We start from the raw sequence: 57671 nt of genomic DNA, 5'->3' as shown, positions 1-57671 counted from the left end.
GGCGTCAGTGTCGTCGCCAACTTGCCCTACTACATCACGACACCGATTATTATGAAGCTTCTCGAGGAGAAGCTGCCTCTGGAGAATATCGTCGTGATGATTCAGAAAGAAGTGGCCGACCGCATGGCGGCACGTCCAGGCACTAAAGATTACGGCAGCCTTAGCATTGCCGTTCAGTTCCACTGCGAGCCGGAGCTCGTCACAATCGTGCCGCGCACCGTCTTCGTGCCGCAGCCGAACGTCGATTCCGCCGTGATCCGGCTGCGCGTGCGTCAAACCCCGCCGGTCGATGTTACCGACGTGGACTTCTTCTTCGCTGTCGTCCAGGCGTCCTTCGTTCAGCGGCGCAAAACCCTGTACAATAACTTGGCTGCGCGGTTCTTTACCAAGGAAAACAAGCCTGAGCTGGAAGCGCTGCTGCACGGCATTGAGATCGAGCCTTCGCGCCGCGGCGAGACGCTCAGCATGGAAGAGTTCGCGCGCTTGTCGTCGGCTCTCCAAGCGCACGGCTGCAAATAACCCGCACCAAATGCCCAGTATCGCCATAGGATACCCCTAGGAGGGGATTTCTGCGATGAGGCAAGGAGACTTTGTTACCCGTAAATCCTATGGCGGAGACGTCATGTTTAAGATTGAGCGCATTGAGCAGCTCAAAGCTGTTCTGCGCGGTGTGGACTACCGATTACTTGCGGATGCGCCTTTAGTTGACCTCACGATATCGAATCCGGCGGAAGCGATGGATCATCCGCGATCGAGTTCACCTGAATTTCGCGAGTCGCTGCGGCGGTTGGCGGTAGCCCAAATGCAATTGCAGGAGAAAAATCAACTCTCCCTCCCCCATAAACAGAAAGCGGAAATCAGCTACTTTGAAGTTCCGGGTAAAGTGCTGCATCTCGATGGCGATCCGACCTATTTGCGCAAAAGCATGCAGATCTATGGGGAGCTGCGCATACCCGCGGAGGGCTTCTATATTCCTGAATCGCAAATGGCTGAGGCCCTGCACAGGCTGCTGCCGCAGATTAAACCGAACATTGTTGTGATTACTGGCCATGACGGCATACTTAAGCATCGCAAAAGTGGAGGCCCCGGCAATCTTGGCAGCTATAAGAATTCTCAGAACTTCGTGAACGCAGTCCAGATAGCTAGGCAGTATGAACGCAACCTGGACTCGATGATTATTGTTGCTGGGGCTTGCCAGTCTCATTTTGAGGCTCTTCTGAGGGCTGGGGCGAACTTCGCCAGTTCTCCGGCACGCATCCTCATTCATGCCTTGGATCCGCTTTGTATTGCAGCCAAACTCTCGTATACCTCAGTGAAGGACACGATCTCGATGTTGGATATTGTCGATTTGACGGTGACAGGCCTCGATGGATTAGGCGGCGTAGAGACGAGAGGGAGCTACCGCATGGGCATTCCAGGGATCATGCATGCGCATTCGGAAGAACATGCTTAGGCATTATGCTGAAGAGCGGATCGAGAGACGAGCGAGCCCGCTGATCGGTCTGAGATATAACACCTGCTTGTTATTCAACTCTTAGGAGGGGATGACGGAGTAGGTGTTCTTTTTTATTGGAAAAGTGTGAATAATTTGCGAACTTTGGAGACAACCTGTAAGATGGGGAATTCAGAAATTAGGTGAAAATGCCGTTGACAACAGGATTGTGGTGCTGATATAATATTTGCCCCTGTTTGACATGCCTGTCTGAATGGGTTATAATTAACAAGGAAAGAGGTGGTAGTTGACAATGGCAAAAAATGCGCTGTTGGAGATCAAACGCAGTTTGGAGCCCCACGTTGGGCAGAAGATCATGTTGAGAGCGAATGGTGGCCGTCGTAAGACTGTCGAACGTTCCGGTGTTTTAGAAGAAACCTACCCTTCTGTATTTATTGTGAAATTAGACCAAGAATCTCATGCCTTTAAACGAGTGTCTTACAGCTACGCCGATATTCTTACTGAATCCGTAGAAGTTACGGTATGTAACGATGATGGCCAAGTTCGTATCACCTATATCCAACATTAGCTTAAATAGTTTCCTATATGAGCAGACCTGAGGGTCTGTTTTTGCATTTGTATGGACCTTCTTCTCTTGGGCATACTAAACCTACTTTCAGAGGAATGGATTAAACAAAGGAGGTTAAAGGTATGGGTCGCAGAAGAGGTGTGATGTCAGAAAATTTCAAATATGAGTTGGCCAAGGATCTCGGGTTTTATGATGTGGTTCAGCGTGAAGGTTGGGAAGGCATTCGAACGAAGGATGCGGGGAATATGGTGAAACGTGCTATCCAAATCGCGCAGGAGCATTTGGCGAAGCAGCACTCGGCTTCATCGCCGTCTGTCAGCTCATCCAGTTACAATCAGCAGGCTTATAGCCAACCAACGTATAACCAAGCGACATACAGCCATTCGGGATATAGTCAAGTCACATATAACCAGCCCACATACAACCAACCAATGTACAACCAGTCAAATTCCAACCAACCAATGAATCAGCAACAAGCTGGTTTTATGCCATCGACTTATGTGAATCAGCCGTATTCCGTGGCGTTTAATCCGCAAAATACGGGCTCTGGGCAAGCGTCTCCGTATGAACAACGCCCTAACTGACGGCTAAAGCAATTGCTTTAGCTTTTTTTTTGCGCTTTTGTTATAATATTTTAACGGCAATCGAGCAAAAGAAGGTGATCGTATGAAGATTTTTGAGAAAGCACCGGCGAAAATAAATTTATCCCTTGATGTTTTACATAAAAGAGCAGACGGCTACCATGAGGTTGAGATGGTGATGACGATGGTCGACCTGGCGGATCGGATCGAAATGCAGGAGCTTGCGCGCGATACGATTATCATCTCAAGCCAAGCAGGCTATATTCCGCTTGATGAGAAGAATTTGGCCTTCCAGGCGGCGCGTCTGATTAAGGATCGCTATGACGTCAAGCAAGGCGTCTATATCCACTTGGACAAGCAGATCCCTGTGGCAGCGGGTTTGGCTGGGGGGAGCAGTGATGCGGCGGCGACGCTCCGGGGCTTGAATCGACTATGGAACTTGAATATTCCGATGGAAGAGCTCCGAGTGCTTGGTGCGGAGCTTGGTTCGGATGTGCCTTTCTGTGTAACGGGAGGGACGGCTTTGGCCACAGGCCGTGGGGAGAAGCTGGAACACATGGCCTCCCCGCCGCAGTGCTGGGTTGTCTTGGCGAAACCGCCGATCAATGTGTCTACTTCGGAGATTTATGGGAAGTTGAATGCGCGTGAGATCAAAAGTCATCCTTCTACGGCCAATGTGCTGAGCGCTATTCGCAACAAGCAGTTCGACCAGCTCTGCGGAAACCTAGGCAATGTGCTGGAGGAAGTGACGCTGGATCTGTACCCAGAGGTCAGACATCTCAAGGAGTGCATGCAGCGGCTTGGGGCTGACGGAGTGCTGATGTCGGGCAGCGGGCCAACGGTATTCGGGCTTGTCTCGAAGGAAGCTAAGGTGCCGAGGATTTATAATGGCCTACGTGGATTCTGTAAGGATGTCTATGCGGTGCGGATGTTGACGTAAAATGCTGCGGAAGCAGAGGGAGCCCTTTAACAGGGCTCTTTTTTAAATTCTAAGTGTTTATATGTTTTGAAGTGAATGCGGAGTTACTCCACCTCCCCGGAGGTAAGGGAACTACAGTGCGCTATTCTAGCAAAAGTGTCCGTATCGCGAGGTTGAGGGAACTACAGTACGCTATTTTGCTGTTTCAAGCGAAATTTAGTGCTTTTCGTGGAAATAAGGCCCTGTAGTTCCGCTATGCCCCTCGCATCCCTGCTTTTTGCCTAAATAGCGTCCTACAGTTCCCTTTAACAGGTCATAAACCCTTAAGAGGCTGATCTCTCAGGGCGGTTAAGCCGGTTTTCCTCTTGCAGGGGAGTTCTTCGGGTGAGCCGCTGCCTAAAGTTGAAATGTCACATCTGTGTCATATTTGTGTCAATATAATTTTCATGAGAAGCTTGAATAAATACGTATAAAAGTGGTATATTTTCTTTATAATATTCGGATTTATGGGGGGTAGTGCGATGAAAAAGTTGAAAAGGAGCGCTAGGCTGGTTGAAATGACACAATATTTGTTGTTTCGCCCCCACTCGTTAATCCCTTTAACGACTTTTGCCGAGCGTTACAACTCAGCTAAGTCTTCCATTAGCGAAGATTTGGCGATTATTAAAGAAGTGTTCGAGGAAGAGGGCTTGGGTGAACTGAATACGCTTGCCGGAGCAGCTGGCGGGGTGAAGTTTTCACCGAAGGTGCCAAAGGAAACCTCACTCAAATTTATTCAAAATCTTTGCTTGCAATTGCAGCAGCCAGAGCGGATTCTTCCTGGCGGTTATTTGTATATGTCTGATATTATGGGGCAGCCCCAATATTTGAATGAAATCGGCAAAACATTCGCATCGGCATTCGCTGGTCGTGACATTGACGTCATTATGACTGTAGAGACGAAAGGCATTCCGCTCGCTTACGCGACGGCTACTTATATGAACCTTCCCGTTGTTGTTGTTCGCAGGGATAGCAGAGTGACAGAGGGATCGGCGGTTAGTATCAACTATGTGTCCGGATCGAACAAACGGATTCAAACGATGTCGCTCGCAAGACGAGCTTTGAAAGAAGAATCCAAAGTACTAATTATCGATGATTTCATGCATGTGGGCGGTACGATCCACGGGATGATGGATTTGTTGGCGGAGTTCAAAGCTTCTGTTCAAGGGGTTGGTGTCTTCATGGAGTCCTGTGAAGCCGAGGAGCACTTAGTGGATCAATATGTTTCCCTAGCTCGCCTGTATGGCGTAGATTCCAAAACAAAGCAGATCACGGTAGAGCCAGGTAATTACTTTGACAGTAAAGAAAGTAAAAAAGGAGATGCGTAAACGATGGAATTGATTTCAACGTCGGCAGCGCCTGCTGCCATCGGACCTTATTCCCAAGCTGTGAAGCTGGGCAACCTGCTCTTCACTTCGGGGCAGATCCCACTTGGTTTGGACGGACAGATCGTAGAAGGCGGCATCAAGGAACAAGCGCATCAGGTGTTCGCGAATTTGAAAGGCGTGCTTGAGGCAGCGGGCTCCTCTTTGGATCAAGTTGTAAAAGCGACTGTTTTTCTTAAAGACATGAATCAGTTTGCAGAGCTGAATGAGATCTATGGTTTCTATTTTGGAGATCATAAACCAGCTCGATCAACGGTTGAAGTGGCCCGATTGCCACGCGATGTTTTTGTCGAAATTGAGTTAATTGCTGTGATTCCTGTCGAATTTTAACATTAACATTAAGATTGTATAAAATTATCGAAAATTTCAAAAAAAGAAGAAGGAATTTGCATGACGATGTGGAATATATCACCCAAGTCTCAGAGATGGAAAAAGGTGGTGAACACAAGTGCAAATTACAGATGTAAGACTCCGCCGGGTTAACTCCGAGGGGAGGATGAAGGCGATTGCTTCCATTACCATTGATAACGAATTCGTCGTACACGACATACGTGTCATCGATGGGAATAACGGAATGTTCGTGGCTATGCCTAGCAAACGGACACCAGATGGGGAGTTTCGTGATATCGCCCATCCCATTTCTTCCACAACACGCGAGAAAATTCAAGCAGCCGTTTTAGCTGAATATGATCGTGCAGCTGTTGAGGAAGAGGTAATAGAAGAAGGTGCATAATGTCAATTATTGAGAGAGCCTTCCCGGCTCTCTTTTCTTTTGGGGCGTATTGATGCTATATTTGGTCATGAACTGATTATCATTCATCAACATAAAATAGGGGAACAATTTCGAATAAGGGAGTTGAATATTCGTTGAAGCTAATGGCGATTGTATTAGCAGCAGGACAAGGGAAACGGATGAAATCGAAGCTCTACAAGGTGCTTCATCCTGTCGTGGGTAAACCGATGGTGGGGCATGTTGTAGATACGCTGAAGCATATAGAAGTTACAAAAACATTGGTGATTGTTGGATTTGGAGCGGAAGAGGTCAAGGGCTATCTAGGAGACCTCGCGGACTACGCGCTGCAGGAGCAGCAGTTAGGTACGGGGCATGCCGTCCTTCAAGCGAAGGAGGCGTTGGGTGAAGAGGAAGGGATGACCGTTGTTATTTGCGGGGACACCCCTCTGATCTCGGCAGCGACGCTGCGAAGCACGATTGAGCTGCATCAACAATCAGGTGCGGCGGCGACGATTCTGACTGCGAAGCTCGATGAGCCGCAAGGCTACGGACGTATCATTCGCGGTGAAGACGGCCAAGTAACACGCATCGTTGAGCAGAAAGACTGCAACAGCGAGGAAGCGGCGGTTCAGGAGATCAATACGGGCACGTATATTTTCGATAATCAGAAGTTGTTCAAGGCGCTGGCTTCCGTAACGAACAGCAACACGCAGAACGAATACTATTTGACAGATGTTATTGGCATTCTGAAGAGCGCTAGTGAGGTTGTTCAAGGTTATTGCATGGTTGATGCGGCAGAATCTATTGGTGTTAATGATCGTGTGGCGCTTGCTGAGGCTGAGCGTTTGTTCAAAGAGCGCATCAACCGGGAACATATGCTGGGTGGGGTGACGATTATTGATCCGTCCAACACCTACATCGAGGTGGGTGTGACGATTGGGGCTGACACGGTGCTGCTGCCGGGGACGATTCTGCGTGGAAACACAATCATTGGCGAGGCATGTACGATTGGACCGCAAACGGAAATCATCGACTCCGTCGTGAAGGATGAAGTGACGATCAAGCAGTCCGTTCTTCAGGATGCATTCGTAGATAATGAAGCTAGTGTCGGTCCTTTCGCTTATCTTCGACCGGGCGCTATTATCGGGAAACAAGTGAAAATCGGCGATTTCGTAGAGATTAAGAACGCGACGCTTGGCGATGGCAGCAAAGTCTCTCACTTAAGCTACGTAGGCGATGCGGTTGTAGGCACGAATGTTAACATCGGTTGCGGCGCTATCACCGTCAATTACGATGGTTTCAATAAGAGCTTAACGGAAATCGGCGATGATGCTTTCGTGGGCAGCAATGTGAATTTGATTGCTCCTGTGAAAATTGGCAATGGCGCTTATGTCGTTGCTGGCTCTACAATTACGCATGCTGTGCCAGACGGCGATCTGGCGATTGCCCGTGAGCGTCAAACTAATAAGCCTGGCTATGCGGACAAAATTAAATCCCGCATGAAGGCAAAGAAAGCCAATAAAAGCAGTAAAGAGTAAGCAGCGGCATTTTGTACAAATGGCAGCAAATTTTGGATGGAACTTCTTAAGGTTGGGTACGCTATGCATTAGCTATGCCCCACTCAGGATCCCTTATGAAAGTGAGGGCGCCGAGCAAAACCCTTAGGAGGTTCTTTTTCTTATGGCATTTTCGTTAAAAGCTGAAGCGCGCAAGGACGTTACCAAATCAGATATTAAACAGCTGCGGCTGAAAGGCAGAGTTCCTGCTGTCGTGTATGGCAAGAAAGTGGCTGCTACGGTCATTACCGTTGATCAAAAGGAATTAACTGCGCTGCTCCAGCGCAATCCGCACGCAATTATCGATCTGGATTTGCCGGATGGCGGCGGCAGACAGCCTGTGATGATCAATGAGATCCAGCGCAATCCGCTGAATCTCCAACTGCTGCATATTGATTTCCACCAAATTAATATGGATGAGCCGGTCAAGACGGTGGTCTCCCTTGATTTCGTCGGCGAAGCGGAGGGTGCCAAAGAAGGCGGGATTCTGCAAATTCAAATGCATGAGCTGGAAATTCGCTGTTTGCCAAGTCAGATCCCTAGTTCCATCAAGGTTGATATTACCGGTGTTGGTCTCGGGGAGAACATGCTGGTGAATCAAATTTCTGTTCCTGCAGGCATTGAAGTGAAATCGGATGCCAATGATTTAATACTTACCGTGCTAGCGCCGCAGAAGGAAACTGAGGAGCCGCAGGCGGCCAACAACGAGGAAAGAATCGGTGAAGCAGAGACATCGAATGAAGCGGCTACGGCCGGACAGCCGGTGTAGCAGACTAGCGAGAAGAAGGTACCCCTGCTTGATGAGCGGGGGTATCTTTTGTTTGCCTACTGAAAGCGTTTAATATCCAGGCCGTGAAAGAAAAACGTGTGTTTTTCGATTATAAAATGTATGATTTATTTTGACGAAATGCGGGCTGTAAATTTCGATGAAGCCTATATCCTTATGGTGATTTTGATAGTATACTTGGACGGGAATAACGGCATTCAGATGATCTTGGTAATGCAGATTGCTGGTAAGCTTTTGACCGTTTACATACATATTCACCGATTCACCCGCAATTGTTGGATTTGAATAACGTTAAAGCCTGATTAGATCTAGGAGGACTTAGAAGAAGATGAAATGTTTTATTGGACTGGGTAACCCGGGTAAACAATATGAGCTGAACCGGCATAATGTCGGTTTCATGGCCATCGACCGTTTTGCTGCCAAATGGGGAATCTCTTCTTTTCAAAATAAAGGCAAAGGGCTTCTTGGCGAAGGCAATGTGAATGGCACGAAGGTGTATTTACTGAAGCCGATGACCTATATGAATTTGTCCGGCGAGTCGATGAGAGCCTTCCTGGATTTCTACAAAGCGAAGCTGGAAGATGTGACGATCATTTATGATGATATGGACACCTCTTTCGGTCAGATACGGCTCCGTTATCAAGGAAGTCCAGGTGGCCACAATGGGATTAAATCGATCATTCAACATGCGGGAACGCAGAGTTTCAATCGGATTCGCATAGGTGTGAACAGACCGGCACCAGGTTACAATATTGCTGATTATGTCTTATCGAACTTCTCCAAAGAAGAGATGAAGTCGATCGATGACGTGCTTGATCTTACCTGTGAAGCGATGCTGTTCAGTTTGGAAGAATCCTTTGAGAAGACGATGGGGAAATTTAATAAATAAAGGCGGCTGGGTCGCTTCAAACTCATTGTATGCAAGTTCCTTATTCGAAAATGCCAATGGCACATTCGGCTAATTTATCCGAAGAATGGTCATACTAGGATGTAATCGAATAAGTGAAGGAGGCATACATATATGATTAAGTATATTTGCAGGCATTGTCATACCTTCGTAGGGGAAATTAATCAGCATGAGATTACGGAACAGCAGTTAGGTTTCCATTTCTTGACCCCCGATGAGCGTAGAGATATAATATCGTATAACACGAATGGAGATGTTACGGTTAGGGTTGTTTGCGACTACTGTCGTGAAGCGTTAGAAGCGAACCCGGAGCTTTCCCTGCTGGCCAGTCCGTTGCAATAAAATTCAAGAAGATAAAGAGTTAATAGCCGAGGCAAGCGTGCCAAGGCTTCTTTTTGTGAGAGGAGTGTACTTGTTTGCAAGCTTTAATTCAAGCTTTTTCTGCGGATACCGACTTTCAAACGATCGTGACAGGCATCAGGTCCGAGATGAGAGAGCAGCTCGTTGCCGGACTTACCGGCTCCTCTAAGCAGGTGATGATTGCAACACTCACCCGAGATCTGAATCGCCCGCTATTCATTGTTACTCATAATATGTTTGCCGCTCAAAAAATAGCGGAGGATTTACTAGAATGTTTATCCACGGATGAAGTGCTGCTCTATCCATCTCAAGAGCTTTTGACGGCCGAAGAAGCGGCTTCAAGCCCGGAGATGCTGGCGCAGCGTATTGACGTTCTCACGAAGCTCGCGGGTGGTTATCGCGGGGTTGTTATTGCGCCGTTCGCAGGTGTGAGAAGACTGCTTCCGATTAAGCAAGTTTTCGAGGAGTCGCGCGTTACGGTCAACGTAGGCGATACGGTTCAATTGGAAGAGCTGCTAGGCACGTTATCCAATCTTGGTTACGAGCGCGTGGAGCGGGTAGAGACCAAGGGGGAGATGAGTGTTCGCGGGGGTATTCTCGATTTGTTCCCGTTGACATCGGAGAATGCGATTCGTATTGAGCTTTTTGATGTGGACGTAGACTCTATTCGGACATTCGATGTGAGTGACCAACGGTCAATAGATAAATTGACGTCGATCACGATCCCTCCGTGCCGTGAGATTCAAGCGGATAGAAAGCGATTACAATCAGCGGCTCAGGGTGCTTATGAGCTCCTGCAAGCCCAATTGGAGAAGATGTCCGACCGGTCATCGAAAGACAAGCTTCTGGAAGGAATCGGGCACGATATCGAGCTGCTCCGTGAAGGGCAAACCTTCCCCGGCATTTATAAATATATTTCTCTGTTATATACGGAAAGACAGACCCTTATTGACTACATGCCTAAGGATGCTGTGCTGATTATCGACGAACCGGCCCGTTTGCTTGAAACGGCGAAACAGCTGGAACGCGATGAGGCAGAGTGGATGATGCATGCGCTGACTGAGGGGAAGAGCTTGCCGGCATTTGTGCTGTCCAAATCCTACGAAACCCTGCTCCATCGCAGGCCTTTCCCGACCTTATATCTATCGTTGTTCCTTCGCCAAGTGGTGGGGATTCAACCGCAGAATATCGTAAACTTCGTTAGCCGTGTGATGCAAAACTTTCACGGACAAATGAATTTGCTCAAAGCGGAGATGGAGCGGTGGAAGAAGAACGGCAGTCAGGTGATCCTGCTTGCCAATGGGGAAGACCGGGCGGAGCGCGTGAGGCGGGTACTGCAGGATTACCAAATCGAAATCCCCGAGATTGTCGATGGGAATCTGCAAACCGGCTTTGAAATGCCCTCGATTCATCTGGTTGTGATCACAGAAGGCGAGATCTTCACGCAGAAGCAGCGCAAAGCTCGCAAAGTCGAGAAGAAGCTCGAGAATGCCGAGCGGATCAAAAGCTATCAAGAGTTGAAGGTCGGCGACTATGTTGTTCACGTGAATCATGGGATCGGGAAATACGTAGGCATCGGGACCCTCGAAGTGGGCGGTATCCATAAGGATTACCTGCACATTATGTACGCAGGCGGCGATAAGCTCTCCGTGCCGATCGACCAGATTGATTTGATCCAGAAGTACGTGGGTTCCGAAGAGAAGGAGCCTAAGGTTTATAAGCTGGGCGGCGCAGACTGGGCCAGAGTGAAGAGCAAGGCGCGCGCATCCGTCAAGGATATTGCCGATGAGCTCATCAAGTTGTATGCCGAGCGTCAGGCGACGACGGGCTATGGATTCAGCAAAGACAGCTCCTATCAGAATGAGTTCGAAGCGATGTTCCCTTATGACGAAACACGGGATCAGCTTCGTGCGATTGAAGAGATCAAAGTCGATATGGAGAAGTCGCGTCCGATGGACCGTTTGCTCTGCGGCGACGTTGGCTACGGCAAAACAGAGGTTGCGGTGCGTGCAGCCTTCAAGGCGGCCATCGATGGCAAGCAAGTTGCTGTATTGGTGCCAACGACGATTCTGGCGCAGCAGCACTACGAAACGTTCCGGGAGCGATTCTCCGGCTATCCGTTTAATGTGAAAGTGTTGAGTCGGTTCCGCTCCAAGAAAGAGCAGACCGAGGTTATGAAAGGTGTTAAAAAAGGCACGGTTGACGTCGTAATCGGAACGCACCGCCTGTTGTCGCAGGATGTTCAGTTCAAGGATTTGGGCTTGCTGATTGTCGATGAGGAGCAGCGTTTCGGTGTGTCCCACAAAGAGAAGCTGAAACGGCTCAAGACCAATGTGGATGTGCTCACGCTGACGGCGACGCCGATTCCACGTACCCTGCACATGTCGATGCTCGGTGTCCGCGATTTATCGGTTATCGAGACACCGCCTGAGAACCGGTTCCCGGTACAGACCTATGTGGTCGAGTACGGACCAACGCTGGTAAGGGAAGCGATTGAGAGGGAGCTGGCCCGTGAGGGTCAGGTGTACTATCTCTACAACCGCGTTCAGGGCATCACCCAGATGGCTGACCAGATCTCGATGATGATTCCGGATGCTCGAGTGACCGTTGCACACGGACAGATGGGCGAGCAGGAACTGGAGAAGACCATTCTGGATTTCCTTGACGGTGAGTATGATGTGCTCGTAAGTACGAGTATTATTGAGACCGGTGTCGATATTCCGAACGTCAACACACTGATTGTGCATGATGCTGATAAAATGGGGCTCTCTCAGTTGTACCAGCTGCGGGGCCGTGTAGGCCGTTCCAACCGCGTAGCCTATGCGTATTTTACGTATCAGCGTGATAAAGTGCTGACCGAAGTAGCCGAGAAACGGCTTCAAGCGATTAAAGAGTTTACAGAACTTGGTTCAGGCTTTAAAATTGCCATGAGGGATTTATCGATTCGCGGCGCTGGCAATTTGCTTGGCGCAGAGCAGCATGGCTTCATTGCCTCGGTTGGTTTTGATTTATATTCCCAAATGCTAGCTGAAGAAATTGCAAAGCTGAAACTAGAAATAGATGGAGAAGCGGTCATTCCCGAGCCGGAATGGCATACTTCGATCGATATACAATTGGACGCGTATTTACCATCCGACTACATCTACGACAGCATGCAGAAAATCGAAATTTACAAAAAAGTGGCCGCCATTCGCACATTGGAAGAAGCCGCGGATCTGCATGATGAGCTCGTGGATCGCTTCGGTGATCTGCCGCAATCCGTCTTCAACTTACTGTCAGTGGCTCGTTTGAAAGCGTACGGTTCGGATTATCGGATTGAAACGATCAGCCAAAAAGGGGAAGATTACCTCATTAAGGTGCATATTGACCAAAATGGCAGGCTGGATGGACAGAAGCTTATTGCCTTGTCCAAAGGCTTTGATGGTCGTATCAAGCTTAACGCAGATCCTCAGTTGCAAATAGTTATTCGCTGTAAAGGCTTGAAACCAGAAGCTTCCATCGAATTGGTGGAGAAATTTTTGGTACAATATAAGGATGTTTTGAAAACGAAAGGGGAATTAAAGGATGTTGCCAAATCATACTAGCAAACAACGACTTTTATCCAAAAAAATGATCGTGACCGTGGCGGCTGCTGTCGTGGCATTTTCAGTATTAAGCGGATGTGGTAGTAAAAAAGAAGGCGGAGCTACAGCGACTGCTTCCGCTTCACCTTCTGCAACTACTGCAGCGCCAGCAACGACAGGAAACCCTGCCGATGTGATCGCAACGTATAAGGATGGCGGCAAGATTACTCGCGCCGAGTTTAACTCCTTCATCAATGTGAACAAAATGTTTTCGCCGCAATTGGCGCAATACATGACAGATCCTGCTTTTCAACAAGACATGTTGAAACAAATGGTAACTTTCCGCGTTCTATCCGCCAAGGCAGACGATAAAGTGAAGACGGATGCAGACAAGCAAGTAACCGAGCAAATGAAAGCTATTACGGATTACTTCGGTAAACAAGAAGGCGGAATGGACAAGCAGTTGAAAGACAACGGGATCGAATTGAAAGATATCGAATCCTTGATGAAAATGAGCTTCTACACAATGGGCAGCATGGAAACCAAAATTACGGACAAAGCGGTTCAAGATGCCTACAACGAGCAAGCAGCAGCGCATGCTTTTGATATCGCAACAGTTAGCCATATTCTTATTTCCTTGAAAGATGCGGCAACGCAAAAAGATCTGCGCACCAAAGATGAAGCCTTGGCCAGAGCGAAAGAAGTGAAAGCCAAATTGGATAATAAGGGCGATTTTGCAGCGCTTGCGAAAGAGTACTCCGATGATCCAGGTTCCAAAGACGCTGGCGGTACGTACAAAGATGCCGATGTGAACCAATGGGTGCCTGAGTTCAAACAAGCGACTATGACACTGCCTTTGAACACAGTTAGCGATCCGGTAGAATCCTCTTTCGGGTACCATGTTATGAAAGTGGAATCCAGAAGCACGAAGCCACTGGATGATACGATGAAAACACAAATCAAATCGCAGTTGGCAGAAAAATCGCTATCTGAGTTTGCAGAAACAGAATACCCCAAATTGATTGAAACGAATAACTTGCCGAAAGCGGAAGCGAACCCAGCTCCAGCGGCAAGTCCGGCAGCAAGCCCAGCAGCAAGTCCTGCTGCAAAGTAAGAACTTACCAGGATGTCCGATTATGGACATCCTGTTTTTATTTGTTATTTTTGGACATGATAATCGCAGCAGGGTGCAAAGCTACATAAAGTTGAATCCCTTAGCAGAAGCGACTGCATAGAAGATTGGGAAGTGAAGAATACTATGGATAGAATTTCAGTTCCCCCCAAATCCCGAGCTAGTATACAAGATTTCATGCTCCTGTCGTATCTAATTCGTAAGCGGAAAGTGAGGCATCTAGAGGTATGAAAGCAACTGGAATTGTCCGTCGGATAGATGATTTAGGGAGAGTTGTAATTCCCAAGGAAATACGACGCACGCTGCGCATTCGCGAAGGTGACCCTTTGGAAATTTTCGTTGACCGCGATGGTGAAGTGATTCTTAAGAAGTACTCACCGATCGGCGAGCTTGGCGACTTTGCCAAGGAGTATGCGGAGTCCTTATTCGAGAGCACCAATCATGTAGCAATGATCTCTGATCGAGACAACATTATTGCCATGGCTGGTGGATCTAAGAAAGACTATTTGGAGAAATCCGTAGGGGCGATTATCGAAGCCTGTATGGAAAATCGCAAGGCGGTATTGGAGAGCAGCAGCGGCACGTTCGAGATCATCAAAGATACCAATGAAACGTTCTCTTCCTTTGTAGCGGCGCCGATCGTTGCAGGCGGAGATCCGATTGGATCGGTTATTCTGGTCTCCAAGGACGAGAATGTCAAAATGGGCAATATGGAAGTCAAAATGGTCGAAACAGCTGCTGGATTTTTGGCCAAACAGATGGAACAATAGCGAAATAGATACTCAAAAGCTTCCTTACTCAGATGTCGCCATCTGTAAGCGAAGCTTTTTTTTGTCTGTGATGACCGATTTCGTTATAATACGTCTATAGGTATCAATCAGGATTGAGGCGAACTTGTTATGAAGGAAACCGACGCGGGGGATCACGTTCCATTAGAGCGACCCCAGGGGAATGTCGGTAAACCCGGCGGGAAGCTGCTGAAAGGTGCTGCTATCCTTGGGGCTGCTGCCGTGCTTTCGAAATTATTAGGTACTCTGCAAAAGATTCCGCTGCAAAATGTAGCGGGTGATACGGCTTTTGGCATCTATAATGCCGTCTATCCGCTTTATATTTTAATTCTCTTCGCGGCTACAGCCGGTTTCCCGGTTGCTGTCTCCAAATTCGTGGCTGAACAGGCCATTCAGGGAGAGCATGAAGAAGCCAAGCGCATAGTCCGCGTGTCCTCAGCTCTGCTGCTGGGAACTGGCTTTGTTTTGTTTCTGCTGCTTTACGGGGGAGCGGGAGAGATTGCGCATTGGATTGGCATCAGCAAGACGGAATCAGCCATTCGAAGCGTATCTTTTGCTTTGTTGTTATCGCCGGTGCTTGCTGTGCTGCGCGGTTATTTCCAAGGGTATCAGAATATGGTGCCTACGGCTGTTTCCCAAGTCATTGAACAGCTTATCCGCGTCATGACGATGGTCGCTCTTCTGCTCTACATGGTTGCATTGGCTTATGAGGAAGAATGGATCGCTGCAGGGGCAACGTTCGGCTCTGTGACAGGCGCTGCAGCAGGGCTGATCGTGATGTATGTGTATTGGCGCAAGGCCATGCGTTCGGAGCGGGATGAGCGGGCGGGCTTGGGTGTAGGTGCTGGTGCAGGTGCGAGTGCGAGTGCGAGTGCGAGTGCAAGAACAAGAACAAGCCAGCAAACCGTAAACAGTCTGGTCGCCGCTCGGCTAACGTCTTGGCAGTGCATGAAACGGATCACTGCCTACGCGATTCCTGTTTGTTTGGGGGCTATTGTTGTGCCGCTGCTGACACTGGTTGATACGTTTACAATGCCTAGGTTGCTCGAGGCTGCACAAGGCAGTGAAGGGGAGGCTATGCGGCAATTTGGTCTATATAACCGTGGCTTGCCGCTTATTCAGCTTGTGGTTATGATCGCTTCTTCGATGTCAGCGGTACTAGTGCCTGCGATGGCGGAGGCGAAGGCCAAGGGTGAGTTGGAGGTCTTGCGCTTCCGAGCGGAGATGGCGGTGAGGCTCTCTTGGCTGATTGGGCTTGGCGCTTCATTCGGTCTTGCTTTCGCAGCTGTGCCTATCAATGTGATGCTGTACAAAAGTGATGAGGCAAGCTGGACGATGGCCGTGCTGGCCTTCACGGCCTTGTTCAGTACGCTGAACGCTGTCTCCGCCAGCGTTCTCCAGGGGGCCGGCGCGATTCATACGCCGGCGAAGGCCCTGCTCGTTGCCATCTTGCTGAAAGCACTCGGCAACGTGGTGCTCATGCCCCGCTGGGGCATCGACGGCGCCGCGCTGAGCGCGGTGATCGCCTACGCCGCTGCGGCGGGGCTCAATCTGGTGCAGCTGCGCCGCAGCACCGGGGCGCGCTTCGCGCTGCGGCCGTACGCCGTCAGTCCCGCGCTGGGCGTGGGACTGATGGGCGGCTGCCTCGCAGCGCTGCAGCTGCTGGCCATGCCCGCTGTGGCCGCATGGCACGTGCCTGAGCGATTAAGCGCTAGCGCAATCGCTTTGGTGTGCGTAGTCGGCGGCGCGGCCGTCTACGGACTTGCGCTGCTGCGCAGCGGCGGCATCAGCCCCGCTGAGCTGCGGCTGATGCCGGAGCTGGACCGGAAGCTGGCGCCGGTCCTGGCGAAGCTATGGCCGGCGAAGACAGCCGTCGGCCCCCGCGAACGCAGATAGAGTTCCATTTCGCAACGGCTGCTGGCTGCAAAGGGAACTACAATCCGCTATCTGAGCGAAAATGGACCATTCCGCTTGTTAGCGGAACTACAGGGTCTTATATCATCCAAATCTGCGGTTTTCACGGTGAAAACGATGAAATAGCGGACCACAGTTCCCTCTGAAGCGCAGAAGAGGCGGTTATGCACAAATAAGGGAACGTAGTTCCCTTTGAGATGCTGGAGAGACTGCGGAGGGACGCTGGGAGACTGGAGAGACTCCGAAGAGACTCCGAAGAGACTCCGAAGAGACAGCTATGCCACGAATAGCGCGGCAATGCTTGCGCATTGTCCGCTTTCCTTGCACGTATACAATACCAATTCAGGAGGTGTTCCTTATATGTCAAACAACAATGCACAACTTACCGTCGTCGGGCTTGGCACAGGAGATGAAGATCAGCTAACCTTGGGAGTATGGAAGAAACTGCAGCTGGCCTCCCAATCACAAGCTGCTCTGTACTTGCGCACGAAGGATCATCCTATGGTGCATATGCTGGATAGCCATCAAATTCCTTACGAAACCTTCGACGAGAATTACATGGCGCACCAAAGTTTTGAGCAGGTGTATGAATCCATAGCGGAAGCGTTGATTCAAACCGCCAAGGAGAAGGCCGGTGAGGTCATTTATGCGGTTCCAGGACATCCGATGGTGGCGGAATACACGGTTCAGCTTCTGAAGCAGCGCTGTCCTGAAGAGGGGATTTCTCTAACCATTCTGGGCGGGGAAAGCTTCCTAGACCAAGCATTCCTGCGCTTCGGCTTCGACCCGATCGATGGTTTTCAGCTGCTGGATGCGACCAGCCTTAGCCGCTACACCTTGAACCCGCATCTCCATACCGTGATTGGGCAGGTCTATGACACTTATACAGCTTCTGATCTCAAAATAAGTCTGATGGATATGTACGCCGATGATTATCGCGTTGTTGTAGGCCATGCTTTGGGTGTCGCGGGCGAAGAGATGATCATTGAAGTGCCGCTCCATGAGCTTGACCATGTGAAGGGTTACGGCAATCTTTCGCTCGTCTGGGTACCCAAAAGTGAGAGGGACGAAGACGACTACCGCACGTTTGGTCGCTTGCATGAAATTGTGCAGATTCTCCGCAGCCCGGATGGCTGTCCGTGGGATCGTGAACAAACACACGAGAGTTTGCGCAAGAATCTCATCGAGGAAGCCTACGAGGTGCTGGAAACAATCGATGAAGATGATCCGGAGCATATGTGCGAGGAACTGGGCGATCTGCTTTTACAAGTGATGCTGCATGCTCAGATGGAAGAGGAAATAGGCACTTTTACCGTGTATGATGTGATTGCTGGATTGAATGAGAAGCTGATCCGTCGTCATCCCCATGTATTCGGAGAGAATAAGGCTGAGGATGCGGACGAAGCTCTGGTGAACTGGAATGCCATGAAGGCCGAAGAGAAGCGGAAGAAGGGCATTGACGTCGCCAAGCAGTCTGTGCTGGACGGAGTGCCGCGCGAGCTGCCTGGGCTTATGAGGGCGATGAAGTTGCAGAAGAAGGCGGCAACGGTAGGTTTTGACTGGACGGAGCTCGAAGATGTGCTGAGTAAAGTGGATGAAGAGTTGGCCGAGCTTCGACAAGCCATTGCGAATCCCTCGGAAGCGGGCGCTTCAGAATGCTTGGGCGAGCTTGGAGATGTGCTTTTCTCCATCGTCAATGTGGCTAGATTTCTTAAATTGGACCCAGAGGATGCCATTGCCCAGACGAACCGTAAATTCGTTGGACGGTTTTCATATATCGAGGAACAGCTACGTTTAAGAGGTCGTTCTTTTGAACAGACTGAGTTATCAGAGATGGAAAATTATTGGCAGGAAGCAAAAAAAGTTGCAAAACAATCACCGCAATAGAAGGATTTTGGGGAAATAAGCAGAATACTAAGTTTGGTGTAAGGATGAATATGGAATTAATCATCATAGTACATAGAAGACTTTGATCTTCAAACATTTTTGGGAGGTAAAGAAAACACATGAACAAAACAGATTTGATCAACAACATTGCAGAAAAAAGCGGACTTACTAAGAAAGACGTAGAAGTCGTACTTAATGGATTCCTTGGTGAAGTTACAGACGCTCTTTCATCCGGAGATAAAGTTCAATTAATCGGTTTCGGTACATTCGAAACTCGCAAACGTTCCGGTCGCACAGGCCGCAACCCACAAACAGGCAACCCGATCGTGATTGCAGAATCCAACGTTCCTGCTTTCAAAGCGGGCAACAAGCTTAAAGACGCAGTAAAATAATGCGAATCGATAAGTTTCTGAAAGTATCTCGTCTGATCAAACGTCGTACCGTAGCGAAGGATGTGTCCGATCAGGGGCGCGTCTGGATTAACGGCCGTGATGCCAAAGCGAGTACCCATGTGAAAGTCGGAGATGAGCTGTCCATTCAATTCGGTCAGAAAAAAGTGACGATTCGAGTGGAAGTTCTGTCGGAGTCAACTCGCAAGGAAGACGCTGCTCAGATGTACTCACTGCTTAAGGAAGAAGCTTTTCAATCCGAATAAAGCTGCAATTGCATAAAATAGTCCGAGATTCCTGAATAGGGGTCTTGGGCTATTTTTTTGAGATAAAGCGTTTCTCACGAACACATTCTTTCTAGGCTTGTTCAGGTTCCGTCTGGGCTCGCTGCGCATATCATACATCAAAGATTAATGAATGAGGTGGTGGAGGGATGCATTGGTTTACAATTGTGGCGATCGGCATTGCCGCAAATCTAGATAATTTGGGCATAGGCTTATCCTTTGGCTCGCGTTCAACGAAAGTGCCGCTGTTGTCCAACCTGCTTATTGCTTTGCTATCGATGGCTGCAACCTATTTGGCTATGTCAGCTGGTATCTATGTTTCGCATCTCCTATCCCCATCCGTGGGCAATTTGATCGGTGGTATTATTATTATCCTTTTGGGTGCATGGGGACTGCGGGCAAGCTTGAAGCGATTTAGACATGCGGCCAGGGATGCCCAATTAGGCGAGCAGTTCGCAGGGATGGCCCAAAGATCAGATAAGGATGGGAATCACGTTATTTCGTGGGGAGAATCGTTATCTCTGGGCTTTGCGCTGTCCATCAACTGCCTGGCGAGTGGCTTGGGTGCCGGGGCAAGTGGGGTTTCTCCGATCCTTTCTGCTATTTCGGTGGGCGTTTTTTCCCTGCTAACTGTCGATTTGGGCATTCGTATGGGCAGTAGAATTGCCAAGTCATGGTTTGGACGCTATGCCGAGTTGTTGGGATGTTTGTTGTTAATTGTCATAGGCTGTTATGAAGTGATCGTATAAACGTTCGTGAGAGCAATGGGGAGAGTGTTTGTCGATTCATGAAAGGGGCTCTCCCTCTGTGAAAAAGCCGCATTTTTTATTAGCGATGACCGTGTTCCGTGGTTCTAAAACAGGACATCCCCCCATATCGTAGTGATAGATGAAGGAGGGGTACAGGCCATGATCGAACCGGTGAAAAACAACAAACGGCAAGAAATTAAAATGCTTAATCGCAAGCTCTTGGAGATCTCCGGAGTTTTGAACGTAGAAAGCTTTGACAGTGAAGAGTTCCTCCTGGAAACGGAAATGGGCTATTTGATGATTAAAGGGCAGAATTTGCACATCAAGAACTTAAGCTTGGAGCAGGGGTTAGTCGCCATTGAAGGATTAATTCAAGAATTAGCTTATGTAGATGGGAATACCCAGGAGAAATCCAAAGGGTTTCTTGGTAAGTTATTCAAGTGACCCTTCACGTTCAGTTTCAAACGATTTTCATGATGTTTCTGAGCGGAATCGCGATCGGTGCGATGTTTGATGTGTTTCGTGTGCTTTCGGGGAAGTTAAGGCTGCCGCGATGGACGATTCCGCTTGTTGATATGATGTATTGGATTGTGGCGACAATCCTTGTTTTCCGCCTGCTTCTGTACAGTAATGAAGGACAAGTTCGTATCTTTATCTTTCTGGGCATGGGTATTGGAGTTTGTTTTTACTTCGCATTTCTGACTAACATGGTTGTTCGATTTACCCTGATACTCATCCGGATTATCGTTGCGTTGTACCGTTTTATTGCTAAAACTGTCGAATATATCCTGATTAAACCGATTATTGGCTTATATCGTCTAACCGTGATAATTTTAGGCTTTTTGCTAGCTGTAGCTATATTCCTTTACAGAATTGTGCTACAATTGCTCTATCCTTTGTGGAGAATGCTCCTGTGGATGACTCGGCCTGTGCACAAATATTTCGTAATGCCTGTTTGGTTGAAGAAACTAATGGGTAATATCATTACGATCTATCGCAGGTTATTCTCAAAGTAGGAGGAAGTCCTATACATGCAAGCTCATGCAACCGTACCATCTAACAAGCGCAGCGCTAGCGTAGGCTCAAAGCGAAGACTGCGTTTTCTTCTGATCTTTGTCCTATGTTTTATGAGTTGGGCTGCTGTTAACATTTGGGGGCAGTTCGCAAAGCTACACGAGAAGAGCAAAGTCGTCGTGAACATGGAACAGCAACTCGTTGATGCGAATAAGCTGAAAGAGCAAACACAGAGGGAAATCGCAAGACTTCACAATGACGAATATTTGGATCAAATCATTCGCCGGGATTTTCACTATAGCAAAACGGGAGAGACGCCACTGAGTGTCTCGAAGTCGCAATAAAATTTATCTGAAGAAGCGGCTCATGCCGTGTTGACCGTGGTTTCTGCATCGGTTATAATCGGCGTAGCCAGTGTTTTCAACATTTTAAGGGAGGAACATTTTACTTTATGGCAATTGAAGTTGGCACCAAGTTAGAGGGAAGAGTGACGGGGATTACTCACTTTGGAGCATTCGTCGAGCTTGCTGAAGGAGTTACCGGTCTTGTTCACATTTCAGAGATCGCGGACAATTATGTGAAAGACGTTAATGACCATTTAAAGCTGGAAGACAAAGTAACGGTCAAAGTGATTAACGTGGACAAGGATGGCAAGATCGGACTGTCGATCAAGCAAACGGTTGACAAGCCAGTTGAGGAAAGACCAGCTCGTCCTGAACGTACAGGTGGCAGCAGCTATCAAGGACGCCCAAGCGGAGATCGTCCAAGCGGCGGTTATCAAGGTGGTCGCCCAAGTAGCGGTGGAGAACGCAGTGGCCCTCCAAGCGGTGGTCCAGGTGGTGGTGGCGGTCGTCCAGGTGGCGGCGGTGGCTTCAATCGTGGTGGCGGCGGCGGTGGCGGCGGACGCGGCGGCTTTAACAAGCAGCAAGGCGGAGCTAGACCTTTCTCGTTCGAAGATAAAGTATCGCGTTTCCTCAAAGATAGTGAAGAGCGGATTTCGTCTCTGAAGAAGAACACCGAGTCCAAACGCGGTGGCCGGGGCGGAAGAAGAGATTAATAGATGAGTAAACGAACCACATCCGCTTAGGCGGGTGTGGTTTTTTGTTCACGCCAGAATGTTTTCGGGTTTGGGGTGAGCGAAGCTTTCCCCTTATTTACTGACGTCCACCGCAGACTGCGCTTTAGGGGTTTTCGGTCTCAGAGGGCATCTAATGAACTGGATTAACGCTATCGAGCAAATTTTAGGCGGAAAGGTGATCATTTGCTTGGAATAGGGCATCAGGGATTCATTAGGCCCGTTATAACGGAAAGATCTGTCGACATGGTATTACGGGTATCTCCCTCATATGCAGGGTGAAAGTTCGAGGTATTCAGACTTCTGGAAACGTTCTCAAGCAGGTAATGCGAGTCTGTGCAAGGGCTCAAGGGTGTTGACAAAGCTGGCGCGGCTTGTCGGAAATTTCTTTGAATCTAGCAACTCATTCTGACAAACTTTCTACTAGATTGTCTCTATACTAGAGAAACAAATAAGGATGGAATGGATGGTGTTCGCAAACATGCAAAGAAGAAGCATAGGTACAGTGATTGGTGGCGGATGGACAGGACTTTGGCAGAAAGCCAAAACAGGCGCTCACAGCGCAGCGGTGGAAAACCGATTTGTTCAAGCATTTGTAGCTAAAAAGTGGTCGATGCTGCTTATCGTGATGGCCTTCCTGCTCGGACGTGCAATGATTTTGGAGCAGCTGTCACCGTTCGCTTTAGCATTTATTGCGGTCATTTATTTTACAAGGCGAGATATTTTACACTGGGTTGGTGTGGCAGCCTTCGCGGGTAGTCTGTTGTCGCTGAATACCAATACGGGGTATCTCGTCACTGAGATTATTGTGTTCTTGCTCATTCAGAAAGCATTAGAGAAGTTCGAACGCTCCGATCTATCGCTAGCTCCGCTGCTGGTGTTCAGCTCTACCTTCTTGGTGCAGCTATTTGCGGAACTGGTCGTGTCCAATCTAAGCTGGTACTCCTTGATGATGATTTCCGTGGAAGCCCTGCTCAGCCTGGTGCTGACCTTAATTTTTATACAAGCGATCCCTGTATTTACCCTTACCCGTAAAAACTATCATTTGAAACATGAAGAAATCATTTGTTTGATTATCCTCCTAGCCTCGGTGATGACGGGGACGGTCAGTTGGGCTGTAGGGCCCGTCACGGTGGAACATGTGCTGTCCCGGTACTTGATTCTATTGTTCGCGTTAGTGGGAGGAGCGCCTTTCGGAGCATCCGTGGGAGTCATTACGGGTTTAATTCTAAGCCTTGCCAATAGCAATGCGATTTATCAAATGAGCTTGCTGGCTTTCTCCGGCATGTTGGCTGGACTTCTCAAGGATGGCAATCGCTTGGCGGTTGCTTTCGGCATGCTGCTCGGCTCCTCGATTCTATCGTTCTATATGGGGACGGGCGTGGATGTCCTGAATTCTACGTGGGAATCATTGGCGGCTGTGGCCCTCTTCTTATTGACGCCGCGAAGTTTCATTCTAACCCTTGCGAAATATGTGCCAGGCACGCAGGAAAATCTGAAATCACAGCAGGATTATGCCAAAAGAGTGCGCGATGTCACCGCCGGGCGCGTGGAACAATTCTCGGAAGTTTTCCGGCAGTTGTCGCGCAGCTTCAAACAGTTGACGACGGATGATGCGGTGAGCCGCAAAGAGGAGGAAGTTGGGCACTTCATGAATGCCGTTGCGCAGAAAGCGTGCGATTCCTGTTATAAAAAGAGTCAGTGCTGGGATCAGAAGTTCTACCAAACCTACACGTATATGACCGATATGATGACCAATATTGAGACAAAGGAGAATATGACGAAGAAACAAATACCAGCTGACTGGAAGAAGGTATGTATTCGCACGGAGCAGGTGCTGGAAGTGATGAAGCAGCAGTACAGCCTGTACAAGAATGATTTGCACTGGAAGAAGCAGATTATGGATAGCCGACATCTGGTGGCTGATCAGTTGTCCGGCGTTTCGCAAGTCATGGAGGACTTGGCTAAGGAAATTAAGCGGGAAGGCCAGGAGCTTTTCCTGCAGGAAGAACAAATTCGCAATGCGCTGGAGGAGCTCGGCTTGTCGATTCATACCATTGACATTATTTCCTTAGATGAAGGAAATATTGAAATCGAAATCATTCATCAGTATACGAAAGGCTTCGATGAATGCCGGAAAATCATTGCGCCGCTCCTGAGCGAAATCATCGGCGAGAACGTCGCCGTGATGCGGGAGGAGATGCATGAGCGCGGCGAGGGCTACAGCACGGTCGTCTTCGGCTCCGCCAAGGAGTACGAGGTGGAGACCGGTGTCGCCGGCGCTGCCAAGGGCGGCGACCTCTTCTCGGGCGACAGCTTCTCCACGGTGGAGCTGGGCAATGGCAAGTATGCCGTTGCGCTGAGCGACGGCATGGGCAATGGGGAGCGGGCTCGGGCCGAGAGCCAGACCGCTCTGAACATTCTGCAGCAGCTGCTGCAGTCGGGCATGGACGAGAAGCTCGCGATCAAGTCGCTGAACTCGGTGTTGATGCTGCGCTCCTCGGACGAGATGTACGCGACCGTGGATATGGCTTTGATCGACATGTACAACGCTAACACGACGTTCATGAAAATTGGCTCCATCCCCAGCTTCATTAAGCGAGGGAATGAGGTTATTTCCATCTCGGCGAATAATCTACCGGTAGGTATCCTGAGCGAGATTGAGGTGGATCTCGTCTCGATCCCGCTGCAATCGGGCGATATTCTCGTGATGATGACCGATGGCATCTATGATGCGCCGGGCCATGCGGTGAATAAGGAGATGTGGATGAAGCGGATGATCCAAGAGATAGATACGACTTTGCCGCAGGACTTTGCGGACTGTTTATTGGAGCGAATCTTCCGCCACCATCATGGCGAAATTCAGGATGATATGACGGTTGTCGTTGCCCGTGTGGAGAAAAGGCAGCCGGAATGGGCTACATTCCGTTGGCCAGGCATTACGCGTATGGAGCGGCCCAAAACCGTTAGTTAACTTTTGATTTGTCAAAGCTATAACAGCTCATTTGCTGTTGTAGCTTTTTCTATTATTTTATCCTGTATACATTATAATGGAAGCATACATATTCGGAGAATAGGTGATAGCATGAAGGTGCTTTTAGTTGACGATGAGCCACTTGCTCTAAGGAGCATGGAGAAATTATTAAGCAAGCATGAAGATATAGATATCGTTGCTTCATTAATAGATCCCAAAGAAGCGCTGAATTTGGCTAGGCTGCAGAAGTTTGATGCTATATTTCTAGATTTGGAAATGCCAGAAATCGGGGGAATGGAACTCGCGGCGAGATTATTTACGAAGCAGCCCGATGTGCACATCGTGTTTGTTACAGCTTTCAATCATTATGCGGTAGAGGCGTTTGAGCTGAATGCATTGGATTACATACTGAAACCCGTATCGGACACGAGACTCGGCAAAACGCTAACCAGAATTCGCAAATCCATGGCAGAGGTAGCTTCTAATGTAGATATGGATCGAAAAGAACGCACGCTAATCTGTTGTTTACAGTCCCTTCATTGGGTCAATAGTACGTCTGGCGCGCATTCTTTTCCATGGCGAACGAATAAAACGCAAGAGTTGTTCTCCTTTCTGCTGCATCATCGCAATGCACCTGCCATTCATAAGGAAGTGCTGCTGGAAGTATTGTGGCCAGAGCAGGACCCGGCGCGCGCGGGTGTGCAGCTTCATACCACGGTTTATCAGATACGTAAAATGCTCAAAGAGCAGGCGCTGGCCGTTCAAGTCATCTATGAACAAGAAGGTTATCGCTTGCAATTGGATCAGGTCGGCGTGGATGTGGACGTATGGGAACAGGAATTATTGAAAGCGCCTGAGCTCACCTTAGCTTCAGTAACTGTCTATAAGCAGTTGGTGGAGATGTATAAGGGGGATTATTTCGGGGAATCCCAGTTTCTTTGGGCGGAGGGTGAGCGGGAACGGCTGCGCCTTTTCCGTTGGACGTATCTCCAGCATTTGGCCGACTTTTGCCTAGAGCAAGGTCTACTTAAGGAAGCGGCAGAGGCCTATCAACAAATGAAGGATCAATTTCCTCTGGTGGAAAATGGTTACTTTGGCTTGATGCAGGTTCATCAACTGCGGGGTAATTTTGCTGACATGAAGCAGCAGTATGACACCTTAAAGCAGCACTTTGAGAGTGAGTTGGGAATTCCTCCAAGACAGTCGGTATCCGAGTGGTTTAATGGCATATTGGAGCAAAGACAATTATAATTGTAAGTGTAGATAAGAAAGGAGGAGGCTTCTAATGAAAGGAAGATATCTCTCGCTGCTTTTGATACTAGCAGGGGTGATTGTTCTACTCTATCCGACCTTGAATGATCGTTATGAGAGTTACCAGCAACAGAAGATTATGAAGCAGTGGCAGGATAATTTGAAATATATGGATCAAGTCGTTGATCAAGAAGAAACAGAGAGATCACCTGTATGGACTCCGACTTCTTTAAGCGGAGGGTCAGCAGATGTTCAGCCGAAACCGTTGGTTGCAGAAGCGACATCCGCGCCAGTGGTCGAGATGCCTAAGAACATGGAGGGTGTCCTCCTCATCGATAAAATTAATCTGAAGATTCCTATTCTAACGAATGCGACACAGGCGAATATGAAAGTTTCCGTTGCCAGTATTGCGAATACAGGACGACCGGGGGCTGTCGGCAACTATGCGATTGCAGGACATCGGAATTTAACCTACGGCAAAAATTTCAATCGCTTAGATGAAGTTGATGTCGGTGACTTAATAACGGTGGACACAGGAACTAAACAATATACTTATAAAGTAGAAAAGAAACTGTACGTCCTCCCGGAAGAAGTTTGGGTTCTCAATGGCAACGACAAGGATCGGGAAATCACGTTAATTACGTGCCATCCTATGGAAAATCCAACACATCGTATTGCGATCAAGGGGAAATTAATAGAAACGAAATAAAGGAGCCTACATACGTGTAGGTTTCTTTTTTTGCGTCCTTTTGCGTTCGCATGTTCAGAATATGTTCAGTCTAAAATTCTACAATACGAATTGTGCCATTTCGTCGGAAGAGATCAAGTCATCGAAGTCCCATTACAGTTGCCGACTAGAGAATTAAATCATAGAAACATGCAAATGGAGGAGTAGAAAGAAATGTTTAAGAAAAAGACAAGTGCTTTACTAATCACACTGCTAATTTTTATGCAAAGCATTTCAGGTTTCGGGTTTGTGAATCAAGCCAACGCTGCCGTTATTTCCAGTAACATCATCGATTCTGTGAGTTTGGCTGTCTATGACAGCAGCAACCATGTTGTGACAGATAATGTCTATGAACAGGGTTCCAAAGTGCAAGTGGATTATACATGGTCGTTCCCTAATAGTCATGGGTACCACAGTGGGGATACTTTCACCTTCACACTGCCGCAACAATTTTTGCTTGTCAATAATGTGACAGGACCCCTGGTTAGTGGTAATGGTGACGTGGGGACGTTTGTTGCCAATTACTTAACTCATCAAGTTGTCATGACATTTAATGAGAATATTGGTTTAGACGAGGTCCAAGGGACGCTTACTTTTAACACCAAATTCGATATGTCTAAAATCACTGGAAGTACGAATCAAACGATCAGTATTCCAGTTAAGGGCGGAACGCAAGTCTTTTCACTTAACTTTAAGCCTAATGTGGCTTCAACCATAGGAAAAAACGGTGTTCCAGAAGGGTATAATGCCAAAAATATTGATTGGACGATTGACGTCAACAAGAAATTGGAGCCCGTACAGAATGCAGTAGTAACCGATCCTATTCCAGTTGGTTTGTCTGTGCCCGTGACAGTTGCTGTCTACGATCTTGGAATAAATTTGGACGGTACTCCCGTTCAAGGAGCATTAACGGATACAAGCAAATACACGTTTAATACGACCGGAGGCATTCTGACCGTTCAATTCACGGAAGCTTCCATTGACACAGCTTACCGGATTAAGTACACGACACCTGTCACAGATTTCGATAAAACGTCATTCCTGAATAAGGCCACATTCAGCGGAAGCAATAAAACGCCAGTCGATGCCAGTGCAACGGTTACTGTTCAGCAGGGTACGGCACTTGATAAGACATCATCAGGTTATAACTCAAGCACCCAAACGATAGATTGGGCCATCAAGTACAATTATAATGAGAGAGCTATCGTACAAGCCTCTGCGTATTTAACCGATCTTTTTGATAATACTCAAGCGTTAGTTGGAGGCGTCGCGCCTTCGTCCATTAAAGTGTATCCAGTTACGCTAGATAATTCTGGGGCTGAATCCTTAGGTAGCGCTCTGCCTGTTTCCGATTATACAGTCAATGCTGCTCCGACACCGCCAACAGGAAAGACCGGCTTTAAATTGCAATTCAATAATCCGATTACCCAAGCATACAAGCTGGTTTACCAAACCAAGGCCATTAATCGTGTTGAAGGACCTGCTACTATTTCGAATACAGCCACTACTGGCCTGGGAGCAACAGACACGGCTACACGTGACATTGACCAAGTTATTATTATCAAAAGTGTAAATAGTAAAGACTACCATGCCAAAACGGTAGATTGGAAGATTGCGCTCAATGCAGACAGCGAATCGATGAGTTCTGTTGTGCTCACTGACAATTTTCCTAAGAAAGGGTTGGAGTACAGACCTGGAACATTGTTTGTCACGCAAGGTTCTACCACATTGAACAGTCCTGCGGACTACTCCATTTCAAATGTGCTTAACGACACAGGATTTACTATTAATTTCGTGGGTACTTTAACAGCGCCCGTAACGGTGAGCTATTCCACTTATTATAATAATGATTGGATCTTGCCGGTTGGCAGCACAACGAATTTCCTTAACGATGCGACGGTTAACTGGACAGGTACTTTGCCTAGTCAAGAGATAACCGTACATGGGACTTTCACGCCAAGAGACGAAGTTAAGAATAATGGCTTCAAGAACGGGTCTTATAATGCAGCTACCAAACAGCTCACATGGGTGGTAGGCGTAAACTACAACGGCAAAACGATTAATCATGCTGTAGTTAAGGATCTTTTGGAGTCCCAACAAAAACTAGTTCCAGGTTCACTTAAAGTGTATGAAATGAACATCCCAGTTAACGGCAATCCAACCATGGGTGCATTCGTTAATGGCAGTGAATATGACTACCTGGTAGACAGTGGCAATACGCTGATTTTAAATTTCAAAGCAGCTATTTCTAAAGCCTATTACATTGTCTACAGCACGAGCTTAGATGGTGAACTTATTGATACGAATGTGAGCAATACAGCTAACGTCTATGAGACGGCAGCACCGGTTTCCAAGAATTTAACAGCTACTGTTAACATTCCTAAGGCTGGAGAGTATGTCAATAAAAACGGTACACAAAGCGGAGATAAAATCAATTGGACCATTAATATTAATCGTGGACAATCGACGGTAGACACTGCCAAAATTACGGACATCCCTTCAGACAACCAGTTCTTATTACCGGACTCGTTCCATCTATACGCTACCTCAGTAGCATCTGACAGTTCTATTACGAAGACGACCGAGCTTCTCAAAGGCACGGACTACAATGTCGTAATCCTAACTGACAATGATGGCAAGCAAAAGTTTGAATTGACCTTTACGCATCAGATTTCGAAGCCGTATATCTTAGAGTACCAGTCATTAATTGTGGCTAATGACAATGATACCGTTTCTAATCAAGTGAGCTTTACGGGTAGTAACGACACAACGGTTTCCAAAAGTACATCGAAGAATGTCATTGTAGCTGTTTCGAGTGGATCGGGTACAGGAAGTGGTGTTAGAGGGTCCTTAGCGGTTAAAAAAGTGGATTCCGGTAATCATGCCTTGTTGTTAAACGGAGCGACGTTTGAATTGTACCGTAAAACGGGTGCAACAACGAAAATCCTTTTTAGTACGCTAACAACAGATTCCACGGGTATCGTCTTGTTCAAAAATTTACTTCAAGGTGATTATGTTCTAAAAGAAGTAGCTGCTCCAACCGGATACACCCTTGATTCGAGCGAACGTGCAGTTACGATTAATTCGACAACTGCTATCAACTTGGAAGTCACGAATGTGAAGGTGCCACCGGTGGTAGTGCCGACACCAACGCCGGCTGTGCCGACACCGACGCCAACGCCAGTAGTGCCGACGCCAACGCCGGTAGTGCCGACGCCAACGCCAACTGTGCCGACGCCGACGCCAACGCCAAGTTCAGGCGGAGGTGAATCCACGCCGGCACCAAGCACGAGCCCTTCGCCGTCGCCGAGCGCTAGTCCTAAGCCAACGCCGAGCGCTAGCCCGACGCCAGCGCCGAGTGCGAGCCCGACGCCAGCGCCAAGCGCAAGCCCAACGCCAGCGCCGAGCGCAAGCCCGACGCCGAAGCCTCAGGCAGATGAGAAAGTAACTAATCAAGATACACCGATTGAAGGTAATATTGAAGTTCCGTTAGGCAGCACTCCGTCTATCGGCAAACAACCGGAGAATGGGACAGTAACCATAGATCCCAACGGGCATTGGGTATACACGCCTAACCCTGGATTTACGGGGAATGAATCAATTAAGGTTGTTCTAAGAAATGGAACAGGGGAAGCAACGGAAGCAACGATTGATATTGAAGTTCAAAAAGTTCCGCTAGGCAATAAGAAATCAGGACAAACGCTTCCTCAGACAGGCGAAGCAAGCCGTAGATATTATGAGCTAGCAGGTTTTGCTTTGATTATTGCGGGTGTAGTTTTGAGAAGAAGAAGACTAAACAAATAATAGGTTGATCTAGTTGTTGGTTATATGAACGAGGCTTTCCCAAGAGGTTATTACCTTGAGGGCGGCCTCTTTTTTGACACTAGAGCAGGGTGGAAATCCGCTATTATTTGCGGTGAGGTTGAAATTCCGACTCTGTTTATGGTCATTAGGCAGATGGAAGCGGATTGGGCAATAAATTGTCTAATTATGTATATTCAAACCGACAAGCATATGATATGATGACAGCATATTAGGCGTTTATTCATCGGTGGTTTCTCCCGATAAAGGCAAATCTAGCGAAAACTAGAGACGCAAAACTAAAGGGCCTTCCTTACTTCAACTAAGATGGCAGCCAGTTACCGAAAGGGGAATTTTTTGTGTTCAAAAAATCAATTCTAGCAGCTATTATACTATCGTTCTTCTTGATGCTAGTACCTCAAGCGATATTTGCCGCTCCCTCCATTGTGGACCAAAGCGCATTGAGCAAAGGAATTATTTCAATCCATTATACAAGCCGTCCAGACACCAAGGTTCTCGTTCGGATCTCCAAGGAAAATGTGAAGTATGACTACACCTTTGAAGAAGGAGACCAGTACCCTCTGCAGCTTGGAAACGGTACCTATAAAGTGCTAGTCGGGGAGTCCATAGGGAACAACAAATATAAGGTAATTGCGCAAGAACAAATAGAGGTGAAGTTGGCAGATGAGAAGACAGTTTTCCTTCAATCTATCCCGCTTATCGACTGGAGCGAAACATCGAAAGCTGTCGTAAAGGCCAAGAAACTAACGGTAAATAAGAAGACTGACATGGATAAATTAAAAGCCATCTACGCCTATATCACGACAAATTTTACGTATGATTACAAAAAGGCACAAACCGTAGCAGATACCTATATACCTGACTTGGATGAGGTTTACGAAGCATCCCAAGGAATCTGTTATGACTTCGCAGCAACTTTTGCGGCGATGGCTAGAAGTGAAGGATTGCCGACCCGCCTGGTGATGGGATATGAGGCCAACTCGCCAGAGACGTATCACGCTTGGAACCAAGTATTTCTAGCTGATCGGAACGAGTGGGTAACGATAGATACCACCTACGATGCTACGCGTGTGCAAGGTGGACAAGCAACAGACATGTTCAAAAATGCAGATGAATATCAAATAGTCAAAGTGTATTAACTAAATTAGAAGCCTGTGCTCAATTCATGAGCGCAGGCTTTTTTTTGTTTTCGCAGCAGCAGAAAAAAATAAATCCAATGATTTACAATACAACTTGTATCATATAATATTAATAATGATACAATTTGTTTCATATTCTATGTCTACAAGCAAATAGTCTATACCAGGCTTGAATCGTGAATGGAGGTATGAAAAAAATTATGTTAAAGAAAAAAACGAGTACACTGCTCATTGCCCTATTAATTTTTATGCAGAGTATTTACGGAGTAGGCTTCTTTGCGAAGGCGAGTGCGGCTACGATTTCGAACAACATTATTGACAGTGTTACATTAGTTGTATATGACAGCTCAGGGCAAGTCGTCACAGGCAATGTTTATGAGCCGAACGCCAAGGTGCAGGTAGACTATACGTGGTCGCTGCCGAACAGCCATGGGTATAAGGCTGGTGATACGTTTGCGTTCACACTGCCGCAGCAATTTTTACTTTATAATGATATCAGCGGCGGTTTGATGATGGGGCAGGAGCAATTAGGCACTTTCCATGTGGACCGGGCCAGCCATCAAGTGCTGATTACGTTTAATAATTACATCGAAAGTCATGATAATATCCATGGCACGCTAACCTTCAAAACGCAATTGGATAAAAGCCAACTTACGGAAAATACCGTCGTAACGATTACGATTCCGATTAAGACCGGCGAGCAAGTCTTCACCCTTCATCTCAGGCCGACCGTAACATCAACGATTGAGAAGAGTGGCGTATCGTCAGGCATCAACGCCAAGAGTATCGATTGGACGATCGATGTGAATAAGATGCTGGACGCCGTTCAGAACGCAGTGGTCATCGACGTTATTCCAACAGGCTTATCTGTTCCTGTTACTGTAGCTGTCTATGATCTGACTGTTAAGCTTGATGGTTCTGTCCTGCAAGGCGGGCTGCTGGATAGCAGCAAATACACAGTAAGCGCCAGCGGAGCAACACTTTCCGTTCATTTCGCAGATAGTCCGATTCAAACGGCTTACCGACTCCAGTTCAGCACGCCAATCGTTAATTTGGATAAGACGTCGTTCGTGAATACAGCCACTTTCGGAGGCAGCAATAAATCGCCTGTGGAGGCATCCGCGACGGTGCAGGTCTCGCTGGGCAGCGCTCTGGACAAAATCGCGGAGAGCTACGACCCTATAACGCAAACGATCGGTTGGGCAATCAAATATAACTATAATGAGCGGACAATTCCACAATCTGCGGCATTCCTGACAGATCTCTTCAACGATACGCATGAACTGGTCTCGGGCTCCATGCATATCTATCCGGTTACGCTAAATCCGACTGGTGGGGAAACGCTCGGCAATGAATTGCCGAGTGCGAGTTATACCGTGACACCAGAAGCTGCAGCAGGCAAAAAAGGCTTCAAACTACAGTTTAACAGCAGCATTTCTTCCGCGTATAAGATTGTATACACGACCAAGGCGATTAATCGGGTATTTGACAATGTGACTATTACCAATCGGGTTATATCGGGCAGTGGATCAAGCGACTCCGCCTCACAAGCTGTTGAGCAGCTGATCGCAACCAAGTATCCAGGAACGGCAGATTATCAAGCAAAAACCGTGGATTGGCATATACTCATGAACAAAGACAGCCAGTTGATGAACAATGTGGTTGTAACGGACACCTTTCCGAGTAAAGGCTTGCGTTTCGTGCCTGGGTCACTAGTCATCAAAAAAGGATCCGTTCTGATGCCGTCAACAGAGTACACGCTCGATAGCGCTGTTGCTCCAGACGAAGGCTTCACGGTTAAATTTCTGACGGCCATTGCAGATCCTATTTCAATTGATTACAAGACAGAATTTAATCTGGACTGGATCAGTCCGCTTAGATCCACCAACAATTTCATTAATGCGGCCCAAATTGAATGGTCTAACAACCCTAGTGATTCACACATCAAGAAGGTAACATCCACATTTATTCCAAGGAATGAAGTGAAGAATAACGGATTTAAATTTGGTGCCTACAACGCAGCTTCCAAACAAATTACTTGGACCATAGGCATGAACTACAATGGCAAACCCCTTGAAACGGCTAGCCTGCAGGACATTATTGAGCCTAATCAGAAGATTATCGACGGCTCGGTTGCCGTGTATGCCATGACCATTCCGGCAAGCGGGAGTCCAACCATGGGTGCGCCAGTTAGCCCAGCCTCCTATACGTACAGTTTGGATGGCAATAAACTGATTGTTAAATTCCCGCAACCTTTCTCTAAGCCTTATTATGTTGTATTTAAAACCAGTGTACAGGGACAATTGGTTCACAGTACGATTTCCAATACTGCTCGACTATTTGTTGGGGAGACACAGGTCTCTGGTAATCTGAGCGCCACGCTTAATATCCCTAATGGCGACGAATTTGTGAATAAAACCGGGGAGCAAAGCGCGGACAAAATTAACTGGACGATCTATATTAATCGCAGTCAATCCACGCTGTCTGAGGCCAAAATCGTCGATACGCCAACAACGAATCAAGTGCTGCTGCCCAATACGTTCCATTTGTTTAAGGCAACAGCAGCAATCAACGGTAATTTAACCAAAGGTTCCGAGTTAGAAAAGGGGAAGGATTATACGGTAGTATTCAAAACGAATAATGACGGGAAGCCGATTTTTGAATTAAGCTTTGCTGAAACCATCTCGACAGCTTATATCTTGGAGTATCAATCTCTCATAGCTGCCAATGACCATGATACGATTTCCAATTACGTAACTTTGAGTGGCAATAACGTCAGTACGGTCATTAAAGAAACGACGAAGGATATTATCGTGGGTGTATCGGGCGGATCAGGAACAGGCGGTGGCGTCCGAGGTTCATTAACGGTCAAAAAGCTGGATTCAGCCAATAACAGCTTATTGCTGAGCGGCGCTACGTTTGAGTTGTACCGCAAAGCCGGAGAATCCAAAACGTTAATTAACACGCTTACTACCGGTGAAACAGGGATTGTAGTCTTTAAAGAATTGCTTGCAGGCGAATATACGGTTAAAGAGAAGACTGCTCCTGCCGGGTATAATCTGAATTTGGAAGAGAATGCAGTGACCCTTCACTCCGGGGAAGAGTTTAACTTAAACGTGATAAACGTTAAAAAGTCGGATCCTCCAGATCCATCGGGTCCGGGAACAACCCCGAGCCCTACGGAGACACCTGCACCTACACCGATTCCAACTAAACCCCCAAGTACAGGGACGGGAGGAATCACGCCGACGCCAACAGTAACACCTGCACCTACTCCAGCGCCGACAATAGCACCAACGCCAACACCGTCGCCAGTTGATCCCAAGCCATCTACGGATTCGGATCCGCCTTTTGATGGCGATAATAATGTGCCTTTAGGTGGAATTCCACCTATAACTAAACAAGAAACACTCCCGACGACAGGGGAATCTAGTCATTTGTATGTCGAGTTAGCAGGTATCACCTTGATTCTTATGGGTCTGCTCTTAAGAAGAAGGTTTACGAAGTAACAGCGGGAAATCACGGGGCAGCTTGCCAGATAAACTGGTAGGCTGTCTTTTTATTTTCACGGGATCAACCCATGATTAGACTCTCTCTAAAATGGAAAAACTAGAAAGTAAAACTGCTAGAGTGCAAATCAGAGTGTCAGGGAGGCAAATGAGATGATGATGCAGATTCTTTTAATCACAGACGGATGTTCAAATGTAGGGGTAAGTCCAGTCATAGCCGCGGCGCAAGCGCAGGGAGAAGGTGTGACCGTGAATGTGATTGGCGTTATCGATCACGGAGAGCTGGGGGTGCTAGGCTCAGAGGAGATTAAAGAGATCGCCGCTGCCGGAGGAGGGATGAGCCGAATTGTGAATTCGGGTCAACTTTCGCAAACCGTTCAGATGATGACGCGCAAAACCGTTACTACAACGATCCAGCATGCCGTAGGCAAAGAGTTGCAGAGTATTCTAGGTGTTAATCAATTAGAGCAGCTGCCGCCTGACAAGCGGTCTCAGGTCGTTCAGGTGATCGATACGATGAGTGAAACGTCTTCCCTTCGTGTAGCGCTTCTAATAGATGCCAGTGCTAGTATGAAACCGAAACTTGCAGCAGTTCGTGAGGCGATTCATGATCTTCTATTGAGTCTTAGGGCGCGCAGCGGGAAGAGCGAATTAGCGGTTTTTCACTTCCCATCAACCAAAACAAGCGATCAGGAACTGGAAATGGATCTGAATTGGACGAATCAGCTTGCAAATTTAGACAAGATGTTCTATAAAATAAACATGAAGGGTACGACGCCGACAGGTCCTGCCATGCTGCAAACGCTGCAGTTCATGACAGAAAAACCTTTCTTACCAAAGACCGAGGATGGGATGCTGAGTGACTACGTGGTATGAGGATGCCTTCCGTCCAGGATCAGAAATCCGAGGGAAATGGAACGGCCGCGTCTATATGGTCGAACGTTTATTAGGTGCTGGTTCTAATGGGGTTGTGGCTCTCGTACGTAGAGGGACTGGTAGATTTGCTCTGAAAGCAGGTCACGAAACCGTTGATCACCAATCCGAGATTAACTCGTTGCTGGCCATATCGCTGACGGAGACCTCGTTCAAGAACTTTTTAATCGATGCTGATGATATGACAGTGGGAGAGAAGGAAGTTTCTTTCTACGTCATGCGATATATTGAAGGAATGACCATTTCTGATTTTATACATAAGCGCGGACAAGATTGGGTTTATGTCATCGGTACGAATCTGCTGCGCAAATTAACGGAATTGCATCGCAATGGCTATATATTCGGGGATTTGAAGATTGAAAATATGATTGTTTCGAATTATGGGGATGTGGATCTCATCGATTTTGGCGGAGTCACGTCCAAGGGAAGAGCGATTAAGCAATTAACGGAAGTTTACGATCGCGGCTTTTGGAACAAAGGAGAACGTATCGCAGAGGAAAGTTATGATTTGTTCTCTTTTGCTATTTTGCTGTTGAAATCGCTGGATCAGCGGAATCGGTTTACTGGATTAACGCAAACGCTGCCGCAAACCAGAGATTTGGAGCAACTAACCGCCATTATTCGTGAGAATGCAGTGGCTGCTCATATCGCGCCATTTCTGCATAAAGCATTGAATGGGGAGTTCCATACTTCACAGGAAGCTTATCAATATTGGCGCTCACTGGTGTCTGGGAAGAAGATAGGGCCAATGACACTGAAGATGCCTTGGTTGAAAATATGCTTCGCTGCTTCGATTTTTATTTTTGGAGCAACCGTTTATATTTATTGGTAGAAAGGGAATACCATATGGAGCACGATCTAGTTGCGAGGGTAGAACAACGTATCAAAGAACAAAAGCTCGTAGCCCCAGGAGATGTCGTTGTCGTTGCGGTTTCAGGAGGACCTGATTCGGTAGCGCTGCTTCATGTCCTTTTTGTATTGGGGGAGAAGTACAGTTGGCAGTTGGTTGTCGCTCATGTTAATCATCAATTCCGAGGCGAGGAGTCGGATGCGGAAGCTGCTTTTGTCAACGAACTTGCTGCAAGCAAAGGACTTCCCTGTGAAGTTGGCGTTATTAATGTGCCGGCTTATATAGAAGAAACTGCTCTTAACGGGCAGGCAGCCGCGCGTGAGAAGCGTTATGAATTCCTGCATCTGGTAGCTGACCAATATGGCGCCAACCGCATCGCGCTAGCCCATCACGCCGACGATCAAGCGGAAACGGTCATGATGCGAATTCTTAGAGGGACGGGCCCCTCAGGGCTTACGGGCATGCCCGAACGAAGGCTTGAAAAAAAAGTGGAACTCATTCGACCTTTTCTACGTATATACAAAGCAGATATTGTGAACTATTGTGCTCAGCATGAAATGCTTTATTGTATGGATAGCAGCAATGAGCTGCGGAAGTATTTCCGCAATCAAATTCGTCTTGATGTGCTGCCGATGCTGAAGCCGTATAATGAACAACTTCCGGAATCACTGAATCGACTAACGGAGCTGATGCAAGCCGAGGATGATTATTTGGCCAAAGAGACCGAACGGGTTTTTCAGCGAATAACCGTGACTGGGCAAGCAAGTTACCGCTTAGAGCGAGGTGATTTCACCGAACTGCACCTTGCTTTACAAAGGCGTTTGATTAAATTAATATTAAACTGTCTTTGTTTGGGAATGGATCGCCTTGAATTAGGGCGGATTGAACGAATTCGCGAGTTGATTGTGCATGATCAAGTTTCGAATCAAGTCCTACAGGTGGATGAAGAACTTTATATAGTGAGAGAATATGAAGCTATTCACTTTCAGACGATTGTGCCATCTCCGAAGTCATATGCGTATGAGATCGGTTTTGAGACAAGCGGACTGAGCCTGCCGGAAGTCGAAGCTAGTCTGTACTGCTCCTGGATGTCTGTTCAATCCAATGACACTATTGATCTTATCTCATCGGCAACGGATGTATATTTGGATCTGGATCAAATCCAATTGCCGCTCGTGGTCAGAAATCGACGGTCTGGAGATCGATTGGAACCACATGGTTTAAACGGGTCCAAAAAGGTAAAAGATATGTTCATTGATGCCAAAATGCCGCTAAGTCGGCGTGATGTCATCCCGTTACTGGTCGATGCTTCCGGGCAAATCCTCTGGATTGCTGGCTTTCGCAGGTCCAAACACGCATTGATTGGACCGGATACAGAACGTGTGCTTCATATGAAGCTCGTGCTGCAGTAACATGTGTAAATTTCGTTCTTCTAGAATGTAAATTTATAAGGATTCATAATATAATCTAGGGGGTTCATCCTTGTACAGCGACATTCAAGAAGTTCTTTACAGCGAAGAACAAATTCAAGGCAAAATCAAAGAACTAGGGGATCAGCTCTCGAGCGATTACGAAGGTAAGAACCCATTGGTCATTTGTGTACTCAAAGGCGCTTTTATTTTTATGGCTGACTTGGTCAAGCAAATCAGAGTGCCGCTGGAACTTGATTTCATGGCTGTATCCAGCTATGGTCAATCCACCAAATCTTCCGGCGTTGTCAAGATTATCAAAGATCTGGACGTACCCGTGGAAGGGCGTCACATTTTAATCGTGGAGGACATTATCGATAGCGGTTTAACGCTTAGTTATCTGATAGATGTGCTAGAACGACGCAATGCCAAGACAATCTCGGTCGTAGCGCTGTTTAACAAGCCGGCACGCCGAACCGTTGAGCTCGAGCCTGATTATGCAGGATACGTGCTTCCTGATGAGTTCGTAGTCGGATATGGTCTGGATTATGCAGAGAAATATCGCAACCTTCCATTTGTCGGCATATTGAAACCAGAGATCTACACTACCTAATGTCATTTCCCGCAGGCCCGCCAATGCTGTTATGTTGTAGTGCTTTACCGGGATGTGGTAAAATAATAAAAGTGTGCCGTTCGAGAGGAGGCTAGGGATGAATCGAATTATCCGGAATACCGGTTTTTATTTACTTATATTTTTGGTAACCGTAGGTATCGTCCATTTCATCAGTACCCAGAATGAACAAAAGGAGTTAATTACTTACGACAAATTCCGCCAAGCGGTTGTTAACAAAAATGTGGAATCCGTCACGCTGAAGTTTGATGGATACACCTATTTGATTAAAGGTAAGTATATTAACCCGCCAAGTGGTGCTGATAAGAAGAGCTTTGAAACCCATGCCCCGTATGAGCCTTTGGTCGTTCAATTAATTGAAGCCAATGGCGTACCGCAAGAAACATACGAGACCATGGAACGGGATAGTGTTTGGATTAGTTTCCTAACTTCCATTATTCCATTCGTCATTATCTTCATCTTGTTTTTCTTCCTGTTGAATCAGGCTCAAGGTGGCGGCGGGAAAGTAATGAACTTCGGCAAGAGCCGTGCCCGCTTATATAATGAAGAGAAGAAACGTGTCACGTTCGAGGATGTGGCAGGTGCAGATGAAGAGAAGCAAGAATTAATCGAGGTTGTTGAGTTCCTCAAAGATCCACGGAAATTCGCAGCTGTCGGTGCAAGAATCCCCAAAGGGGTTCTCTTGAATGGTCCTCCGGGAACAGGTAAAACATTGCTGGCAAGAGCAGTCGCTGGTGAAGCAGGCGTACCGTTCTTCAGCATCTCCGGTTCTGACTTCGTTGAGATGTTCGTCGGTGTCGGCGCATCCCGTGTTCGTGACTTGTTCGAGAACGCGAAGAAGAACTCGCCTTGTATCATCTTTATTGATGAGATTGATGCGGTTGGTCGTCAACGTGGCGCAGGCTTAGGCGGCGGACATGATGAGCGCGAACAAACCTTGAATCAATTGCTTGTTGAGATGGATGGATTTGGCGCAAACGAAGGTATCATTATCGTAGCAGCAACGAACCGTCCTGACATTTTGGATCCGGCATTATTGCGTCCAGGCCGTTTCGACCGTCAAATTACGGTAGATCGTCCGGATATCAAAGGCCGCGAAGCGGTTCTGAAAGTACATGCTCGCAACAAACCACTTGCCAAAGACGTGAAGCTGGATTCTCTATCACGCTACACAACTGGATTCACAGGTGCTGATCTAGAAAATTTATTGAACGAAGCGGCGCTGATTGCTGCTCGTCGTAACCGTAAAGATATTTCCATGGCTGAGGTTGAGGAAGCTTTTGACCGTATCATTGTCGGTACGCAGAAGAAGAGCCGAATTATCAGCGATGCAGAGAAGCGCATTGTTGCTTATCATGAAGCCGGACACGCAATCATCGGCTATTACGCCGAGAATGCTGATATGGTACACAAAGTTACGATCGTTCCGCGCGGACGCGCTGGCGGTTACGTGATGATGCTGCCCAAAGAAGGCGAAGATCGCATGATGCAGACGAAGAACGAATTGCTGGATAAAGTAACAGGACTCTTGGGTGGCCGCGTTTCCGAGGAATTATTCATCGGTGAAATCGGTACTGGGGCGTACAGTGACTTCCAGAAGGCAACAGGTATCGTTCGTCGCATGATTATGGAATACGGAATGAGCGACAAGCTCGGACCGATGCAATTCGGCAGTTCCCAAGGCCAAGTGTTCTTAGGACGCGATATCGGCCATGAACAGAACTATAGTGATGCCATTGCGTATGAAATTGATCAAGAGATGCAAAGCTTTATCCGCACCTGCTATGATCGTGCTCGCACAATGCTGACTGAACATGCTGACCAAATTCATCTCGTAGCCAAAACGTTGCTTGAGAAAGAAACATTGGACAAAGATGAGATCATTGCGCTTTTGGAGAAAGGCAGATTGAGTGACGTCACAGATGACGAAGAAGTCAAAGTGAACATTCAAGGTCAAAGCCAATCCAGTGACAGCAATAAATTAGAGTTAAACAAAGAGAAAGATCCGAACTCGGATCAATCCGAAGAGTAACAAGCAATAGCAACTCGTAAATCCGGTGTACACGTCAGGTGTACCCGGATTTTCTGGTTATTTCGGCCTTTTTGCGCATTGACAGGGGATGCGGGAATGTGTAAATTAGTTGTAAATCTCTAATTTTATTAAGATTAGCTCATACTACTTTTAGATAAGAGGGTTAGTCCATTTTACGTCCCAGATAGGGGAGGAAGCATCCATGGAAGCTTTAGCATTGGAACGCAAGGCTGAACAGAACCGCGAACTCAAAGAACGGTTGCTGCAGCTGAAGAAAGAACGCAATGCCATTATACTTGCTCATTATTATCAGCGAGACGAAGTTCAAGAAGTTGCCGATTTCCGGGGGGATTCCTTTCTGCTAGCGCAAAAGGCGGCACAAACAGATGCAGATGTTATTGTGTTCTGTGGTGTTCATTTCATGGGAGAGAGCGCTAAGATATTAGCTCCTAACAAGACGGTTATCATTCCTGACGAACGTGCAGGGTGCCCTATGGCGGACATGGTGAATGTGGAAGGCTTGCGTGCTCTCAAGCGGCAGCACCCCAAGGCCAAAGTAGTTGCTTACATTAACACATCGGCTGATGTAAAATCAGAAACAGATATTTGCTGTACGTCAGCAAATGCCATCAATGTCATCAATTCCGTCGATTCGGATGAAATCATCTGGGTACCGGATAAAAATTTGGGTGACTATGTATCAAAATTCACAAGCAAAAAAGTGATCATCTGGGAAGGCTATTGCAACACCCATGATATGCTGACCGTGAAAGATGTTGAGGAAATGAGAGCGCAGTATCCGAATGCGCAGTTCGTTGTCCATCCAGAATGCCGACCAGAAGTGGTGAAATTGGGCGACTTCGTAGGTTCCACAACAGCGATCATTAAATATTGCAAAGAATCAGACTGCAAGGAATTCATCGTTGGAACGGAAGACGGCACTGGCTACCAACTTCGTATGGACAGCCCGGACAAACAGTTCCATTTTGCGACCAAATACTTGGTATGCCCGAACATGAAAGTAAACAATTTGAAGAAAATTGTAAAATGTCTTGAAACGATGCAGCCAGAAATCTACGTACCGGAAGATGTAGCTGATAAAGCGAGATTATCTCTGGAGCGTATGCTTCAAGTGAAATAAATTCTAAATCAAGACAGAATGACCATATAGAAAAGACCGCCTTTGACCAAGGATCCGGTCTTTTTCTGATAAGCCCCCCGTTATGGCAACTGACGGAAGCGTTAGTTATCATGACGGGGCAATACATGGCGGAGAACAGGTGAAACGGCCCAATGATTCCAAGATACCTCGTAGATGTAGATTTAGATTCCATTCCTCATGTACATACAGATGTTATTGTGATTGGTGCAGGCATTGCAGGATTATTCACTGCAATCCGCGCTAGTGAAAATAAGAAAGTGCTGATGATTACGAAGAAATCGCTCCTCGACAGCAATACGCGGTACGCCCAAGGCGGCATTGCTGCGGTTATATCGGACGAGGATTCGCCGGAATACCATATGCAGGATACACTGATTGCGGGAGCAGGGCTCTGTTCGCCAGAAGCTGTTGACGTGCTCGTTCACGAAGGTCCTAACGGCGTGCAGGACTTGATCAAGATGGGGACCCAGTTCGATTTGGAGAACGGGGAGTTCGCCTTGACCAAAGAGGGCGCGCATAGTCAGCGCCGCATCTTGCATGCGCATGGCGACGCCACTGGCGCTGAGATTGTACGAGCCCTGTCGGAACGCACGAAGCAAGATCCGAACATTGAAGTCTGGGACGATCACTTCGTGATCGACCTGATCACACAAGACGGCGAGTGCTACGGCGCACTCGTCCAGAAGCCCGGCGGCCAGCGGGTGTTCGTCCGCGGCAACGCCACGATCCTGTGCTCCGGTGGAGCAGGGCAGCTGTTCCGCTACACCACGAACCCGGACATTGCCACCGGAGACGGCATTGCCATCGCGCATCGTGCTGGGGCGCAAATCCAGGATGTGGAATTCGTTCAATTCCACCCGACCGCGCTTTGCTACCCAGGCGCACCGCGCTTCCTCATCTCCGAGGCTGTGCGCGGCGAGGGCGCTTATCTGCGCAACATCAAAGGAGAGCGCTTCATGGAGCGGTATCACCCGCAGCTTGAGCTTGCGCCTAGAGATGTAGTTGCCCGCGCGATTGTCGATGAAATGGAAAATTGCCGATCGACCTTTGTTTACATTGATATTACGCACGAATCGGAAGACCTTATTAAACATAGGTTCCCTACGATTTACGAATATTGTTTGAATTATGGGCTCGATATGAGCACAGACTGGATTCCGGTTGCGCCGGCAGCACATTATATGATGGGCGGCGTGAAGACGGATCTTCATGGCGAGACGGCGGTTCGACGACTCTTCGCTTGCGGCGAAGTGTCATCCACAGGCGTACATGGAGCTAACCGCTTGGCGAGCAACTCGCTGTCCGAGGCGATTGTTTTTGGGCGGAGAATTATTGAACGCATTCAGGAGCTTCCTCCACTGCAAGGAAACATCCAAATCCGTGCTGAGGCTGAAGCGCCGAGAACTGAAATTTCCAGCCAAGCTGTAGTTGAGAAAAAGTTGAAGCTGCAGAAAGTTATGCTGCGTTATGCAGGACTCAAGCGATCAGCCAAAGGTTTGCAAAAAGGGTATGATGAATTGACCAGACAACTAGCCTTCTTCGAATCGATGATGTCGAAACGGGAAGATTACGAGTTTGCGAATTTATTGAACTGCTCCTTGCTTACGACAATAGCAGCTTTGGCGAGGGAAGAAAGCCGCGGTGGTCACTATCGGGAAGATTTCCCGGAGCGGGATGATCAGATGTGGAAGAAGCATATTGTATTTAAGCGCGGGGAAGATAGGATTGAGGAGTGGATTTAAATGCTGGATTTAAATATGGAATTAATTCGTAAACATATTCGGCTTTGGCTGGAAGAAGATATTGGCACCGGCGACGTCACCACATTGACAACAATCCCTTTGGAACAGGTGTCCAAAGGGATTATCCACGTCAAAGAAGACGGAATTGTTTGCGGGCTGCGCATTGCCCAAGAAGTATTCGCGGTCGTAGATGCTTCACTCCGTTTTGAAACAAAAGTGGTAGAAGGATCGTCTGTATTAAAAGGGACCATACTAGCTGAGGTGGAGGGAAATACGCGCAGTATTTTGCTCGGAGAACGCTTGAGCTTGAACCTTATGCAGAGAATGTCAGGTATTGCCACCAAGACTCGTGAATTCGTCAATGCGTTAGAAGGCATGTCTACCAGACTTGTGGATACGCGCAAAACGACGCCAGGACACAGACTGCTTGAGAAGTATGCTGTACGTGTCGGAGGCGGTCATAATCACCGATTCGGTCTTTATGACGCTGTCATGATCAAAGATAATCATATTAAGGGTTCAGGCGGCATCACGCAAGCCGTTCAATCGGCACGGCAGCAAATTCCGCATACGATGAAAATTGAAGTCGAAGTCGAAGACTTTACCCAGCTTGATGAAGCATTAGCAGCTGGAGCCGATATCATCATGTTGGATAATATGGTTCCGGCCAAGATGAAAGAAGCCGTTGCTATAATTAAAAGCAAAGCCCCGCATATTGTTGTAGAAGGATCGGGCTCAGTATCTGTCCAGACCATTAAAGCGATGGCAGAATCAGGCGTAGACGTCATTTCGGTTGGCCGTTTAACCTATTCGGTTGCGGCGCTCGATATTTCACTAGACCTGAATGAACGGAAGGAGACAGCACTATGATTCTCGTTATCGATGTAGGGAATACAAACATAGTGCTCGGACTTTATCAAGAACGCACGCTGCTGCATCACTGGCGGATCAGTACGAACCGTTCGGCGACAGTCGATGAATATGGGATGCAGTTGTACAGCTTGTTCCAGCACTCGGGTATCCTTTTCAACGAGGTAGAAGGCGTTATTGTTTCATCCGTTGTCCCGCCGCTTATGGGTGTGATGGAGAACTTAAGCCTGCATTATTTGAAAAGAACGCCATTTATCGTAGGCCCAGGGATCAAAACAGGGCTCAATGTGCGTGTTGATAACCCCAAAGAGGTCGGTGCCGATCGCATTGTTAACGCGGTTGCAGCTCTTGAACTCTACGGAGCGCCTTGCATTATTGTAGATTTCGGAACGGCAACTACGTACGATTATATTGATCCTGCCCAGCAGCTTGTTGGCTGCGCGATTGCTCCGGGGATTGGCATTTCTACCGAAGCCTTATATCAAAAGGCGGCGAAATTGCCGCGCATTGAACTCGTCAAGCCCAAGAGCGTTGTCGGGCGCAATACGGTAGCAGCTATGCAGGCGGGTATTGTTTACGGCTATGTGGGTCAAGTAGATGGGATTGTTGAACGCGTAAAGCAAGAATTCAATGTCAATCCAACTGTCATTGCGACGGGTGGACTGGCGGAATTGATTTCAAGTGAGTCGCGTACGATACAAATTGTAAATCCTTTGCTCACTTTGCAAGGTTTGCAAATGATTTATGAGAAAAATGCATAAGCTGTTTAAGGAAAGGACGTAACATGAGCGATTATTTAATTCGAGGAACGGCTCTCGGGGGCAGGGTTCGAGCTTTTGCGGTGCAAACGACCGTTCTCACCGAAGAACTCAGTCGGAGACACCAAACGACGCCGACGGCCACGGCTGCACTTGGACGGACAGCTGCGGCTGGCCTTTTAATTGGAGCCATGTTGAAGGGTGAGGAGCATCTCATCATTCAAGTGAAGGGCGAGGGGCCCATCGGTCAAATCGTCGTTGATGCCAACGCGAAGGGTGAGGTGCGTGGTTATGTAGATAACCCGCTGGTTGACCCGCCGCTCAAAGAAAATGGCAAGCTTGATGTAGCTGCCGCTGTAGGAACAGAAGGTTTTTTGTACATAACGAAAGATTTGGGATTGAAAGAGCCTTACAAAGGCAGTGTTCCTCTCATCTCAGGGGAATTGGCGGAAGATTTCACCTACTACTTTGCAAAGTCGGAACAAACACCATCCGCCGTGGCGCTCGGCGTGCTAGTTAATACCGATCATTCTATCCTGGCCTCAGGCGGGTTCGTGATTCAATTGCTTCCAGGGTTAATGGATGAGGAGATCGCTGAAATTGAGGAAATGCTGGGTCGTACTCCTTCTTTCACCAGTATGTTGGGTGAAGGACTCAATTTAGAAGAGATTCTGCAAACGGTACTGCCTTCGTTCCAGTCATTGGATCAGATGGATGTTATGTTCCGCTGCAAATGCAGTCGTGAAAAGGTTGAGTCCACATTGATTTCCTTAGGGAAATCGGAACTGCAAGAGATTCTTGAAGACGAAGGATTCGCTGAAGTGGTCTGCCATTTCTGCAATGAAGCTTATCGCTATGGAGAAGAAGATTTACAAAGAATGATCGATCTATGACCACACAAGCAAGATGGAAGTAAAGAGGGAGTCAGGATGCAGAACGTAAAACGATTGTGGGGAGCCATCATTGTGCTGGCTGTATGTAATCTCGTGCTCACATCCTTGCTGATCACCCATTCCATGAATCAAACAGAACCAAGTCAGCCTACAGAACCTGAACAGCAAGGTGAGCAGAAGAACGAGCGGGTAGTCGCCAAAATTGGGGATCGTGAAATAACCATAAAAGAACTGCATACGGCGTTGGAACGCCATTACGGGACGGAACTACTGGGTCAATTGTTGGATCGCGAAGTGATAAGTCTGGAAGGAACCGAGACGGGGACTGCGATAGGGAACGCGGAGATTAACCGTGAATTGAAGCGGATGCAGCAAGGATATGAGAGCGAAGTACAATTCTACGCATCTATGCAAAATCAGTTAGGACTGTCGAAGCAAGAAATCCAAGAGGATGTAACGAATAAGTTATTGCTTGAGAAGCTGGCAACGAGTCATGTCCATATTACCGATGCGCAAGTAGATGAGTATATCAAGACACATGCGGATGAGTTCAAACAAGCAACAGAGTACAACATCCTTCAGATTATCGTGTCCACCAAGGACCAAGCGAACAAAGTCATTGCGGAACTGGCAAAAGGGGAGAGCTTCGCAACCTTGGCCAGAGATCGCTCGCTCGATGATGCAACCAATAACACCGGTGGTGATTTGGGTTGGATTGAGGGAGATGATCCCTTTGTTGCTGCGCCCGTTCTGGAATCGGCTAAATTGCTGAAGGTTGGGGAAGTAAGCAAGCCTGTCAGTTTGCCACAGGGCTTCGCCATCGTGAAATTGAAGAACAAGCGAGAGAAAGCGAATCCGGATCAAGGCTTTATTCGGGAGAATGTGCGCAGGGAACTGGCTCTTCAGGAGGCCCCGCCATTGAAGGATTATGTGCTGCAGCTCCGCAACAAATGGAAAGTGTCAATCATAGACCCGCAATTACGTTAACGCATTGTGAAAATATGGTTGACAACCTGTAAGCGCATTGATAAGATTAATGTATTAATACCGACTAATTAACTCGGAAATCATTCATCACTTAACCTGGAGGGGAAATAAGATGGCAAGATTAGTTCAAAGCATTACTGATTTGATTGGAGATACACCTCTTGTTCGTTTGAATCGCGTTGTTCCGGAAGGAAGCGCTGAGGTTTATGTAAAGCTGGAGTACCAGAATCCAGGTGCCAGCGTGAAAGACCGCATTGCCATCTCCATGATCGAAGTAGCTGAGCAAGAAGGCAAGCTCAAGCCAGGCGATACGATTGTTGAGCCAACTAGCGGTAACACAGGAATCGGAATAGCATTAGTAGCAGCAGCCAAAGGCTACAAGGCGATTCTGGTTATGCCGGAAACGATGTCTTTGGAAAGACGCAACCTGCTTCGCGCCTACGGTGCACAACTCGTTCTGACGCCAGGTGCAGAAGGAATGAAGGGGGCTATCAAGCGTGCGGAAGAGCTTCAAGCAGAGAACCCTTCTTACTTCATCCCGCAACAATTCAAAAACCCGGCCAACGTGAAGGTTCACCGCGAAACAACAGGACCAGAAATCGTTGAAGCTATCAATGCGCATGACGGTAAATTAGATGCTTTCATTTCCGGTATCGGTACAGGTGGAACGATCTCGGGCGCTGGCAGCGTACTGAAAGAAAATTTCCCGGGAATTAAAATTTACGCCATTGAGCCTGCGGCTTCCCCGGTTCTTTCCGGCGGTAAACCAGGTCCTCATAAAATTCAAGGGATCGGTGCAGGTTTTGTTCCGGACATCTTGAACACGAAAATTTATGACGAAATCATTGCCGTAGAGAACGAAGATGCGTTCGAAACTTCCCGTCGTGTAGCCAAAGAAGAAGGTATTCTTGGTGGTATTTCCTCCGGCGCGGCGATTTTCGCAGCACTGAAAGTTGCAAAAGAGCTTGGAACTGGAAAACGTGTTGTTGCGATTATCCCAAGTAACGGAGAGCGTTACCTCTCTACGCCACTTTACCAATTCGAAGAGCAATAAGACTCCAAGAACTAACGAGCTCCCGGCTGCTGCAGCTGGGGGCTTTTTTTCTGTGTAAGGTTGGAGTATACTAATGGACAACTAATCATCGGAGACGAACGGAAGGAGGGCAAGCATGATCCTAACATCCCTAGAGCAGTGGCGTAATTGGTCATCCACCTACACCATGCTGCCTTATGTCATGAAGCTAGGTTTGGCCGAAAAGCGGGTAGCTTCATGGGAAGCAGCCTGGAAGGACGCCTCCCCGGATTCATTTGTTCTGGAAAGCGGCAAGGGTGGCCGCTACACCTTTTTTGGTCTGCAGCCTTTTTCCACGGTGCGTGGAACCGGTTTGGCTGCCGAAATCACCAGTTTGCCCCTCACAAACCATGGGGGAACCAATGTTTTGCATCGGGAAGGCAAGCCGCTAGACATCGTCAAGCAATGGATGGCGCCTTTTCATAGTCCTAATGTGGAGGGAGCCCCTAAGTTTCTAGGCGGGTGCGTTGGCTATTGGAGCTACGATGTAATCCGTACGATCGAGAAGCTTCCAGAAGAGGCAGCTAATGATTTGCCGATTCCAGACTACAGCTTCGCTATGTATGATCAGGTATGGATCTTGGATCATAGCGAGAAAAGCTTGTATATCGCGGTTCATACACAGATATCCGATATCTCAGCAGACGCTGCCGATCTCGAGCAGCTCTACCAGCAAGCGCGCGATGACGCGCACGCGATGCTCGCTCGCTGGCAGGCCATCCGCGCCTCTGGCAGCGCGTCGCTTGGCGGCGGCGCGGGCGTTGATCTCGCGCGCGAGCAGCTGCACATCGACGTCGAAAGCATCGCAGGCATTCAGCCTGCCTTCGGCAAAGCCGATTACATCGCGGCGGTGCAGCGCATCCAAGCCTACATCTCGCAAGGTGACGTGTTCCAAGTCAACTTGTCGGTTAGACAGAGCCGGCAGCTGAGCACTACGCCGGAGGAGATCTACGAGGCGCTGCGCATCGTCAATCCCTCGCCGTACATGGGCTTGCTGCGCTTCGACGGCTTCGCGCTCGTATCGGGCTCGCCGGAGCTGCTTGTGCAGCTCGAGGACGGCGTCCTGCGGACGCGTCCGATCGCTGGCACGCGCCCACGCGGCAAGGACGAGCAAGATGATCTGCGCCTGGCTGGCGAGCTCATCGACAATGACAAAGAGCGTGCCGAGCACGTCATGCTGGTCGATCTCGAACGCAACGACCTGGGCCGCATCTCCAAGTACGGCACCGTCCAAGTGAAGGACTTCATGGTCATTGAATACTATTCCCATGTCATGCACATCGTCTCGGAAGTCGTCGGCGAGCTGGCGGAAGGGAAGGATGTCTATGATGTCATTGCTGCGACATTCCCTGGAGGAACCATCACCGGAGCTCCTAAGATTCGGACGATGGAAATCATTGAAGAATTAGAGCCCGTGCGTCGCGGACCTTATACGGGTTCGATGGGATGGATTGACTATAATGGCAATATGGAATTTAATATTATTATACGAACGCTGGTAGCTGTGCAAGGAGTAGGCCATATTCAAGCAGGGGCAGGGATCGTCATTGATTCTATCCCAGAGCGAGAATATATCGAATCCCTGAACAAAGCCAAAGCGATGTGGAAAGCGATAGAATACAGCGAGCGGAGCATGAGCCGAGCTTAGGGCCCAAGATGGGCTGACGAAAGGGGAGCTTAGAATGATTTTAGTGATTGATAATTATGATTCGTTTACGTACAACCTCGTCCAATACTTGGGGGAGATCGGTGAAGAAGTCATCGTTCGTCGCAATGACGAAATCGATTTAGCGGGTGTAGAGGCTTTGGCGCCTGATCACATCTTGATATCTCCGGGACCGTGCACGCCGAATGAAGCCGGCATTAGCTTATCACTGATTGACCATTTCAAGGGTATAATTCCCATCTTCGGCGTTTGTCTGGGCCACCAATCCATTGGTCAGGCTTTTGGCGGCGACGTTATTCGCGCAGAACGTTTAATGCATGGCAAAACCTCAGAAATTTTCCATGACGGGAAAACATTATTCGAAGGACTGCCTTCGCCATTTATAGCAACACGTTATCATTCTTTAATTGTCAAAGCGGAGACACTGCCAGATTGCTTGGAAGTAAGCGCACATACGGCAGAGGGAGAAATTATGGCTTTGCGCCATAAGGAATATCCGATCGAGGGTGTTCAATTCCATCCCGAATCGATCATCACACAGCATGGCCATCAGATTCTGCGGAACTTTCTTCGCCGGACAGCCAAAGCGGGAGTGTAGCTATGATCATTAGCGTCAATGGAAACCTGATCGATGACAAGCTGGCCGTGGTCTCGGTTTACGATCACGGCTTTCTTTACGGGCTTGGTCTCTTCGAAACTTTCCGTACCTATGGGGGGAAGCCATTTTTACTTAGGGAGCACCTCGACCGTTTATCCGCAGGCTGTCACGAACTTGGCATCGTATTTGAACCAAATCTTGAACGTCTCGAAGGTTTAATCGCGTCATTGTTGCAAGCTAATGAGCTAGAGGATGCCTATATTCGCTATTCCGTTTCGGCGGGAGAGGAAGCTCTAGGTCTGCCTACGGAAGATTACAAGCAGCCAACAGAGATTATCTATATCAAATCACTTCCGGCACGAGATGAGGAAACGTATCAGCAAGGCAAAGCGCTGCAACTGCTCAAGCTGCCCCGCAATACGCCTGAAGGGCTGTACCGCTTCAAGTCTTTTCACTATATGAACAACATTCTTGCCAAAAGAGAGCTTCAGCAATACAGCTGGGCTGCTGGCGCAGAGGGTTTAATGCTCAGCGAAGACGGCTATGTGGCCGAGGGCGTCGTCAGCAATATTTTCTTCGTCAAAAATGGCATCGGTTATACGCCTTCTTTGGACACGGGCATACTGCCCGGCATCACTAGAGCCCATGTGCTTGGTCTTGCGCAGCAGCAGCAAATTCCAACCCAGGACGGCTTTTATCGCTGGGAAGATCTTGTCGAGGCTGACGAAGTATTTCTCGTTAATTCCATTCAAGCTATCGTTCCCGTCACAACATTGTATACACCCAGTGGACAAGCTTACCCAGTTGGCTCTGGTTTGGTAGGACCGTTAACGCGCCGACTTATGGAGTCGTATCACTAAACATCTGACAGCTATAGGAAGTGAACAGAAGATGAACGTGTTATCTTGCAGAGGACATGAGCTGCCCATTGGTGATCGAACGATCATTATGGGCATATTGAACGTAACACCAGATTCCTTCTCTGATGGCGGGGAATACGTTCGGGTTGCGGATGCGGTGAGCAGGGCTAGGCAGATGGTTGCTGAGGGCGCTGATATCATTGACATCGGGGGAGAATCTACCCGGCCGGGATTCGCTGCGGTTACTCAGGAAGAGGAGCTGCGACGTGTTATCCCTGTCATTGAGGCACTGCGTCGGGAAGTTAATGTTCCTATTTCGATAGATACTTACAAAGCTGAAGTCGCTCAACAAGCACTAGAAGCGGGAGCGCATATTATCAACGATGTATGGGGTGGTCAAGCCGACGCGCGTATGGCAATCGTAGCTGCCAGCTATGATTGTCCTTTTATCATTACCCATAATCGCACGAACTCGGTATACTCCGATTTCATTCCCGATGTTATCAACGATTTGCTTCTTTATACGAAACAAGCGCTAGAGGCTGGTGTTCGGGAGGAGCGTATTATTTTAGACCCCGGTATCGGATTTGCCAAGAGCTATGAGCAAAATTTGCAGTTAATGAATCAACTGGCTGCGATTACGGCTCTAGGTTACCCTGTCCTCCTGGGAACATCACGGAAAAGCGTGATTGGTCTAACCCTTAATCTGCCACCTGAGGAGCGTCTTGAGGGCACGGCTTCAACGGTTGTACTAGGGATTGCTCAAGGCTGTGGAATCATTCGTGTGCACGACATTCAAGCAATGAAACGAGTAGCGGTCATGACAGATGCCATTATCCGCTCATAACATAACGATGGAGGCAATAATGATGGATAAAATAACCCTGTCCCGCATGCAGTTTTTTGGTAATCATGGCGTGTTTCCGGAAGAGAATAAACTAGGTCAGCGTTTCTACGTTGATGTTGAGCTTGTGCTGCCGTTGAGCAAACCGGGAAAGTCGGATCATCTGGATGATACCGTGAATTATGGCGAAGTTTTTTTCAAAGTGAAGGAAATTGTCGAAGGGCGCACCTTCAAACTAATTGAGGCGCTTGCAGAAAATATTGCATCCGAGCTGCTGCATACTTATACTAGTATCAATGAAGTGACGGTGCGCGTCATTAAGCCGCATCCACCCTTTGCCGTTATTTTCGACGGCGTCACCATTGAGATTAACCGAAAGCGGGCCGTACAATGACAGCCGAAGAACGAGAACCAACTACTACCGCCTATGTGGCGCTAGGATCTAATATCGATGACCGTGAACATTATTTGCAGGATGCGATTGCAGCGCTTCACCAGGAGTCGGGTATCCAAGTAACTGGCCTTTCCAGTATTTACGAAACCGAACCGGTTGGCTATGTGGATCAATCTGCTTTTCTCAATATGGTTATTCAAATTCATACGAGTCTGCCTGCAGAAGCATTGCTGTTCACTTTGCTTGCCATCGAGAACCGTTTGGGCCGTACGCGGGATTTGCGCTGGGGTCCAAGAACCATCGATTTGGATCTGCTCCTTTACGGCGATGAGCAGCTTGCAACCCCCGACTTGATCATTCCGCATCCGCGGATGCATGAGCGGGCTTTTGTATTAGTTCCTCTCACAGAGGTTCTCTCTAAACGGCAGGATGCTGCATTTGAATTCATCTCCGGGCATTTGGAGAAACTGGAAGGAAAGGAAGGCGTCGTTCTATGGAAAAAAGCTCAGTAGCTCAGCGCATTCGCGCTTTTCGCAAATTAAAGGGATATACACAGAACGAACTGGCTGATTTGTTAGGCGTCTCGATTGCCATCTTGGGAGCGATCGAGAGAGGCACACGCAAGCCGGATACGAAAATTATAAACAAGATCTCGCAAGTCCTTCATATAGAGCCCGACGAGTTAGTCGCGGCGGTTGCGAGATGAGAGGAGTGGAATCTTCGGTGCTGAAAATAGGAAATGTCGAAGCTCCCAATCGCGTTGTGCTTGCCCCCATGGCGGGCGTATGTAATCCAGCATTTCGACTGATTGCCAAGGAATTTGGCACAGGTCTGGTATGTGCAGAGATGGTTAGTGATAAAGCTATCGTTCACGGGAATGCGCGTTCGATGGAGATGTTATATGTAGACGATCGTGAGAAGCCGCTAAGTTTACAAATTTTTGGTGGTGATACCGAAACCCTCGTGCAAGCAGCCAAAATTGTTGATCAGCATACGAATGCGGATATCATCGATATCAATATGGGCTGTCCGGTTCCCAAAATCACCAAGTGCGACGCGGGAGCGCGTTGGCTGCTCCAACCCGACAAGATCGAGCAAATGATCGCAACCGTTGTTGCTGCTGTAAGCAAGCCGGTAACCGTGAAAATGCGGATCGGTTGGGATTCCGAACACATCTACGCGATTGAGAATGCGAAAGCTGTCGAAAGAGGCGGAGGAAGTGCCGTCAGTGTGCATGGCCGTACACGAGAGCAGCTGTATACAGGGAAAGCGGATTGGGATATTATCCGTGACGTGAAGCAGGCGCTCTCTATCCCGGTAATTGGGAATGGCGATGTTGTAACCCCCGAAGATGCTAAGCGCATGCTGGATCACACGGGTGTAGATGGCGTCATGATCGGACGTGGAGCGCTGGGCAACCCATGGATGCTATACCGCACGGTACAGTATCTGGCTAACGGGGAACTGCCGCCTGAGCCTACGCCGGAAGAGAAAATTCGTATCGCCATCCTCCATATGGACCGTCTTATCGCCCTCAAAGGCGAGCATGTTGCCGTCAAGGAAATGCGCAAGCACATGGCTTGGTATCTCAAAGGCTTAACGGGATCAGCTCGTGTGAAGGATGCCATCATGGAGATGCTCAAGCGGGATGAGATGGTGCGGGTTTTGAATGAATATGTCGAGCATCTCTCTGTAGAAACGCTGGCGCCAACCGTTGAAGAATCAGCTATTGTGCAATAAATAATCACGTGATGGTTGAGATTGACATTTTGAAACCGTTGCAATATAATCAGTCAATATTAATGTGTTCCTGCATATATTGAAAGACAAACGCGCACCTATGCGATTTATGAAACGTGAATTCATACTACTTGAATCAGCTCTATAAAGACCCGACTCCTAGCAGGAAGCATCGATTCAACGATATGAAAATCTTTCACATGACGGGAGATCAGTTGTTAATGGCTGAAAAAGAGGTCATTCTTACACCACAAGGTTTAAAGAAGCTTGAAGATGAGCTCGAACATCTGAAATCAGTGAAGCGTCGCGAAGTGGCTGAGAGAATCAAGGTCGCCATCGGATATGGTGATATTAGTGAGAACTCAGAATACGAAGATGCTAAGAACGAACAAGCTTTTATTGAAGGTAGAATCATTACATTAGAAAAACTGCTGCGCAATGCGCGTATTATTAATAACGACGATGTCGATACCAATACCGTAAGTGTTGGCTCAATTGTAACGCTGAAAGATTTAGAATTCGGCGATTTAGTTGAGTACAACATTGTAGGTACGGCGGAATCCGATCCGTTGATGAATAAGATTTCCAATGAAAGCCCTGTAGGCAGAGCTATTCTAGGTAAACAAAGGGGCGCGAACGTCGATGTAATCGTTCCTGCTGGCGTCATTCAGTATCAAATTATTGATATTAAAAAGTAGCGTGCAGCCCTTTGGAAAGCTTCCTTTCGGAAGCTTTTTTCCGGTTTAGCACCCTTTACTAATAAGTGGGAGATGAAATCATGAGTCAGGAATTGGAGTTAAATGAATTGCTCGTCATTCGTCGCAATAAATTGGACGAGCTTCGCGGTTTGGGCGTCGACCCATTTGGCGGGAAATATGTGAGAACGCATACGGCCCAAGAAATTCTTTCGGCCTACCAAGATAAAACCAAAGAAGAATTGGATGCTGAAGCCGTTGAGGTCAGTATTGCCGGACGTATTATGCAAAAAAGAGGGATGGGTAAAGCTAGCTTCGCACATCTCCAAGACATCACAGGCAAAATTCAGATCTATGTTCGTGAAGATGCTTTGGATACTGCGATCTATAAAGCCTTTGATATTTTGGACTTGGGCGATATCGTGGGTGTGCAAGGGGTCGTTTTCAAAACAAAAACCGGTGAAACTTCTATTAAGGTACATTCCCTTGAAGTTCTAACCAAGTCCTTGCTGCCACTGCCGGACAAATTCCATGGTCTTAGCGATGTGGAACTGCGTTACCGTCAGCGGTATGTTGATTTGATTATGAATCAAGATGTGCAACAGACCTTTATTCTGCGTTCCCGCATTATTCAGTCTATGCGCCGCTATCTGGATTCTCTAGGATTCTTGGAAGTAGAAACACCTACACTCCATACGATCGCGGGCGGAGCTTCAGCACGTCCTTTCAACACACATCACAATGCTTTGGATATGCAGCTGCATATGCGAATTGCTATTGAGCTTCACTTGAAGCGTCTAATTGTAGGCGGGCTGGAGAAAGTATACGAAATTGGGCGTGTATACCGGAATGAAGGTATCTCTACGCGTCATAACCCTGAGTTTACGATGATAGAGTTGTACGAGGCTTATGCGGACTACAAAGACATCATGAAGCTTACAGAAGAACTCGTTGCTCACATTGCTCAAGAGGTTCTTGGCGGTACGACAGTTCCTTACGGCGATCACGAGATTGATTTAGCTGTTGGCTGGAGAAGGGTCTCCATGGTCGATGCGATTAAAGAAGTCAAAGGCGTAGACTTTAATACGCATATGTCTAATGAGGAAGCGCACCGTTTAGCGAAGGAACACAATGTATCTGTTGAGCCGCATATGACATTCGGTCATATTGTGAACCAGTTCTTCGAGACATTTGTTGAAGAAACGTTAATCCAACCGACCTTTGTTTACGGACATCCATTAGAAATTTCACCGCTTGCCAAAAAGAATCCAGAAGATCCGCGTTTTACGGATCGGTTTGAACTCTTTATTGTGGCGCGTGAGCATGCCAATGCTTTTACAGAGCTTAATGATCCGATTGATCAAAGAGAACGGTTTGAAGCGCAGCTTCGTGAGAAAGAACAAGGCAATGATGAAGCGCATGAGATGGATGAAGATTTCATCCGAGCTCTAGAATATGGCATGCCGCCTACTGGTGGATTAGGAATAGGGGTAGATCGTTTGGTTATGCTATTAACGAATGCGCCTTCCATCCGCGATGTCCTCTTATTCCCACATATGCGTCAGCGTCAAGGGGAATAATACAATTGTTTTGGGGCATCGCTGGGTGTCCCAAAACTTTTTACGACAAGTACTTGCAATGTTTGCATCGTCTGTGGTATCTTATAAAAGTTGCCGCTGAGCACTGAGAAATTGGTGAGAACAACAACTTGAAATTAAGAGTTGCAATGCGAAACTCAGTATGGTATATTGGTCTTCCGGCTTTCGAAAGAGAGCAGGTCGGACAAGAATAATTGATCTTTGAAAACTGAACAACGAGTGAGTAAGCACGAACGAGTAATCGTTCAAAAAGAGATTGCAAAATCTCGCTAGCAAGTCAATGAGCATTTCAGCTTTCAGATATATGGACAAGCAATTGTTCGCTACTATGGAGAGTTTGATCCTGGCTCAGGACGAACGCTGGCGGCGTGCCTAATACATGCAAGTCGAGCGGATTTGTTCCTTCGGGGACAAGTTAGCGGCGGACGGGTG

At 47.8% G+C, this 57671-nt stretch carries 51 protein-coding genes, 1 rRNA gene, 1 pseudogene and 1 riboswitch (1 of these 54 running past the window's edge); all 53 genes and pseudogenes read left to right on the top strand.

Going from position 1 to position 57671, the window contains the following annotated elements; translation table 11 throughout:
- Positions 1 to 519, top strand: partial view of a 16S rRNA (adenine(1518)-N(6)/adenine(1519)-N(6))-dimethyltransferase RsmA gene (gene rsmA, locus IEY34_RS25955; RefSeq protein ID WP_189017158.1) — the 3' portion only. Its footprint begins 390 nt before the window's first position; 519 of the gene's 909 nt are visible here — the last part of the coding sequence; its start codon lies off the left edge, out of view; its stop codon occupies positions 517 to 519.
- Between the two features lie 55 nt (positions 520 to 574).
- Positions 575 to 1453, top strand: coding sequence for a sporulation peptidase YabG (yabG, locus tag IEY34_RS25950; protein ID WP_189017096.1), 879 nt, complete (start codon positions 575 to 577; stop codon positions 1451 to 1453).
- 292 nt (positions 1454 to 1745) lie between these two features.
- Complete coding sequence (gene veg, locus IEY34_RS25945) at positions 1746 to 2021, top strand: biofilm formation stimulator Veg (RefSeq protein WP_028557365.1); 276 nt, start codon at positions 1746 to 1748, stop codon at positions 2019 to 2021.
- Between the two features lie 122 nt (positions 2022 to 2143).
- Positions 2144 to 2317: pseudogene (locus IEY34_RS25940) on the top strand (small, acid-soluble spore protein, alpha/beta type); the annotation flags it as partial.
- Positions 2318 to 2687: 370 nt separating this feature from the next.
- Positions 2688 to 3542, top strand: coding sequence for a 4-(cytidine 5'-diphospho)-2-C-methyl-D-erythritol kinase (gene ispE / locus IEY34_RS25935; RefSeq protein WP_189017094.1), 855 nt, complete (start codon positions 2688 to 2690; stop codon positions 3540 to 3542).
- A 500-nt stretch (positions 3543 to 4042) separates the two neighbouring features.
- Complete coding sequence (gene purR, locus IEY34_RS25930) at positions 4043 to 4888, top strand: pur operon repressor (RefSeq protein WP_189017092.1); 846 nt, start codon at positions 4043 to 4045, stop codon at positions 4886 to 4888.
- 3 nt (positions 4889 to 4891) lie between these two features.
- The gene (locus IEY34_RS25925; protein WP_189017090.1) at positions 4892 to 5275 is read left to right on the top strand and encodes a RidA family protein; all 384 of its coding nucleotides are present in this window, start codon (positions 4892 to 4894) and stop codon (positions 5273 to 5275) included.
- 118 nt (positions 5276 to 5393) lie between these two features.
- Positions 5394 to 5678: a septation regulator SpoVG gene (spoVG, locus tag IEY34_RS25920; protein WP_028557369.1), complete on the top strand. Its 285-nt coding sequence runs from the start codon at positions 5394 to 5396 to the stop codon at positions 5676 to 5678.
- A gap of 134 nt (positions 5679 to 5812) precedes the next feature.
- Entirely contained in the window at positions 5813 to 7216 is a 1404-nt protein-coding gene (gene glmU / locus IEY34_RS25915; RefSeq protein WP_308423052.1) for a bifunctional UDP-N-acetylglucosamine diphosphorylase/glucosamine-1-phosphate N-acetyltransferase GlmU, read from the top strand.
- A 142-nt stretch (positions 7217 to 7358) separates the two neighbouring features.
- Positions 7359 to 8003, top strand: a complete 645-nt coding sequence (locus IEY34_RS25910; RefSeq protein ID WP_189017088.1) for a 50S ribosomal protein L25 — start codon at positions 7359 to 7361, stop codon at positions 8001 to 8003.
- Positions 8004 to 8349: 346 nt separating this feature from the next.
- Positions 8350 to 8910 (top strand): aminoacyl-tRNA hydrolase, encoded by a 561-nt coding sequence (gene pth / locus IEY34_RS25905; protein WP_189017086.1) that lies wholly within the window; start codon positions 8350 to 8352, stop codon positions 8908 to 8910.
- Between the two features lie 132 nt (positions 8911 to 9042).
- The gene (fin, locus tag IEY34_RS25900) at positions 9043 to 9270 is read left to right on the top strand and encodes an anti-sigma-F factor Fin (RefSeq protein WP_189017083.1); all 228 of its coding nucleotides are present in this window, start codon (positions 9043 to 9045) and stop codon (positions 9268 to 9270) included.
- Between the two features lie 74 nt (positions 9271 to 9344).
- Positions 9345 to 12872 (top strand): transcription-repair coupling factor, encoded by a 3528-nt coding sequence (mfd, locus tag IEY34_RS25895; protein ID WP_189017080.1) that lies wholly within the window; start codon positions 9345 to 9347, stop codon positions 12870 to 12872.
- Positions 12853 to 13965, top strand: a complete 1113-nt coding sequence (locus tag IEY34_RS25890) for a peptidylprolyl isomerase (RefSeq protein WP_189017077.1) — start codon at positions 12853 to 12855, stop codon at positions 13963 to 13965. Before mfd ends, IEY34_RS25890 begins: the two co-directional genes overlap by 20 nt.
- Before the next feature lie 245 nt (positions 13966 to 14210).
- Positions 14211 to 14753 carry a stage V sporulation protein T gene (gene spoVT / locus IEY34_RS25885; protein WP_189017074.1) on the top strand — a complete coding sequence of 181 codons (543 nt, stop codon included), beginning with the start codon at positions 14211 to 14213 and terminating at the stop codon, positions 14751 to 14753.
- Between the two features lie 129 nt (positions 14754 to 14882).
- Positions 14883 to 16667 (top strand): putative polysaccharide biosynthesis protein, encoded by a 1785-nt coding sequence (locus IEY34_RS25880; protein ID WP_189017071.1) that lies wholly within the window; start codon positions 14883 to 14885, stop codon positions 16665 to 16667.
- Between the two features lie 378 nt (positions 16668 to 17045).
- Complete coding sequence (gene yabN, locus IEY34_RS25875; RefSeq protein WP_189017068.1) at positions 17046 to 18572, top strand: bifunctional methyltransferase/pyrophosphohydrolase YabN; 1527 nt, start codon at positions 17046 to 17048, stop codon at positions 18570 to 18572.
- A 119-nt stretch (positions 18573 to 18691) separates the two neighbouring features.
- Positions 18692 to 18964 carry an HU family DNA-binding protein gene (locus IEY34_RS25870; RefSeq protein ID WP_029197991.1) on the top strand — a complete coding sequence of 91 codons (273 nt, stop codon included), beginning with the start codon at positions 18692 to 18694 and terminating at the stop codon, positions 18962 to 18964.
- The gene (locus IEY34_RS25865) at positions 18964 to 19227 is read left to right on the top strand and encodes an RNA-binding S4 domain-containing protein (RefSeq protein ID WP_079417123.1); all 264 of its coding nucleotides are present in this window, start codon (positions 18964 to 18966) and stop codon (positions 19225 to 19227) included. The genes IEY34_RS25870 and IEY34_RS25865 overlap by 1 nt, the downstream gene beginning before the upstream one ends.
- Positions 19228 to 19394: 167 nt before the next feature.
- Positions 19395 to 19994, top strand: a complete 600-nt coding sequence (locus IEY34_RS25860; protein ID WP_189017065.1) for a manganese efflux pump — start codon at positions 19395 to 19397, stop codon at positions 19992 to 19994.
- Positions 19995 to 20153: 159 nt separating this feature from the next.
- Positions 20154 to 20438: a sporulation protein YabP gene (yabP, locus tag IEY34_RS25855; RefSeq protein ID WP_079417119.1), complete on the top strand. Its 285-nt coding sequence runs from the start codon at positions 20154 to 20156 to the stop codon at positions 20436 to 20438.
- Positions 20435 to 21010: a spore cortex biosynthesis protein YabQ gene (yabQ, locus tag IEY34_RS25850; RefSeq protein ID WP_189017062.1), complete on the top strand. Its 576-nt coding sequence runs from the start codon at positions 20435 to 20437 to the stop codon at positions 21008 to 21010. Before yabP ends, yabQ begins: the two co-directional genes overlap by 4 nt.
- A 15-nt stretch (positions 21011 to 21025) precedes the next feature.
- Positions 21026 to 21352, top strand: coding sequence for an FtsB family cell division protein (locus IEY34_RS25845; RefSeq protein WP_189017059.1), 327 nt, complete (start codon positions 21026 to 21028; stop codon positions 21350 to 21352).
- 107 nt (positions 21353 to 21459) lie between these two features.
- On the top strand, positions 21460 to 22065 hold the full coding sequence (locus tag IEY34_RS25840) for a S1 domain-containing RNA-binding protein (protein WP_189017056.1): 606 nt from the start codon (positions 21460 to 21462) through the stop codon (positions 22063 to 22065).
- 499 nt (positions 22066 to 22564) lie between these two features.
- Positions 22565 to 25057 carry a stage II sporulation protein E gene (gene spoIIE / locus IEY34_RS25835; RefSeq protein ID WP_189017054.1) on the top strand — a complete coding sequence of 831 codons (2493 nt, stop codon included), beginning with the start codon at positions 22565 to 22567 and terminating at the stop codon, positions 25055 to 25057.
- A gap of 111 nt (positions 25058 to 25168) precedes the next feature.
- Complete coding sequence (locus IEY34_RS25830; protein ID WP_189017051.1) at positions 25169 to 26308, top strand: response regulator; 1140 nt, start codon at positions 25169 to 25171, stop codon at positions 26306 to 26308.
- Positions 26309 to 26342: 34 nt separating this feature from the next.
- The gene (locus IEY34_RS25825) at positions 26343 to 27017 is read left to right on the top strand and encodes a class D sortase (RefSeq protein WP_189017048.1); all 675 of its coding nucleotides are present in this window, start codon (positions 26343 to 26345) and stop codon (positions 27015 to 27017) included.
- Between the two features lie 192 nt (positions 27018 to 27209).
- Entirely contained in the window at positions 27210 to 30839 is a 3630-nt protein-coding gene (locus IEY34_RS25820; RefSeq protein ID WP_189017046.1) for a collagen binding domain-containing protein, read from the top strand.
- A gap of 255 nt (positions 30840 to 31094) precedes the next feature.
- Positions 31095 to 31182, top strand: a riboswitch (cyclic di-GMP riboswitch).
- Positions 31183 to 31195: 13 nt separating this feature from the next.
- Positions 31196 to 31996, top strand: a complete 801-nt coding sequence (locus IEY34_RS25815) for a transglutaminase-like domain-containing protein (RefSeq protein WP_189017043.1) — start codon at positions 31196 to 31198, stop codon at positions 31994 to 31996.
- Between the two features lie 200 nt (positions 31997 to 32196).
- Entirely contained in the window at positions 32197 to 35505 is a 3309-nt protein-coding gene (locus tag IEY34_RS25810) for a collagen binding domain-containing protein (protein ID WP_189017040.1), read from the top strand.
- Positions 35506 to 35661: 156 nt separating this feature from the next.
- Positions 35662 to 36381 (top strand): vWA domain-containing protein, encoded by a 720-nt coding sequence (locus IEY34_RS25805; RefSeq protein ID WP_189017151.1) that lies wholly within the window; start codon positions 35662 to 35664, stop codon positions 36379 to 36381.
- Positions 36365 to 37270: a protein kinase domain-containing protein gene (locus IEY34_RS25800; protein WP_229757840.1), complete on the top strand. Its 906-nt coding sequence runs from the start codon at positions 36365 to 36367 to the stop codon at positions 37268 to 37270. Before IEY34_RS25805 ends, IEY34_RS25800 begins: the two co-directional genes overlap by 17 nt.
- Before the next feature lie 14 nt (positions 37271 to 37284).
- Positions 37285 to 38700 (top strand): tRNA lysidine(34) synthetase TilS, encoded by a 1416-nt coding sequence (tilS, locus tag IEY34_RS25795; protein WP_189017037.1) that lies wholly within the window; start codon positions 37285 to 37287, stop codon positions 38698 to 38700.
- A gap of 70 nt (positions 38701 to 38770) precedes the next feature.
- Positions 38771 to 39310 (top strand): hypoxanthine phosphoribosyltransferase, encoded by a 540-nt coding sequence (gene hpt, locus IEY34_RS25790; protein ID WP_189017033.1) that lies wholly within the window; start codon positions 38771 to 38773, stop codon positions 39308 to 39310.
- A gap of 97 nt (positions 39311 to 39407) precedes the next feature.
- Positions 39408 to 41360, top strand: coding sequence for an ATP-dependent zinc metalloprotease FtsH (ftsH, locus tag IEY34_RS25785; protein WP_189017030.1), 1953 nt, complete (start codon positions 39408 to 39410; stop codon positions 41358 to 41360).
- 202 nt (positions 41361 to 41562) lie between these two features.
- Positions 41563 to 42501: a quinolinate synthase NadA gene (gene nadA, locus IEY34_RS25780; RefSeq protein ID WP_189017027.1), complete on the top strand. Its 939-nt coding sequence runs from the start codon at positions 41563 to 41565 to the stop codon at positions 42499 to 42501.
- Positions 42502 to 42653: 152 nt separating this feature from the next.
- Positions 42654 to 44264 carry an L-aspartate oxidase gene (nadB, locus tag IEY34_RS25775; protein ID WP_189017024.1) on the top strand — a complete coding sequence of 537 codons (1611 nt, stop codon included), beginning with the start codon at positions 42654 to 42656 and terminating at the stop codon, positions 44262 to 44264.
- Positions 44265 to 45134, top strand: a complete 870-nt coding sequence (gene nadC, locus IEY34_RS25770) for a carboxylating nicotinate-nucleotide diphosphorylase (RefSeq protein ID WP_189017021.1) — start codon at positions 44265 to 44267, stop codon at positions 45132 to 45134.
- Positions 45131 to 45895, top strand: coding sequence for a type III pantothenate kinase (locus tag IEY34_RS25765; protein WP_189017018.1), 765 nt, complete (start codon positions 45131 to 45133; stop codon positions 45893 to 45895). Before nadC ends, IEY34_RS25765 begins: the two co-directional genes overlap by 4 nt.
- Positions 45896 to 45918: 23 nt before the next feature.
- Positions 45919 to 46785: an Hsp33 family molecular chaperone HslO gene (gene hslO, locus IEY34_RS25760; protein WP_189017015.1), complete on the top strand. Its 867-nt coding sequence runs from the start codon at positions 45919 to 45921 to the stop codon at positions 46783 to 46785.
- A gap of 36 nt (positions 46786 to 46821) precedes the next feature.
- Positions 46822 to 47772 (top strand): peptidylprolyl isomerase, encoded by a 951-nt coding sequence (locus tag IEY34_RS25755; RefSeq protein WP_189017012.1) that lies wholly within the window; start codon positions 46822 to 46824, stop codon positions 47770 to 47772.
- Between the two features lie 112 nt (positions 47773 to 47884).
- On the top strand, positions 47885 to 48826 hold the full coding sequence (gene cysK / locus IEY34_RS25750; RefSeq protein WP_189017009.1) for a cysteine synthase A: 942 nt from the start codon (positions 47885 to 47887) through the stop codon (positions 48824 to 48826).
- Between the two features lie 115 nt (positions 48827 to 48941).
- Positions 48942 to 50492, top strand: coding sequence for an anthranilate synthase component I family protein (locus IEY34_RS25745; protein WP_189017006.1), 1551 nt, complete (start codon positions 48942 to 48944; stop codon positions 50490 to 50492).
- 34 nt (positions 50493 to 50526) lie between these two features.
- Positions 50527 to 51108, top strand: coding sequence for an aminodeoxychorismate/anthranilate synthase component II (pabA, locus tag IEY34_RS25740; RefSeq protein ID WP_189017003.1), 582 nt, complete (start codon positions 50527 to 50529; stop codon positions 51106 to 51108).
- Between the two features lie 2 nt (positions 51109 to 51110).
- Positions 51111 to 51968 carry an aminodeoxychorismate lyase gene (gene pabC / locus IEY34_RS25735; RefSeq protein WP_189017000.1) on the top strand — a complete coding sequence of 286 codons (858 nt, stop codon included), beginning with the start codon at positions 51111 to 51113 and terminating at the stop codon, positions 51966 to 51968.
- Positions 51969 to 51999: 31 nt separating this feature from the next.
- Positions 52000 to 52815, top strand: a complete 816-nt coding sequence (folP, locus tag IEY34_RS25730; protein ID WP_189016997.1) for a dihydropteroate synthase — start codon at positions 52000 to 52002, stop codon at positions 52813 to 52815.
- Between the two features lie 22 nt (positions 52816 to 52837).
- Positions 52838 to 53206, top strand: coding sequence for a dihydroneopterin aldolase (folB, locus tag IEY34_RS25725; protein ID WP_189017145.1), 369 nt, complete (start codon positions 52838 to 52840; stop codon positions 53204 to 53206).
- Complete coding sequence (gene folK / locus IEY34_RS25720) at positions 53203 to 53718, top strand: 2-amino-4-hydroxy-6-hydroxymethyldihydropteridine diphosphokinase (protein ID WP_189016995.1); 516 nt, start codon at positions 53203 to 53205, stop codon at positions 53716 to 53718. The genes folB and folK overlap by 4 nt, the downstream gene beginning before the upstream one ends.
- A complete protein-coding gene (locus IEY34_RS25715; RefSeq protein WP_189016992.1) occupies positions 53700 to 53912 on the top strand; it encodes a helix-turn-helix domain-containing protein in 213 nt (70 codons plus the stop codon). The genes folK and IEY34_RS25715 overlap by 19 nt, the downstream gene beginning before the upstream one ends.
- Before the next feature lie 17 nt (positions 53913 to 53929).
- Entirely contained in the window at positions 53930 to 54946 is a 1017-nt protein-coding gene (gene dusB / locus IEY34_RS25710) for a tRNA dihydrouridine synthase DusB (RefSeq protein WP_189016989.1), read from the top strand.
- A gap of 221 nt (positions 54947 to 55167) precedes the next feature.
- On the top strand, positions 55168 to 55644 hold the full coding sequence (gene greA, locus IEY34_RS25705) for a transcription elongation factor GreA (RefSeq protein WP_189016986.1): 477 nt from the start codon (positions 55168 to 55170) through the stop codon (positions 55642 to 55644).
- An 80-nt stretch (positions 55645 to 55724) separates the two neighbouring features.
- A complete protein-coding gene (gene lysS / locus IEY34_RS25700; protein WP_189016983.1) occupies positions 55725 to 57221 on the top strand; it encodes a lysine--tRNA ligase in 1497 nt (498 codons plus the stop codon).
- 343 nt (positions 57222 to 57564) lie between these two features.
- Positions 57565 to 57671, top strand: a 16S ribosomal RNA gene (locus IEY34_RS25695); the annotation flags it as partial.

The organism is Paenibacillus marchantiophytorum, assembly GCF_014640555.1.
Taxonomy (GTDB): Bacteria; Bacillota; Bacilli; order Paenibacillales; family NBRC-103111; genus Paenibacillus_E; species Paenibacillus_E marchantiophytorum.
The sequence above is the reverse complement of the archived record's forward strand: the minus strand, read 5'-3'. Positions and strand labels throughout refer to the sequence as shown.

Coding starts and splice junctions, on each gene's coding strand:
- yabG (WP_189017096.1), top strand. CDS start 575: ATGAGGCAAGGAGACTTTGTTACCCGTAAATCCTATGGCGGAGACGTC.
- veg (WP_028557365.1), top strand. CDS start 1,746: ATGGCAAAAAATGCGCTGTTGGAGATCAAACGCAGTTTGGAGCCCCAC.
- ispE (WP_189017094.1), top strand. CDS start 2,688: ATGAAGATTTTTGAGAAAGCACCGGCGAAAATAAATTTATCCCTTGAT.
- purR (WP_189017092.1), top strand. CDS start 4,043: ATGAAAAAGTTGAAAAGGAGCGCTAGGCTGGTTGAAATGACACAATAT.
- IEY34_RS25925 (WP_189017090.1), top strand. CDS start 4,892: ATGGAATTGATTTCAACGTCGGCAGCGCCTGCTGCCATCGGACCTTAT.
- IEY34_RS25910 (WP_189017088.1), top strand. CDS start 7,359: ATGGCATTTTCGTTAAAAGCTGAAGCGCGCAAGGACGTTACCAAATCA.
- pth (WP_189017086.1), top strand. CDS start 8,350: ATGAAATGTTTTATTGGACTGGGTAACCCGGGTAAACAATATGAGCTG.
- fin (WP_189017083.1), top strand. CDS start 9,043: ATGATTAAGTATATTTGCAGGCATTGTCATACCTTCGTAGGGGAAATT.
- IEY34_RS25890 (WP_189017077.1), top strand. CDS start 12,853: ATGTTGCCAAATCATACTAGCAAACAACGACTTTTATCCAAAAAAATG.
- spoVT (WP_189017074.1), top strand. CDS start 14,211: ATGAAAGCAACTGGAATTGTCCGTCGGATAGATGATTTAGGGAGAGTT.
- IEY34_RS25880 (WP_189017071.1), top strand. CDS start 14,883: ATGAAGGAAACCGACGCGGGGGATCACGTTCCATTAGAGCGACCCCAG.
- yabN (WP_189017068.1), top strand. CDS start 17,046: ATGTCAAACAACAATGCACAACTTACCGTCGTCGGGCTTGGCACAGGA.
- IEY34_RS25870 (WP_029197991.1), top strand. CDS start 18,692: ATGAACAAAACAGATTTGATCAACAACATTGCAGAAAAAAGCGGACTT.
- IEY34_RS25865 (WP_079417123.1), top strand. CDS start 18,964: ATGCGAATCGATAAGTTTCTGAAAGTATCTCGTCTGATCAAACGTCGT.
- IEY34_RS25860 (WP_189017065.1), top strand. CDS start 19,395: ATGCATTGGTTTACAATTGTGGCGATCGGCATTGCCGCAAATCTAGAT.
- yabP (WP_079417119.1), top strand. CDS start 20,154: ATGATCGAACCGGTGAAAAACAACAAACGGCAAGAAATTAAAATGCTT.
- IEY34_RS25845 (WP_189017059.1), top strand. CDS start 21,026: ATGCAAGCTCATGCAACCGTACCATCTAACAAGCGCAGCGCTAGCGTA.
- IEY34_RS25840 (WP_189017056.1), top strand. CDS start 21,460: ATGGCAATTGAAGTTGGCACCAAGTTAGAGGGAAGAGTGACGGGGATT.
- spoIIE (WP_189017054.1), top strand. CDS start 22,565: ATGCAAAGAAGAAGCATAGGTACAGTGATTGGTGGCGGATGGACAGGA.
- IEY34_RS25830 (WP_189017051.1), top strand. CDS start 25,169: ATGAAGGTGCTTTTAGTTGACGATGAGCCACTTGCTCTAAGGAGCATG.
- IEY34_RS25825 (WP_189017048.1), top strand. CDS start 26,343: ATGAAAGGAAGATATCTCTCGCTGCTTTTGATACTAGCAGGGGTGATT.
- IEY34_RS25820 (WP_189017046.1), top strand. CDS start 27,210: ATGTTTAAGAAAAAGACAAGTGCTTTACTAATCACACTGCTAATTTTT.
- IEY34_RS25810 (WP_189017040.1), top strand. CDS start 32,197: ATGTTAAAGAAAAAAACGAGTACACTGCTCATTGCCCTATTAATTTTT.
- IEY34_RS25805 (WP_189017151.1), top strand. CDS start 35,662: ATGATGCAGATTCTTTTAATCACAGACGGATGTTCAAATGTAGGGGTA.
- tilS (WP_189017037.1), top strand. CDS start 37,285: ATGGAGCACGATCTAGTTGCGAGGGTAGAACAACGTATCAAAGAACAA.
- ftsH (WP_189017030.1), top strand. CDS start 39,408: ATGAATCGAATTATCCGGAATACCGGTTTTTATTTACTTATATTTTTG.
- nadA (WP_189017027.1), top strand. CDS start 41,563: ATGGAAGCTTTAGCATTGGAACGCAAGGCTGAACAGAACCGCGAACTC.
- nadB (WP_189017024.1), top strand. CDS start 42,654: ATGATTCCAAGATACCTCGTAGATGTAGATTTAGATTCCATTCCTCAT.
- nadC (WP_189017021.1), top strand. CDS start 44,265: ATGCTGGATTTAAATATGGAATTAATTCGTAAACATATTCGGCTTTGG.
- IEY34_RS25765 (WP_189017018.1), top strand. CDS start 45,131: ATGATTCTCGTTATCGATGTAGGGAATACAAACATAGTGCTCGGACTT.
- hslO (WP_189017015.1), top strand. CDS start 45,919: ATGAGCGATTATTTAATTCGAGGAACGGCTCTCGGGGGCAGGGTTCGA.
- IEY34_RS25755 (WP_189017012.1), top strand. CDS start 46,822: ATGCAGAACGTAAAACGATTGTGGGGAGCCATCATTGTGCTGGCTGTA.
- cysK (WP_189017009.1), top strand. CDS start 47,885: ATGGCAAGATTAGTTCAAAGCATTACTGATTTGATTGGAGATACACCT.
- IEY34_RS25745 (WP_189017006.1), top strand. CDS start 48,942: ATGATCCTAACATCCCTAGAGCAGTGGCGTAATTGGTCATCCACCTAC.
- pabA (WP_189017003.1), top strand. CDS start 50,527: ATGATTTTAGTGATTGATAATTATGATTCGTTTACGTACAACCTCGTC.
- pabC (WP_189017000.1), top strand. CDS start 51,111: ATGATCATTAGCGTCAATGGAAACCTGATCGATGACAAGCTGGCCGTG.
- folP (WP_189016997.1), top strand. CDS start 52,000: ATGAACGTGTTATCTTGCAGAGGACATGAGCTGCCCATTGGTGATCGA.
- folB (WP_189017145.1), top strand. CDS start 52,838: ATGGATAAAATAACCCTGTCCCGCATGCAGTTTTTTGGTAATCATGGC.
- folK (WP_189016995.1), top strand. CDS start 53,203: ATGACAGCCGAAGAACGAGAACCAACTACTACCGCCTATGTGGCGCTA.
- IEY34_RS25715 (WP_189016992.1), top strand. CDS start 53,700: ATGGAAAAAAGCTCAGTAGCTCAGCGCATTCGCGCTTTTCGCAAATTA.
- greA (WP_189016986.1), top strand. CDS start 55,168: ATGGCTGAAAAAGAGGTCATTCTTACACCACAAGGTTTAAAGAAGCTT.
- lysS (WP_189016983.1), top strand. CDS start 55,725: ATGAGTCAGGAATTGGAGTTAAATGAATTGCTCGTCATTCGTCGCAAT.